This window comes from Acidiferrobacteraceae bacterium (genome assembly GCA_037388825.1).
Lineage (GTDB): Bacteria > Pseudomonadota > Gammaproteobacteria > Acidiferrobacterales > JAJDNE01 > JARRJV01.
Genome location: JARRJV010000020.1, coordinates 1 through 42,442, shown reverse-complemented (window position 1 = coordinate 42,442; position 42,442 = coordinate 1). Strand labels below are relative to the sequence as shown.

44 protein-coding genes and 1 pseudogene are annotated in these 42,442 nt (G+C 60.4%); 19 read left to right on the top strand and 26 right to left on the bottom strand.

Features of this window, described 5'->3' with window-relative positions; translation table 11 throughout:
• From P8X48_05395 to P8X48_05385, 3 genes are all read left to right on the top strand, one after another.
• Window positions 1-1,030, top strand: a 1,030-nt coding sequence (locus tag P8X48_05395; protein MEJ2106750.1) for a patatin-like phospholipase family protein, incomplete at its 5' end; no start/stop codon positions are given.
• 81 nt (window positions 1,031-1,111) lie between these two features.
• Window positions 1,112-1,462, top strand: coding sequence for a pentapeptide repeat-containing protein (locus P8X48_05390; GenBank protein ID MEJ2106749.1), 351 nt, complete (start codon window positions 1,112-1,114; stop codon window positions 1,460-1,462).
• A gap of 9 nt (window positions 1,463-1,471) precedes the next feature.
• Window positions 1,472-1,891: a DUF1761 domain-containing protein gene (locus P8X48_05385; protein MEJ2106748.1), complete on the top strand. Its 420-nt coding sequence runs from the start codon at window positions 1,472-1,474 to the stop codon at window positions 1,889-1,891.
• A gap of 525 nt (window positions 1,892-2,416) precedes the next feature.
• On the opposite strand, the gene P8X48_05380 is transcribed toward P8X48_05385, so the two are convergent.
• The 9 genes from P8X48_05380 to P8X48_05340 form a co-directional block, all read right to left on the bottom strand.
• Complete coding sequence (locus tag P8X48_05380) at window positions 2,417-2,764, bottom strand: hypothetical protein (GenBank protein ID MEJ2106747.1); 348 nt, start codon at window positions 2,762-2,764, stop codon at window positions 2,417-2,419.
• A 22-nt stretch (window positions 2,765-2,786) separates the two neighbouring features.
• Window positions 2,787-3,026, bottom strand: coding sequence for a hypothetical protein (locus tag P8X48_05375; GenBank protein MEJ2106746.1), 240 nt, complete (start codon window positions 3,024-3,026; stop codon window positions 2,787-2,789).
• Window positions 3,027-3,145: 119 nt separating this feature from the next.
• The gene (locus P8X48_05370) at window positions 3,146-3,802 is read right to left on the bottom strand and encodes an SCO family protein (GenBank protein MEJ2106745.1); all 657 of its coding nucleotides are present in this window, start codon (window positions 3,800-3,802) and stop codon (window positions 3,146-3,148) included.
• Window positions 3,799-4,254 carry a copper chaperone PCu(A)C gene (locus P8X48_05365; protein MEJ2106744.1) on the bottom strand — a complete coding sequence of 152 codons (456 nt, stop codon included), beginning with the start codon at window positions 4,252-4,254 and terminating at the stop codon, window positions 3,799-3,801. Before P8X48_05365 ends, P8X48_05370 begins: the two co-directional genes overlap by 4 nt.
• Window positions 4,255-4,279: 25 nt before the next feature.
• The gene (locus P8X48_05360) at window positions 4,280-5,155 is read right to left on the bottom strand and encodes a cytochrome c oxidase assembly protein (GenBank protein MEJ2106743.1); all 876 of its coding nucleotides are present in this window, start codon (window positions 5,153-5,155) and stop codon (window positions 4,280-4,282) included.
• A 164-nt stretch (window positions 5,156-5,319) separates the two neighbouring features.
• A complete protein-coding gene (locus P8X48_05355) occupies window positions 5,320-5,931 on the bottom strand; it encodes an SCO family protein (protein MEJ2106742.1) in 612 nt (203 codons plus the stop codon).
• Between the two features lie 5 nt (window positions 5,932-5,936).
• A complete protein-coding gene (locus P8X48_05350; GenBank protein MEJ2106741.1) occupies window positions 5,937-6,794 on the bottom strand; it encodes a cytochrome c oxidase assembly protein in 858 nt (285 codons plus the stop codon).
• A 150-nt stretch (window positions 6,795-6,944) separates the two neighbouring features.
• Complete coding sequence (locus P8X48_05345) at window positions 6,945-7,649, bottom strand: hypothetical protein (GenBank protein ID MEJ2106740.1); 705 nt, start codon at window positions 7,647-7,649, stop codon at window positions 6,945-6,947.
• A gap of 88 nt (window positions 7,650-7,737) precedes the next feature.
• Window positions 7,738-9,435, bottom strand: a complete 1,698-nt coding sequence (locus P8X48_05340; GenBank protein MEJ2106739.1) for a M14 family metallopeptidase — start codon at window positions 9,433-9,435, stop codon at window positions 7,738-7,740.
• A gap of 139 nt (window positions 9,436-9,574) precedes the next feature.
• Here P8X48_05340 and rimI point away from each other — a divergent pair, with 139 nt between their 5' ends.
• The 4 genes from rimI to P8X48_05320 all read left to right on the top strand — a co-directional run bounded on the left by rimI (window position 9,575) and on the right by P8X48_05320 (window position 13,617).
• Window positions 9,575-10,699, top strand: a complete 1,125-nt coding sequence (gene rimI, locus P8X48_05335; GenBank protein ID MEJ2106738.1) for a ribosomal protein S18-alanine N-acetyltransferase — start codon at window positions 9,575-9,577, stop codon at window positions 10,697-10,699.
• Between the two features lie 3 nt (window positions 10,700-10,702).
• Window positions 10,703-12,205, top strand: coding sequence for a RimK family protein (locus tag P8X48_05330; GenBank protein ID MEJ2106737.1), 1,503 nt, complete (start codon window positions 10,703-10,705; stop codon window positions 12,203-12,205).
• On the top strand, window positions 12,202-12,999 hold the full coding sequence (locus tag P8X48_05325; protein MEJ2106736.1) for an RMD1 family protein: 798 nt from the start codon (window positions 12,202-12,204) through the stop codon (window positions 12,997-12,999). Before P8X48_05330 ends, P8X48_05325 begins: the two co-directional genes overlap by 4 nt.
• A gap of 72 nt (window positions 13,000-13,071) precedes the next feature.
• Window positions 13,072-13,617 carry a glycine cleavage system protein R gene (locus tag P8X48_05320; GenBank protein ID MEJ2106735.1) on the top strand — a complete coding sequence of 182 codons (546 nt, stop codon included), beginning with the start codon at window positions 13,072-13,074 and terminating at the stop codon, window positions 13,615-13,617.
• Here the strand turns inward: P8X48_05320 and P8X48_05315 are convergent.
• The 6 genes from P8X48_05315 to moaB all read right to left on the bottom strand — a co-directional run bounded on the left by P8X48_05315 (window position 13,614) and on the right by moaB (window position 20,938).
• The gene (locus P8X48_05315; protein MEJ2106734.1) at window positions 13,614-15,455 is read right to left on the bottom strand and encodes a GGDEF domain-containing protein; all 1,842 of its coding nucleotides are present in this window, start codon (window positions 15,453-15,455) and stop codon (window positions 13,614-13,616) included. The two genes, P8X48_05320 and P8X48_05315, sit on opposite strands and share 4 nt — an antisense overlap.
• Before the next feature lie 145 nt (window positions 15,456-15,600).
• Window positions 15,601-19,107, bottom strand: coding sequence for an FAD-dependent oxidoreductase (locus P8X48_05310; GenBank protein MEJ2106733.1), 3,507 nt, complete (start codon window positions 19,105-19,107; stop codon window positions 15,601-15,603).
• Between the two features lie 174 nt (window positions 19,108-19,281).
• Window positions 19,282-19,497: a DUF2892 domain-containing protein gene (locus tag P8X48_05305; protein MEJ2106732.1), complete on the bottom strand. Its 216-nt coding sequence runs from the start codon at window positions 19,495-19,497 to the stop codon at window positions 19,282-19,284.
• 137 nt (window positions 19,498-19,634) lie between these two features.
• A complete protein-coding gene (locus P8X48_05300; GenBank protein MEJ2106731.1) occupies window positions 19,635-19,835 on the bottom strand; it encodes a DUF2892 domain-containing protein in 201 nt (66 codons plus the stop codon).
• A 103-nt stretch (window positions 19,836-19,938) separates the two neighbouring features.
• Entirely contained in the window at window positions 19,939-20,421 is a 483-nt protein-coding gene (moaC, locus tag P8X48_05295) for a cyclic pyranopterin monophosphate synthase MoaC (protein MEJ2106730.1), read from the bottom strand.
• Window positions 20,414-20,938, bottom strand: coding sequence for a molybdenum cofactor biosynthesis protein B (gene moaB / locus P8X48_05290; GenBank protein MEJ2106729.1), 525 nt, complete (start codon window positions 20,936-20,938; stop codon window positions 20,414-20,416). The genes moaC and moaB overlap by 8 nt, the downstream gene beginning before the upstream one ends.
• Window positions 20,939-21,054: 116 nt before the next feature.
• Here moaB and P8X48_05285 point away from each other — a divergent pair, with 116 nt between their 5' ends.
• The 3 genes from P8X48_05285 to P8X48_05275 all read left to right on the top strand — a co-directional run bounded on the left by P8X48_05285 (window position 21,055) and on the right by P8X48_05275 (window position 24,038).
• A complete protein-coding gene (locus P8X48_05285; GenBank protein MEJ2106728.1) occupies window positions 21,055-22,257 on the top strand; it encodes a molybdopterin molybdotransferase MoeA in 1,203 nt (400 codons plus the stop codon).
• 69 nt (window positions 22,258-22,326) lie between these two features.
• Complete coding sequence (locus P8X48_05280; protein ID MEJ2106727.1) at window positions 22,327-22,731, top strand: TraR/DksA C4-type zinc finger protein; 405 nt, start codon at window positions 22,327-22,329, stop codon at window positions 22,729-22,731.
• A 299-nt stretch (window positions 22,732-23,030) separates the two neighbouring features.
• The gene (locus P8X48_05275) at window positions 23,031-24,038 is read left to right on the top strand and encodes a GGDEF domain-containing protein (protein ID MEJ2106726.1); all 1,008 of its coding nucleotides are present in this window, start codon (window positions 23,031-23,033) and stop codon (window positions 24,036-24,038) included.
• Between the two features lie 139 nt (window positions 24,039-24,177).
• Here P8X48_05275 and P8X48_05270 read toward each other — a convergent pair whose 3' ends face one another.
• From P8X48_05270 to P8X48_05250, 5 genes are all read right to left on the bottom strand, one after another.
• Window positions 24,178-24,546 (bottom strand): hypothetical protein, encoded by a 369-nt coding sequence (locus tag P8X48_05270; protein MEJ2106725.1) that lies wholly within the window; start codon window positions 24,544-24,546, stop codon window positions 24,178-24,180.
• A 219-nt stretch (window positions 24,547-24,765) separates the two neighbouring features.
• Window positions 24,766-25,809 (bottom strand): COX15/CtaA family protein, encoded by a 1,044-nt coding sequence (locus P8X48_05265; protein MEJ2106724.1) that lies wholly within the window; start codon window positions 25,807-25,809, stop codon window positions 24,766-24,768.
• Window positions 25,810-25,881: 72 nt separating this feature from the next.
• Window positions 25,882-26,433 carry an amidohydrolase family protein gene (locus P8X48_05260; GenBank protein ID MEJ2106723.1) on the bottom strand — a complete coding sequence of 184 codons (552 nt, stop codon included), beginning with the start codon at window positions 26,431-26,433 and terminating at the stop codon, window positions 25,882-25,884.
• A 19-nt stretch (window positions 26,434-26,452) separates the two neighbouring features.
• Entirely contained in the window at window positions 26,453-26,833 is a 381-nt protein-coding gene (locus P8X48_05255; GenBank protein MEJ2106722.1) for a hypothetical protein, read from the bottom strand.
• Window positions 26,830-27,618, bottom strand: coding sequence for a hypothetical protein (locus tag P8X48_05250; GenBank protein MEJ2106721.1), 789 nt, complete (start codon window positions 27,616-27,618; stop codon window positions 26,830-26,832). Before P8X48_05250 ends, P8X48_05255 begins: the two co-directional genes overlap by 4 nt.
• Before the next feature lie 164 nt (window positions 27,619-27,782).
• Here P8X48_05250 and P8X48_05245 point away from each other — a divergent pair, with 164 nt between their 5' ends.
• Genes P8X48_05245 through P8X48_05230 form a run of 4 tightly spaced genes read left to right on the top strand, consistent with a single transcriptional unit; the run spans window position 27,783 to window position 29,346 of the window.
• Window positions 27,783-28,322, top strand: coding sequence for a peroxiredoxin-like family protein (locus tag P8X48_05245; protein MEJ2106720.1), 540 nt, complete (start codon window positions 27,783-27,785; stop codon window positions 28,320-28,322).
• A 42-nt stretch (window positions 28,323-28,364) separates the two neighbouring features.
• Complete coding sequence (locus tag P8X48_05240; GenBank protein MEJ2106719.1) at window positions 28,365-28,670, top strand: antibiotic biosynthesis monooxygenase; 306 nt, start codon at window positions 28,365-28,367, stop codon at window positions 28,668-28,670.
• Between the two features lie 23 nt (window positions 28,671-28,693).
• Complete coding sequence (locus P8X48_05235) at window positions 28,694-28,942, top strand: hypothetical protein (protein ID MEJ2106718.1); 249 nt, start codon at window positions 28,694-28,696, stop codon at window positions 28,940-28,942.
• A gap of 26 nt (window positions 28,943-28,968) precedes the next feature.
• A complete protein-coding gene (locus P8X48_05230; protein MEJ2106717.1) occupies window positions 28,969-29,346 on the top strand; it encodes a hypothetical protein in 378 nt (125 codons plus the stop codon).
• Window positions 29,347-29,531: 185 nt separating this feature from the next.
• Here P8X48_05230 and P8X48_05225 read toward each other — a convergent pair whose 3' ends face one another.
• The 3 genes from P8X48_05225 to P8X48_05215 all read right to left on the bottom strand — a co-directional run bounded on the left by P8X48_05225 (window position 29,532) and on the right by P8X48_05215 (window position 34,892).
• Entirely contained in the window at window positions 29,532-32,693 is a 3,162-nt protein-coding gene (locus P8X48_05225; protein MEJ2106716.1) for an efflux RND transporter permease subunit, read from the bottom strand.
• A gap of 13 nt (window positions 32,694-32,706) precedes the next feature.
• Window positions 32,707-34,140 carry a TolC family protein gene (locus tag P8X48_05220; GenBank protein MEJ2106715.1) on the bottom strand — a complete coding sequence of 478 codons (1,434 nt, stop codon included), beginning with the start codon at window positions 34,138-34,140 and terminating at the stop codon, window positions 32,707-32,709.
• A 65-nt stretch (window positions 34,141-34,205) separates the two neighbouring features.
• Window positions 34,206-34,892 carry a TetR/AcrR family transcriptional regulator gene (locus P8X48_05215; protein MEJ2106714.1) on the bottom strand — a complete coding sequence of 229 codons (687 nt, stop codon included), beginning with the start codon at window positions 34,890-34,892 and terminating at the stop codon, window positions 34,206-34,208.
• 184 nt (window positions 34,893-35,076) lie between these two features.
• On the opposite strand from P8X48_05215, the gene P8X48_05210 reads away from it, so the two are divergent.
• Entirely contained in the window at window positions 35,077-35,814 is a 738-nt protein-coding gene (locus tag P8X48_05210) for a DUF4197 domain-containing protein (GenBank protein ID MEJ2106713.1), read from the top strand.
• On the opposite strand, the gene P8X48_05205 is transcribed toward P8X48_05210, so the two are convergent.
• Genes P8X48_05205 through P8X48_05195 form a run of 3 tightly spaced genes read right to left on the bottom strand, consistent with a single transcriptional unit; the run spans window position 35,811 to window position 38,064 of the window.
• Complete coding sequence (locus P8X48_05205; protein MEJ2106712.1) at window positions 35,811-36,161, bottom strand: GIY-YIG nuclease family protein; 351 nt, start codon at window positions 36,159-36,161, stop codon at window positions 35,811-35,813. The genes P8X48_05210 and P8X48_05205 overlap by 4 nt on opposite strands.
• Window positions 36,162-36,166: 5 nt before the next feature.
• Window positions 36,167-37,177: an ABC transporter permease gene (locus P8X48_05200; protein ID MEJ2106711.1), complete on the bottom strand. Its 1,011-nt coding sequence runs from the start codon at window positions 37,175-37,177 to the stop codon at window positions 36,167-36,169.
• Window positions 37,174-38,064: an ABC transporter ATP-binding protein gene (locus P8X48_05195; GenBank protein ID MEJ2106710.1), complete on the bottom strand. Its 891-nt coding sequence runs from the start codon at window positions 38,062-38,064 to the stop codon at window positions 37,174-37,176. Before P8X48_05195 ends, P8X48_05200 begins: the two co-directional genes overlap by 4 nt.
• A gap of 347 nt (window positions 38,065-38,411) precedes the next feature.
• Between P8X48_05195 and P8X48_05190 the strand changes: the two genes are divergently transcribed.
• The 4 genes and pseudogenes from P8X48_05190 to bioB all read left to right on the top strand — a co-directional run bounded on the left by P8X48_05190 (window position 38,412) and on the right by bioB (window position 42,442).
• Window positions 38,412-39,035: a TatD family nuclease-associated radical SAM protein gene (locus tag P8X48_05190; GenBank protein ID MEJ2106709.1), complete on the top strand. Its 624-nt coding sequence runs from the start codon at window positions 38,412-38,414 to the stop codon at window positions 39,033-39,035.
• A gap of 122 nt (window positions 39,036-39,157) precedes the next feature.
• Entirely contained in the window at window positions 39,158-40,558 is a 1,401-nt protein-coding gene (gene hemN / locus P8X48_05185) for an oxygen-independent coproporphyrinogen III oxidase (GenBank protein MEJ2106708.1), read from the top strand.
• A 132-nt stretch (window positions 40,559-40,690) separates the two neighbouring features.
• Window positions 40,691-41,461: a fumarate/nitrate reduction transcriptional regulator Fnr gene (gene fnr, locus P8X48_05180; protein MEJ2106707.1), complete on the top strand. Its 771-nt coding sequence runs from the start codon at window positions 40,691-40,693 to the stop codon at window positions 41,459-41,461.
• A 66-nt stretch (window positions 41,462-41,527) separates the two neighbouring features.
• A pseudogene (gene bioB / locus P8X48_05175) lies at window positions 41,528-42,442 on the top strand (biotin synthase BioB).

The window sequence follows — 42,442 nt, the reverse complement described above, 5'->3', positions numbered from 1 at the left end:
GGACAAGATGAGCCAGGCGTCAGAAAAACCGGAAACGGCCGTGATACTGACCGGTGGCGGGGCCCGGGCCGCGTATCAGGTGGGCGTCCTCAAGGCGGTTAGTGAGGTGATGCCCAAGGGCGCCCCCAACCCGTTCCAGATCATCTGCGGAACTTCGGCGGGGGCCATCAATGCCGCCGCCCTGGCCGCCTATGCTGTCAATTTTCAGCGTGGCGTGCGTCGTTTGCATCGCGTGTGGGCGCATTTCTCCTCCGACCAGGTGTTTCGCACAGACGCCTTCGGCATTGCCCGCACCGCCTTCCACTGGTTGCTGGCGTTCATGGCCGGTGGCCTCGGCGGTCACAATCCTTCCCATCTGCTCGACCGTGCGCCGCTGAAGAAACTGCTCACGGACTATCTTCCCTTTGGTGAGATCCAGACCTCGATCGACGAAATCGGACTGGATCATCTCATGGCTTCATCAGCCATTCCCTTTGTATTCGAGGCGGTTCACCTGAACCGCGAGTACTATGGCGACGGCTCCATGCGCCAGACGGCGCCCACCAGCCCGGCCATGCACCTGGGTGCCGACCGGATCATGGTGATTGGCGTGACCCCGGAACGGGAGGCGGAACCGGTGCGCCACGAGGAGCCGATGTATCCATCCCTGGCCCATGTCGCCGGTCATATTCTCAACAGTATTTTTCTCGACAGCATGGATATCGACCTGGAGCGTCTGCACCGCATCAATCACACGCTCGCGACCATTCCGCAGAAGCGCTTGACCCAATATGGCGTCAAGCTGCGTCGCGTGGATACCCTGGTGGTCTCGCCGAGCCGCGAGTTGGGGGAAATGGCGCAGCGGCACGTTCGTCAACTGCCGTGGACGGTGCGTTTCCTGCTGCGTGGAATAGGGGCGCGGGATGCCGAGGGCGCGAATCTCATCAGTTATTTGTTGTTCGAGCAGGCGTATACCCGGGAGTTGATCGGACTGGGTTATGCCGACGCCATGGCCAAACGGCGTGAACTTGCGGAGTTCCTCGCGCCCTGAGCGCGAAGACGCTGCATCACGGTCGCGCTTGGCGTAAGATGCGGTCGTCCTGAACTATACGGAAACCACACGAGGTTCATCATGAGCGAGTCACCGAAAATTCCTGATGATCCGCTGTACGAGTTGCTGCGAGAAGGGAATGTAGACATCTTCAATGAAGAAAAACGCAAGCGCACGGTTGTGGATCTGAGCGGCTGCGATTTTCGCGGGGTCGATCTGCAGGGCCTGGAGGCCGACGGTATCGACTTCAGTAGCTGTTATTTCCGTCAGGCCGATCTGCGAGGTGTTGATTTGCGCAAGGCGCGCCTGGAGGGCGCGAGCCTCCACGGCGCACGCATCGCCGGCGCCTGGTTCCCTGCGGAGCTGTCGGCAGATGAGATTCAGCTTTCGGTCGTGCGCGGTACGCGCATGCGTTATCGACAAAACGGGTGAGGAGAGACCATGCCTCCGTTCGGACTGATTAACTACGCCGCTGTGGCGGTATGCGTCGTCGTGGCCATGGCCGTGGGTGCGTTGTGGCATTCGCCGTTCTTGTTTGGTCGCATCTGGATGAAGGCCTATGGCTACAGCCCGGAAGAGGCCGCTGCCATGCGCCGCCGGGCGCTGCCTGCCTATCTCATTTCCGCGGCGAGTTACCTTCTTATGTCGTTGGCCCTTTCGGTTCTGGCCATCTGGGGCGGCTACGATACCTGGGCAAAAGGGCTTCAGCTGGGCTTGATGGTGTGGGTGGCAATCGTCGCCCCCACCGGCCTCATTAACAACCGCTTCTCCGACAAGCCGCTGGCCGCGTGGCTGATCGACAGCGCCTGGGAGTTTTTGTACCTCTTGTTCATGGGTGGGTTGTTGGCGGCGTGGGCGTAGACAGCCTCCGGCGACTGCTACCGGCGACGCTCGAGGATTGTCTTGAGGTTAACGCCTTCTTCTGCCTGATGTTGACGTATCGCTTCAAGGTGGGGAGCAAGAATTAGGCGCACCATCCTATCGATGATCCGGCCGAGTATCGGCAAGTGCGTACCGATTTCGATCTTTGCCGTGAATCTCGAGCCGGTCTCGGTCGGTATCGCCGCCAGGCTCCCGCGAACACCTGGATAGATTTGGTATTGTACGCGCCGAACCGGCCTGGTACCGGTCATCGTCAACCGCAGGCGATGACGTCTGCCATGAAGGCGCTCAACAGCCTCCATTCTCGCCCCCGGTTCAAACGCCTCTCCGTGTAGCCAGCGACAGCTAATGTGGTCCGGGTGCCATTCCTTGTAGTGCTCCGGCAAGTGCTGAAACCAGGCCCAAATGATCTCGGGGGGAACATCGATATCTATTGTGTCGCAAAGTTCGATCATGTGGTGCCCAGAGATCCGAATTCGCGGACAGCGATGGCCAGCAGCGGTTCTATGTGGGTGTCACGATGAGCCCGACCAGTCCACCAAGCAGCCCGCTGACGACCATCAGGCTTCCGTAGCCCAGTACGACTGTGACGACGACCCGTCCCGCGCTCAGGGAGCGGTTTTGCGCAGCTGTGCCGCCCCAGAGGATTCGATGTACACCAATAAGCCAGACGACGATTGGAATGAGCAGAACTACGGGCACCAGACTGGTATAACCGCTCTGCATGACCGCGGCGAAGGTGGTGCCGCCTACGATTAGTGCCACGACCAGGAATATGGCCCCGGAGATCCGGAACTGTTTCGGCGGTGCGTCGGCCGCCGGAAAACACGCGGCTTTCAACTTGCTGTACATGTGTCGTGCGTTTGCGTCTGGTTCACTCTGGTGCCTTCGCCAGGGTCAGCAGTCGTAGCACGAGATTCTCGCCAATCTCGGCGAACTGGTCCTTGCTCAGGGAGAATTCTTCCAGCGCCATGGCGTCATAGTCGGCGGAGGTGAAGAAGGCGCGATGCCGCCAGTCCGGATTTTCTCCTTCGCCGATGGATTCGACGTCGGCGAGCAGCAGCCGCACCTTTCCGTCGGGTTCCTGTTTGAGATACGCGGCGACTCCAATCATTCTTATCCCCTTGTGTTGTGAATCGGATTGATCGCGGGCGGACCCGCGTTGAGGTGCTGTTCGGCACAGTATAGCCGGGACCCGGCTGGCGGGAAGTGGGAATGCATCTACGGTCGGATCTACGCGCCGTCCATGAGCATGCGCAGGTCGTGGGAGATGGATGAGGCAGGATCCGTGGCCTTGGCCATGAGTCGGGCCTTGCCGTCCGGTCCGAAGATGAATATCGCGCTGCTGTGTGCGACCTCGTAGTTTCCGCTCTTGTCGCGTTTGCCGATGCCATAGCTCACGTGATAGCGATTCGCCATGCGCTGGATCTGCGCGTCGGTGCCACGAAGACCGGCAATATGCGGCCCAAAGTTATGGGCGTAGGCCGCCATGATCGTGGCGCTGTCCCGGGCCGGATCCACGGTGACGAAAAGGACCTGAACCTTTTTCGCCAGCCTCTCACCGAGCTGGTTCAGAGACTGGGCCATGCGTGCCACGGTGGTGGGGCAGACATCGGGACAATGGGTGTAGCCGAAATAGACCAGCACGAATTTTCCGTGGTAAGTGTCGGCGTTCACCTGCTTGCCGCTGGCGGAATCGGTCAGATCAAACTGCAGCGAATCCGTGGAGCCGGTGATGTTCGAGAGACGGAAATGCTGAACCGGTGCCTGGATTGCAACGGTCGAATTCGAATCCGGTTTGCCGCAGGCCGTCAGACCCGTCAGGAGTCCCATGGTGAACAGTGCCGGGATCCGCAGGCCACGGGTCCGGTTCTGTCCGCGCGCCCTCATTGTGTATTCGCTCCACCGACACGGAACTTCTTTTCCAGATCCATGCCCTCGCTGAAGTGAAGGGTGATGGGCACCACGTCTCCCACTTTCAGGCTGTGCTTGCGGTTCATCAGCATCAGGTGGTAGCCACCCGGAGCGAAGCGCAGGGTCTTGCCCGGGGCGATGTCGATCTTGTCGACCATCTTCATGCTGGCCTCGCCGTTCTTGTGCATGCTCAGATGCATCATTACGCCGCCAAAGGCAGGACTCGATGCGCCAGTCAGGGTGACCTTTGCGCTACCCGTGTTTTTCACTTCGCAATAGCCGGCAAGCGGAAGATCACCGGGCAGCAGGCGAATGCGGGCATGCTGGACGTTGACTGACGGGGCGGCCATGGCGCCGCCGGCGCAGATCGCGAGGACGACACCGGCGAGCCACGGAGCCAGCCGATACCTTCTGATTGAATGGTTCATCGTATTTCCCCTGCTGTTGAAAAATTTACGCTTTGGCAGATATTGCGGGCACCGGGTCTGTTGCCCGATCATTCCCGCTTTCCCGTATCCAGCGGGACAACAACACCAGCGCGGCGAGCACACTGACTACGGTGGTCGGCATCCAGGTGATCATTCCGCCCAGGGCCTGGTCACCCATGGGCGAGAGTGACCACAGGCGACCGCAGATGGCATAGACGGCATAAATGATGTCTTCGCTGTACATGATGACAAATCCCATGGCGATCATGGCCATGATGACTACCCACTGAAGAAGAATGCAGCAGCCATAGCCATTCCAGCCGGCGTGGGCATTACGCGATGGTACGAGCATTGCCCACCAGAACAGCAGTCCATTGATAACGAGGCTCCAGTTCATGGCGTGATAGGCCTCGTCACTCAACATGGCCGTGAAATGGTTTTCCGGCAGCAGCCAGAAACCCATGATGCCGATGAATAGGATCGTCGCCACCACCGGAGTCTGGATGAAATCGTAGGTGCGGCGCACTGCGGTCGTGTTCCACACCGGGGCGAAAATTCGGCGACGCAATACCTCGGGGGTACCGCGTACCAGGACATCTCCGGGGGCCGAGAGTGCGATCAGGAAAGGGGCGCTGTGGTGCAGTACCGCATGTTGGGCGCGGTGCATCCAGAACATATGCAGGGCCCAGTAGTCCAGCCGTGTCTGCATCAATGCATAGAAGGAAAGGACCCCGCCGAAATAGGCCGCGATGCGAAGGGCTCCGGCGTGCTCCCCGGCCCGCCACTGGAGAACCAGGCCGCGGCCAAAAACCAGAATGGCGGCGGCGCTGACGATGGCGACCGTGGGAGAAAACTTCCACGGCAGGATGAACGCGATGACGGAATCCAGGCTCAGGTCCATGGGGATTGGTTCTAGTTATCGTGTCGCCGGCGGCCGGGATGATTGCCGCCGGGCTGACTATCCTACACGCAGCAGGGCAAACAGGTCGATCCTTGTTGACCCAATTTCTTGGCTTTGACGCGGCCTTCACGGGAAAAACCGCAGCGAATTTGCTGATCGCCCCCTCAGGACCCGGCAATGAGCAGGCGCAGGTCGTGGGCCATGGCGTCGGCGGTAGTGTCGCTTTGCGCCATGAGCCGGGTATTTCCCTTGGTGTCGAAGACGAACACGGCGCTGCTGTGGCTAACCTCGTAGTTGCCTTCCTTGTCGGGCTTGCCCAGTCCATAGGTGACGCGATAGCGCTTGGTCAGGGTGCGCAGCTGCTCCTGGGTTCCGCTCAGGCCATCCATCTCCGGGCTGAAAGCGGCGGTATAGCTCTTCAGCTGTTTGGGTTTGTCGCGTGCCGGGTCGACGCTCACAAACAGTACGCGCACCTTTTCCGCGTCCGCGCCCAGGGACGAGAGGGCCTGTGCCATCTTGGCCATGGTGGTGGGACATACGTCAGGGCAATGGGTGTAGCCGAAATACAGCATGACGATCTTGCCGCGATACTTGTCCGCGGTTACGGGCTGCCCCTGATCATCATGCAGATTGAATTGCAGCTTTGGCATCACGCCGGTCAGGTTCAACAGCTTCCATTTGACGTCCTTGCTGCACGCGGCAAGGCCCGTGGAGACAAGCAGGACCAACAGGATGTGAATCAGGAAGTGGGCGCGGGAGTTCGTTTTGACAGGCATGGCACTTACTCCTTCTTAGAGATACTCGCCATATATTCGTCTTCGGTATGGCGCATCCAGCGATAGAGCACTACGAGCAGCGCGATGACGCTCATCATGCTCGACGGGATCCAGGTAATGAGACCACCAATCTCCTGATCGGTCATGGGCGCGATGGGCCAGGCGCGGCCGCACACGTTGTACACGTCGAAAAGGATCTTGGGTGCAAGGGCGATCCAGGCTCCGATGAGAATCTGTGGCAGGATACTCAGGAACAGAATCACGATGCGCACCCCGTAGTGCAGGGGTTTCAACGACGACTGCTTTGGTGGTCCGACGATGAGCCACCAGAACAGCAGGCCGTCCAGTAGCATGCTCCAGTTCATTACCTTGTAGCGTTCGACACTGAGCATGGCCTTGAAATGAATGGACGGCGTCAACCAGAAGGCGATCAGTCCGACAACCAGGACCGATGCGACGACCGGATTCTGCAGAATCCGGTACAGGACGCGACCCACGGGAAGGTGCCAGATGGGTGACAGTACCCGCTCCTGCAACCATACGGGTGTGCCGCGTTTCAGTACCACCATGGGTGCGGAAAGAGCGATAAGGAACGGCGCAGCGTGGTGCAGCACCAGATGCTGCAGGCGATGTACCCAAAACATGTGCTGCGACCAGTAGTCCAGACGGGTCTGCATGAAAAGATAGATCGCGATCACGCTGATCAGAAAGGCCGTCGCGCGCCATGCCCCGGCGGGGTCGCCCTCATGCAGCCGGCCCAGGCCACGGATGTAGAAAACGACCGATGCGGCACAAACCAACATTACCGTTGGCGAGATGTCCCACGGCGTGAAGAAGGTGACGATACTTGCAAGTGATGACACGAGTGATCAGGTTCTGGCAATGCGGTAGCGCTGCGGGCCGCAATCCTACACCCCGACTGGCGGCGCGTCGATGCCTGGGGAGTCGTTTTTCAGGCTCCGCTAACGGGGGCTTTACGGAATTTGCGCAGGACACGCACCGGGTCCGGATTTTCAGGCCGTATCCCTGGCTGGCGGGATCAGGACCAGCAGGCCCAGACCGATGATAACGAAACCGATGGACAGCCATTGCCAGAAGGCAAAACTCAGCCACAAGGGGATGCCGGTCTTCTCCCACTGTTGACCGACCCAGCCGATGTTGCGTTGCGCCAGCCAGAGAAACAGTTGGCTGAGGGCAATGGCGAGGAAAGGCAGGACCACGATCACCGCCGATACACCAAAGATTTTTCGCCGCCACATGGCCTGCGCCAGAAGCAGAAAGATGCCCAGGTGCAGACTGGAGAAGACCACCAGGGCGATGATCTCGTGACCTTTGGTAATCCACTCGGACAAGTCAGGTACGAACACGCCCTGCAAGCCAAGCAGGATGCCCGCGCCGATGCCGGTACCCAACGACGCCAGGGCAACCCGGGTCAGGCCTGTGGCCGAAGCGCCGATGCGCTTCCTGAGGGCGGAGACGTACGGCCATTGCAGCAGCATGGCCAGTCCCAGCGCGGAGGTATACCAGACTCGACCCGACGGATTGTCGCGTGCGGAGCCCAGGGATGATGCAACCGTGTAGAGCCAGTTGAAGTTTCTCGGGTAGTAGTCGAGCGACAACTTGATCCCGGCGATCAGGATGAAGATGGACAGGACATACCAGCCGAACGCGCGCGCCCGGAGAAACTGAAGAACGGTTCTTGCTTCAATCGCGGTCAAGGTCTTGTCGTCAGTGGATCGTCCGCAAGAAAATAGCATCCCCCCGCGCCATCTGTCCTCCGGAATTCCTGGTTGGCGCGACGGAACATCAGGCGCGCAGGCCGATTTTTGCGTGAACGCAACCGGCGCGTTCGTGCCGCGCCACAAGGTCCGCCGTTCCTCCGTCGGGGGCATGGACTATCCATTCGAAGACCATCCGGTCATCGGTGGCGTCGGCCGCCTGGCCGGCCCAGCCAGAGGGCGAAGAAGGTTTGCCGGCGCGGCCCTCAAGCTGCCCACCCTGTTGCCGAAGCGATCCCGCGACGAGGCGGGCGTTGTCGGGCAGCCCGATCTCCGCGACCACGCCCCGGACCATCTTGCGATCGCGCGCATGGCGCGTGACGTCGCTCGGGAGCCAGCCCGTATTCTGTACTGCAAGCCGCACCTGATGGTGGTTGTTGCCAAGGGCAGTGCTCTCGGCACGCAGTAACTCCAGTCGCGGCGAGATCAGATTGTGCCAAAGCAGCCAGCGCGGCAGGCGGTCTATCTCCTTTTTCAAAAGGTGTGGTGGCGGGTTCCAGAACGAGTACAGTGGGTTCCATCCGCCCAGCTCGACCTTGCCGAGCTCGGGATGATCGAAGGGATACCAGTCGACGTAGCCTTCGCCCTTCAACGCCTGATCGCTCCAGTACAGGAGCTTGAGGTCATCTTCCAGCGGATGCTCCCGGTACCAGTCAATGAAGCGGTACTCGCCAATTCCGGCCTGGTTTTGCGGACTCCAGATTTCCATAGTCCAGGCATAAACTCCACGTTCCTCATACATCCAGTCATCCATCGCTCCGGTAATGATTTTTTGCGGGTGGTAGCGGAACTCGTGGTACGCCGAAACCGCAGGATAGCCGGTCAGCGCAGTTCCCTCGGCACCGATGCGTTCGAAGATCCAGCGGTCTTCTGCCGGCAGGTCCTCGTCCGGCCGATAGGAGTACGGACGCAGCAGTACCCCGCTGTAGGAGTGCAGGGAGACGGAACCGCAGATGTTTGGATGTTGCGCGATGAACGCGGTGAGGGCGCGTACCTCCGGTTCCGACGAGGGGTAGTCTCCCGCACCTTCCTGCTCGTGCTCGCCGCGCCAGCGGCTGGGGAAGTTGCGGTTGAAGTCCAGTCGTTCCGCTGGTGGCCGAAGTGCGATCGTGAAGCCGTCGTATTCGTCCACCCGCCCCTCCGGGAGAAGGCGAAAGTAGCTGCCACCGGTCTCCGTTGGATCGCGGCGCACCATCAGGCGCGGTTCCTCCGGGCAGATCTTCCACGGACCGTTGGGATCGGGCACGCGCATGCTGAGAATGCGGCCGTCGCCATCTACGTCTTCCGTTGCCACTCCGCCGGCAGGGTCCTCCTCGAACGGGTAGCGGCGGGTGCCGGAACGGACCAGGCGCGGCGTATCGGCCAGTGCCCACTCGGCGCCATCGGGGTTGGCCCGTGGGCAGATATAGAAGACACGGCTGTCCAGGCAGCGGGTGATGTCCGGGTCGCTGCCATGGCCCTGCAGCAGCATGTCAATCAGATTCAGGGCGGCGACCGAACCCACGAGTTCGGCACTGTGCAGGTTGGCATCCACCCACAGGGCCGGCTTGTCCTTGTCGCCACCGGTTTCGAAGCGCGTCACTATGGCAAGCCAGATGTCGCGCCCTTCGAAGCTTCGACCAATGCTTTCCAGGCGAACGAGTTCGGGTCGGCTGGCGGCGTATTCCTGCAGGCGCCGGCTCAGCTCCTCGTAGCGGGGGTAGTGATCGAAGTTCTTCGCGACCATAATTTTTCAGTTGCAGTGGCAATCGGCGCGAGTATAGTCGCGCCGTTGCCGTTTCGAAATACGGAACCGGAAACCGCATGCGTTATCCAATGGCCGATTCGACTGCCACGATGCGGTCGACCTTATATAAAGGTGATTTATGATACGCGCTGCACGGCCGGAGGACCTGGATGCCCTGGTCGCCATTGAGAACCGTTCCTTCACTGTCGACCGATTCAGCCGACGCAGCTTTCGTTACCTCCTGACCCGGGCCAATGCCGAGACCCTTGTGTTTGAAGAAGAGGGGAGGGTGCTGGGGTATGTCATGCTGCTGTTTAATACCGGCACGTCCCTGGCGAGGCTCTATTCCCTGGCCGTGGACCCGGACTCCCGTGGCCACGGTCTGGGTGCGCAGCTGATCGAGGCAGCTGAAGCCGTGGCCCGGGACCGTGACTGCATCACCCTCCGGCTGGAGGTTCGCAGCGACAATCCGGAATCGATTCGCCTGTACGAGAAACTGGGTTACCGGCGCTTTGGCAGTCTGCCGGACTACTACGAGGATCACATGGATGCCTTGCGCTACGAGAAATCGCTGGCGCCACACCTGGAACCGGAGATGGTGCGTGTTCCGTACTATGAACAGACCCTCGACTTCACCTGTGGACCCTCGGCCCTGCTGATGGCCATGAAGGCCCTGGATCCCTCGATTGAACTCGACCGTACGCTGGAGCTGCGTCTGTGGCGTGAGTCCACGACCATCTTTATGACCTCGGGACACGGCGGGTGCGGACCTTATGGCATGGCCCTGTCGGCATACCGCATGGGTTTCGATGTCGAGATCTACGTCAATGAACCCGGTGTAATGTTCGTGGACTCGGTGCGAAACGAGGAAAAGAAGGAAGTCATGCGCCTGGTCCAGGAGGATTTCCTCAACGAGCTGAGCAAGTTGCCCGTCAAGGTTCACCACGGCGCGCTGAACGTGGAGGAAATGAAACAGAAATTCAATGAAGGCGGCATTCCCATCGTGCTGATCAGTTCCTACCGGATCTATCGCGAAAAATTCCCGCACTGGGTCGTGGTGACCGGCTTCGACGAGAAATACATCTACGTGCATGATCCCTACGTTGACTACGAATCGGGCAAGAGTCCGACCGACAATATCAACATGCCGATTCTGCAGACGGACTTCGAGCGCATGGCGCGCTATGGCAAGGCCGGACAGAAAGCGGTGCTGATTCTCAGGCGTCGGCGCACGATCGCCGTGCCGCGCAGGAAGAGGGCGTAGGCAATGGCTTCCCATCTTATCCTGGTGGAGAACCTGAAGGATTGGCAGGGCAATTTGCCCGATGTCACCGTGGTGACAGCCAAGGACTATCTGTCGCGGCCGGACCGGTTCAGGACGCGGGATACACGCATTATCAACCTGTGCCGCAGCTATCGTTACTTGTCCACGGGTTACTATTGTTCGTTGCTTGCGGAGGCTCGAAGACACAAGGTTGTCCCGTCGATCCGGACGATCACGGACCTGAGCAGCAAGGCGATCTACAGTCTCAATGTGGGAGACCTGGACGAGCTGGTGCACCGGGCCCTCCGAAAACACCCGCAGAACCGGACGCAGGACCGGTTCGAGGCCCATGTGTTCTTCGGCCAGTGCGAAGACCGCGAACTGCAGGAACTGGCGCGCCAGTTGTTCGACTCCGTACGCTGCCCGTTGTTGCGTGTGGAATTCCGCCGGCAACGGCAATGGCAGATCCACAGTCTGCGGCCCGTGCATTTGAATGCGCTGAAGCCGGAACAGCGGTCGTTCTTCACCGAGAGTCTGGCAAGCTACCTGGGAAGTCGTTGGCGTGGCCCACGTCCGCGGGTGCAGTCACGATATGACCTGGCCATGCTGTACAACCCGGATGAGAAACTCCCGCCTTCGAATATGGGCGCATTGCGTCGCTTCATCGACGCCGGCAAGAAACTGGGTGTTAGCGTGGACCTGATTCGGAAAAAGGACTACAACCAGCTGGCGGAGTACGATGCCCTGTTCATACGCGAAACCACGGCCATCGATCACTATACCTATCGGTTCGCGAAGAAGGCCGAGGCCGAAGGTATGGTCGTGATCGATGATCCGGATTCCATCGTCAAGTGCACCAACAAGGTCTATCTTGCCGAATTGCTGGCGGCGAACCAGATTCCGGCACCGCGCACCGTGATTCTGCGCAAGGGCGAACCCCTGGCCATCGACGATAACATCGGCTATCCGGCTGTGGTGAAGATTCCGGACAGTTCATTTTCGCGTGGCATCTACCGTGTAGAGGACCCGGAACAGGCGAACGAGGTCGCGGCCAGCCTGTTTCGCGAGTCGGACCTGATTCTGGCCCAGGAATATCTCTATACGGAATTCGACTGGCGTATCGGCATCCTCAACAACGAGGTATTGTTCGCCTGCCAGTATTTTATGTCACCGGCCCATTGGCAGATCGTCAAACACGGGCCCTCGGGTCGAGCCACCGAGGGCGGATACCAGGCCTGGCGCGTGGAGGACGTTCCAGCGGGGGTGGTCGAGGCGGCACGTCGGGCGGCGTCCCTGATCGGTAATGGCTTCTACGGTGTCGACGTGAAACAGGTAGGAGAACGAATCTACGTGATCGAGGTAAACGATAATCCGAACGTGGAGACTGGTGTGGAAGATGGTGTCCTGGGCGCGGACTTGTACCGGCGCATCATTGGAGAATTCGTGCGTCGCCTGGATGAGTTGCTGGGTATCGACGAGTTGCGGCGCGAAGGGGTTCGTGGATGAACGATAGCCTGTTCGAGGGACGTGCAGACATCCAGGCCGTGGCCATGTATGTCGGCCAGCGTCTGGATTTGCGTGCGTTCGAACACTTTGAGCAACTCGCCACCGGCCCGCTTGCGGTGCGTGCGGGCGCCAGCGGCGCTGCGGTGCTTTTCCGTTACGGCGTAGCCGTGTTCTTCGGGCTCACGGCGGCCGAGGCCGTGGGTTTCCTGCAGGATATCCGTCGGCTCATCATTGAGCCCATCGAGGAACCGCAGACCGAGGAAGTTGCGCTGGTTGTTCAGAAAGGCGAAAGTGAGGGCGTCGAGGCGTCCCGCATTCGCCTGCACTCTGTAGACATCCAGCGCCTGCAGTTGGTGGCCGACGTTCTGGCGAAGAGCGTGGTACTGGCTCACTACGAGATCACCATCGCTTCCCAGTTCGATCGCGTGGAACCGTTGGCAACCAATCTCAAGCAGGCGGGACGCACCGGGCACAAGGGCCGGGAGTTGCTCAAGTATATCGGCGACATGCTGACCATCGAGAGCAAGATGGTCGGACGGGTTGGGGTCTCCGAGAAACCGGAGTTGCTATGGGAACATCCGGAACTTGAGCGGCTGTATGCACGACTGGAAGACGAGTACGAACTGGAGGAGCGGCATGTCGCGCTGGACCGCAAACTCATGCTGATCTCCCGCACCGCCGAAACCCTGTCGGGCATTCTGCAGAATCAGCGATCCCTGCGGGTGGAGTGGTATATCGTGATTCTCATCGTGCTCGAGATCGTCATCACCCTGGCGGACAAATTTCTTGGATAGGCGCGCAAAGACTCGTCTTCGGCCGTGGAAGCCACTAGAATCCGGGCCTTCGGACCAGAACCGGGTAACGTCATGAAAAATCTCCTCGTACTGTCGGCCCTGGGCGCTGACCGTCCGGGTATCGTGAACCGGCTTTCCAGAGCCATTCTCGACAGTGGCTGCAATATCGAGGACAGCCGCATGGCGGTGCTGGGAGAGGAGTTTGCCCTGATCGTGATGATCTCCGGTACCTGGGATGCGATCGCCAAGATCGAGGCCATGGTGCCGAAGCTCGAGTCCTCCCTCGAACTGACGGTGACCGTCAGGCGCACTGCCGAACGGGCCCGGGGAGCCGGCACGATTCCCTACATGGTTGATGTCATCGCCATGGACCACCCGGGGATCGTGCATGACGTGGCAGCATTCTTTTCCGATCGCCAGATCAATATCGAGGAGATGTCCACCGGTAGCTATGCCGCGGCCCATACGGGCACGCCCATGTTCTCCCTTGCGCTGGTGATCAGCATTCCCGCGGAGATTCACATCGCGCGACTGCGCGACGAGTTCATGGATTTCTGTGATGAACTGAACCTGGATGCGGTGATGGAACCCGTAAAGGCCGGTTCCGCGAAGTACTAGTGGATTTCGGGCCGGCCGAAGTAGTATCCCTGGGCCAGATGTATGCCGATCTCCCGCAGGACATCCACCGTCTTTTCGTTGTCTACATATTCCGCGATCGTGATCAGATCCAGCTCCCCGGCGATATCACGGATACCCTGAAGAATGGACCGAACGCGCGGCTCGCTTTTGACCCGTTGCACCAGGCTGCCCTCGATCTTGAGAAAGGAAACCGGGAGGTCGGCAAGGTACTGGAACGAGGAATAGCCGCTGCCGAAGTCATCCACGGCGATGCGAAAGCCGAAATCGATCAGCGGCGCGAGGATTTCGCGGGCAACGGCCGTGTCGCCCAGGAACTCCCGTTCGGTGATTTCGATGACCAGGGGCTTCTCCGCCCCGAGTTGCCCGGCCACGCACTGGCAGCGGACCTGGGCCTGCTCCAGGATGCTCTGAACCAGGTGCGGGTGTCGAAGCAATTCCGGCGAGACGTTGACGAAATGGTTGATGGGCATGCCGGTAGAGACCTGCAGTACGCACCGGTCCATGGACTGCAGGATGATTTCCTGGTCGATCCGGTGGGTCAGCTGCATTTGGGCCGCGGCCTCGATGAAGCGGCCGGCCTCGAGCAGTTCTCCCGACTCGGTGCGTAGCCTCGCCAACGCTTCCTCGCCAACGATGTCGCCGGTCTTCAGGTCGACGATGGGCTGAAATGCAGCGACCATGCGCTTCGTCTTGATAGCGTCTTCCAGCTCTCCCGCGATCGAAAAGACTTGATGCCGCCCGCTTTCGCCGGAGATCACCCGGTCCCGACCCGAACGCTTTGCCTCGTACAGTGCAGCATCAGCCGTGTTGAGGACATCGCGCAGCATCTCGGCATGGTCCGGATAGCTGGCGACCCCCGCGCTTATCGTTACCCGCAGGGTTCGATCCTGGCTGTCGATATGGATATCGGACGTTGCGATCTCACGCCGCAGGCGTTCGGCAATCGTGCTTGCCTCATCGATGCCCGTGTCCGGCAGAAGACAGAGAAACTCCTCTCCGCCCCAGCGGCTGACGAGGTCACTCTCGCGCAAGAAGTCTCTTGTGATTTCCGCGATGCCTACGAGTACCTTGTCGCCTGCCTGATGTCCAAAATGATCGTTGGTTACCTTGAATCGGTCCACATCGAACAGCACCAGACTGTAGGAGGACTCCCGGCGCCGGGCGCGGGCGTGCTCGTGCTCCATCATCTGCTGCAGGGTGTGGCGCGTGAGGAGCCCGGTCATGGCGTCAAAGGTCGCCAGTTCTTCCAGCTTCTCGCGCAGGAGCGCCTGGTCGAACGCGGCCTGGGCCAGATTCGCGAATGCAATAAACGGTTCGAGACCAACCTGCTCGAAATAGTCCTCCCGGTTCACGTAGATCGCGACCGCACCGCGGATGTCTGACTCACGATTTCCGAAGGGAAACGAGGCACAGGCCTCCAGCCCGTGGGCCATGGCGCGTTCGCGCCACGGGGCGAAGGGTTCGGAAGTGCGGATTACCGTAATTACGGGCCTCAGTGTGCGCAGGGAAGTACGGGTCGGACCGCTTTGGGTGGCTTTGTCGTTGGCAAGTGCCAGACCGTCGGCGTAGTCCTTTTCCGGGCCGACGGTGTACATGGGGACGATGGTCTCCGCGTCATAGGGCCCGAGGTATTTCCATGCCAGACGAATATGGGAGGATGCCGAGACCAGCGCATTGCATGTGGTACGCAATACAGCGTCTACGGTATCGCCGGTGGCAAGGCTGGCGGTCGCGTCGAGCAGGGCATCGCTGATGGCAATGCGCTCGTGTTCCCACTCTTCGGCAGTCTTGTCGGGTGAAATATGGGTGTGCGACATGGATGCTCTTCCGTGAGGCGCGCGAAAACGGGTGGAGAATATATCCCAGGCAGTTGGTCAAATTCCAGTAAAATCGGATAAATCGGAAATATGCCAGTCTTTGGAGGGTCGCGCCCCGGCCCGGGGATTGGTTTGCGGCTCAATTCTAGACCCGTTCCACCCCGCCATGTTCCAGCAGGTAGTCCAGCCAGCGATTGGCGAGGTGTTCCTGCAGGCGATTCTGAGACAGGCGTTCGGTCAACGCCTGCAGGTCCACAAGATCCAGCGGCTCGTCCTGCCAGGAGCAGGCGAAAACCGCCTTGGTCCGTTCACCGGTGGCGGGGTCGACCTGCCACTGCAGGCACTGGGAACAAACCCCCTTCAACATGCACTGCATACTGCTGTAGACCGAACCCGTGACCTTGGGTTTGCGGGCAAAGGACTGCGCAAGCGGGCCTCGCCGGGCTTCCTGAATCGCGCGCAGAAGAAGGCGGTCGGCGGTGATGTGAATATGGTCCACCTGTTCGAATGGAATCGCCGGAGTCCCGCTCGTCAGTTCACCCCGGGCATAGCGCAACATGACCTCCGCCAGATCACCGGTGGCGGCGGCGTCCTGCGCGCGTTGTGACTCCACCGGCCTGCCACTTTCCGTCACCCAGACGATGGAGTCGGTACAGGTCTCCAGCTCTTCGCGGCAAAACAGTTCGTCCGCGTTCGGCAGACTGACCATGAACAGCACCCGGTTTCCCCTGGCCTTGTAGGCCGGGCCCAGGGAGCGCAAGGCCACGGCCGCGAGCCAGTCACCCGCCACCAGCACGGTTTCATTCTCCGGTATAAGGGACTTGTTGCCGCCCGGCCCCATGAGAATCAGAGGGTCGCCGGGGCGCAGGGTGGCGCACAGTCGCGAACTGGCACCGCGCTCGCGCACGATTACGGAAACGGTTCCGGCCTCGGGATCCACGCGGGATCCGGTCAGTACCAGGGTCTCGGTCTGCAGGCGTGTGCCCTCGACAAGGGGAGAAAGCGTTTCATAGTTCTGCAGACGGAACATCTGCGCCGGTTGGTAGCGTTTCGCCGCCAGTGGTGCGCGCACCGTGACTTCCACGGATTGCGGCGTCAGGCGTTCCACACTCACGACCCTTGCCTGCAGCTGTTCTTCCATGGTCTGGCGGAATGCAACATATTCATTTTCGTCGCCGCTTGCATGGGCGCGCTCGCCGAAGGTCTCGATGATGCGTCCGTAGATGCGCATGCCCGAGGCGATGGCCTTGACCACATTGCCATTGAATACCGGATGGGTATCGCCGATGAAGCTCACCCGGTGACCGTCGCGGTCGTAGGACGTGAAGGCACCGAAGGCCGCGTCCTTGACGTGTGGCGCCACCGGGACCGGCTGCAGGGCACCGTTCTCGAACCGGTTGGTCTGATAGTTGCGTTCGTTGAGTTCGAAAGTTCCACGGTGCTCGAAGTAGTAGGCGATGTTGGGTTTTGCGCCTGTGGCCACGAGCACCGTGCGTGCCGGCAGCTCGATCTCTTCGCGCTCGTCGGTCGGTTTTCCTTCGGCATCGAAAGATACGCGTTCGCACAGCAGGGCATCGACCTGACCGTCGGCATCGAGGCGCGCCGCCTTCGGGCTCAGGCCCTCGCCATACATCACGCCTTCCTCCATGGCCTTGATCACTTCCTCGTGATTGCGCAGGTAGGCGGGGGAATCCTGCATACGCCGGCGGTAGGCGATGGTGACGCCGCCCCATTGCTGTGCCAGGGCATGGAGTTTCGGTTCCTTGCCGGCTGATGCGGCGCGTTTACGTTCGGCGCGCACGGCACGGCCGTGTTCCAAATACTCATCCAGGATTGTCAGTGACAGGGGATCCAGTCCCTCGCGGACGTTCTTCTCGCCGTAGGCCTTCACCAGGATCTCGTAGCGGTGCAGGATTTTCTCTATCTGTACGAGGTAATAGGCCTGAACCTCGGTGGCGGCGTCTACACCCGTGAGCCCGCCACCGATTACCACCGCTGGCAGGCGCACCTGCAGATTGGCTAGACTGCTGTCCTTGGCGGCGCCGGTAAGTTGCAGTGCCATGAGGAAGTCGGCGGCCATGCGCATGCCGGGAGCCAGGCTGCCAGGGATGGGCAGGGCCTGGGGCAGGCCGGCGCCCACGGCAATGGCGAGATGGTCGAAGCCGGCGTCCCAGGCCTGTTCCACCGTGAGGGTGCCACCGAAGCGGACCCCCCCGAAGACCTGGAAGCGCGGGCGACGCATCAGGGTGAGATAGATCAGCTTGAGAAAGTTTTTGTCCCAGCGCACGGTGATACCGTATTCAGCGACGCCACCGAAGCCGGCAAGAATGCGCTGGTCCAGCTTTTCCTGGATGTCACTGTAGTTGCGGATCGGCTGATCAATCAGTTCCTGCGGCAGCGGTTCGATCTTGAGCCCGTCGATGCCGACCACGGCAAAGCCTTCAAGGGTCAGGTAGTGGGCGAGGGTGAAGCCCGCCGGGCCCATGCCGGCAATGAGCACCTTGAGTCCATTGTAGGGTTTGGCGATGCGTGCCTCGCGGCGCAGCGGGTTCCAGCGCGTAAGCAGGTCATAGATTTCCACGCCCCAGGGAAGATTGAGCACATCGGTCAAGACCCGGGTTTCGATCTGCGGGATGTTCACCGCATCCTGCTTCTGATAGACGCAGGCCTTCATGCAGTCGTTGCAGATGCGATGGCCTGTGGCCGGAACCATGGGGTTGTCCACCATGATCATGGTGAGGGCGGCGAGGGTGTGCCCCTCCTTCTTCAGGAGATGCATCTCGGAAATCTTTTCATCCAGGGGGCAGCCGACCAGGTCCACGCCCAGGGGGTTGGTCTTGTATCCCTGTTCCGGTTCGCCTTTCTTCACCGGGAAGCCCTTGGAACAGAAATCACCGTCATGGTCGTGGCAGTAGATGCAGTAGTCGACCTCCCCCTGTACCGCGCGCTGGTTCATGCGCGGATCTGTGAGGCCGAAGCCGTCGCGGTAGCGATGTATGGGGATGACCGTGCGGCCTGCCTGGTCGCCCGGAACGGGTTCGGTCGGAACCAGGGCATTGTGGTCCACCGGCTGTGGCAGGCGGAAGCTGACCCAGCCGCGCACCGCATCCTGGCCCTCCGGCAGGGTGAGCGCGCGGACGCACCAGCGCGTCAGCATCTCGATCGCATCGGCCTGATTGTCCTTGTCGTCCAGCAGTTGCTGGCCGTAGCGCGCAATGGCCAGTTCCCGGTCGTCATCGGTCAGGCCCCCGGCCTCCAGTGCATTCGCCAGCCAGGCGTCGAGTTCGGCAAAGCTCTCGTCCACGTCTTTCTTCATCAGTCGCCGGCGCGCGCGGCGCAGCACGAACAGCTTCTTGAAGGCGAATATCGGGTCGTGGGAAAGGGTATCCCGCAGCAGTTCTTCCATTGCCTCGCGGATACCAAACAACTCGGCGATGAATTCCTCCAGAACCGGGGCGCAGGCCAGCAGCAGCTCGCTTGTTTCCAGGGGGACGGAGATCTCCCCGTCGCGGTAGGCTTGCAGGCGACGCGCCAGGTCGGCGTCCTGCTCCGTCAGCCGTTGCAGGAACAGTTCATCCAGTTTCTGCAGGCCCGCGACCGTGCGCAGGTCGGGATAGCCAAGTCCTGGCAGGCCCAGTTTGAGTTTAGACATGAAAACCGATCCCGTAGCGTGTTTATTCGTTCAGGTGTTCGCGGGGGCGCTATTGTAGCGGCAGCATCGCGGTTGCGCACGGAATCCCTGCATTCTTTCCGGTAGGCGTGCAAGATGCCGCCCGCGCGCGCCCCGGGGATGGGACGCGGCGGCCGGAAGCTCAGGAGGAGGAGTTTACGTTGCGGAGGATCCCTTGCGGCTGCTGATCCCGAGGATCCGGAAGATCGGACACCAGTTCATGAGAGCGGTGGCGATCAGGACAACCCCGACAACCGCCATGATCAGTCCGCCCCACTTTATCGGGACCTGCAGGATGAAGATCAAGGCGATCAGCGCAACCCCGAGCACGATACGGATGACCTTGTCTGCGGTACCAACGTTTTTGACCATGATTGCCTCCGGAACGATTGAGCGCACTCTAGCACAGGCCCCGGCGCTGGCTTTGATTCAGGTCAAACGGCATCAAAACAAGGCCGGGAGCAAGACCCCGGCCCTGATACAGGTATTTGTTCCAACTGGCGTCGAATTTATTCTGGCTTCGCGTCTTCGAGTTTGATGCCGAGGAGGAAATATCCGGGGCACCACTTGAAAATACCGGTCAGAAGGGGGATCGCACCGATCAGGCCGACCCAGCGGAGATTCCCCTCGAAATAAACAAACATGGGTAGCAAGGCGAGGCCAACGACAATGCGCAGAAATCGTTCTGTGGGCCCGACATTTTCATACATGACAATACTCCTCGAATACACTTATGCCGCGGACCGGACGATTGTTCGGTCACCATTTTTAGAGTAGACGGCGATTTCGAAGAGTGTGGGGTAAAAATCCCGATCAGCCTTGGGAATGCTTCCATTCCCCGGATTTCCCGCCGGATTTTTCCAGCAGGCGGATTCCTTCCATGGTCATGCCCCGGTCTACGGACTTGCACATATCGTAAATGGTTAGCAGTGCGATCTGGACCACGGTCAGGGCCTCCATCTCCACGCCGGTGCGGTCGCGGGTGGCAACTGTGGCGACGCAGTGCACCGCCGGCGGATTGTCTTCCTCCTCGAAATTCACATTCACCGAGGTCAGGGCCAGGGGATGACACAGAGGAACCAGTTCCGAGGTCTTCTTCGCCGCCATGATGCCGGCGACGCGGGCGATGCCCAGCACGTCACCTTTCTCGTGCTCGCCCTGGCGGACACGCTCCAGGGTTTCGGCCTGCATTCGAATACGGCCTTCGGCCACGGCACGACGCTCGGTCTTTTCCTTTTCTCCCACGTCCACCATATGGGCCTGTCCGTGTTCATCAAAATGGGTGAGCTTACTCATGACGAATCCTTGGCAGCAGGGCCACCAGGTTGCACGGCCCGGTGCGGCCGTCGATCTGGGGCAGGATGATGCGGTCCATGCCGAGGCGGCAGGCGCCGGTGGAACCGGGCAGGCAGAAGATCAGTGTGCCGTCGGCGACGCCCGCCACGGCGCGGGACTCAATGGTGGAGGTGCCGATGTCCTCAAAGGAGAGCATACGGAACAACTCGCCGAAGCCGGGGATGGCCTTGCTGAACATTGGTTCCACTACCTCGGGCAGGACGTCGCGCTGGGTCAGGCCGGTACCACCGGTGGTGATGATGGCGTCGATCCCCGGATCGGAGACCCAGCCCTGGACGAGTTCGCGCAGGCCCGCGAGGTCATCACCGTGAATCTTCCGGCCCGCCACCTCGTGGCCGGCCGCCAGCAACCGCTCCTGAACCAGGTCGCCCGAGGTATCGGTCTCCGGCGTACGCGTGTCCGAGGAAGTCAGGATGGCGACGTTCAGGGGTACGAAGACCCGTTCGGCTTTGCCCATTGAAGAATTTCCCGTTCGGTTCGGGAGACAGAGTATAAGCGAGGTCAGGCGCAGCGTCGCGCGTCGCCGTGATACTATCGCCGGCACAAGGGGAATCGCTTGTACGGATCATTGGCATGCTGACACTGGAACAGGCCCAGGCGGAGATCGTTGCCGGCATTCGCAAGGCGCAGGACACCGAGACGGTCTATCTCGATCAGGCCCATGGCCGCTATCTGGGTGCCGGGACCGCCGCCGTGGTGGCCAATCCCGCTTTTGACAATTCGGCCATGGACGGATACGCGGTCAACACCGTCGATCTGGTGCGGGAGGATTTTCATCTCCCGCTGGCGGGCGAGTCCCGTGCCGGTGACCCGCCGCCGGCGTTGAAACCCGGAACCACCATGCGCATCTTCACCGGCGCGCCCGTGCCGACGGGCGCCGATGCCGTGGTGATCCAGGAAGACGTGCGCATCGAAGGGGATCGTATACATTTGCCGCGCACGGTTCAGCCGGGGCAGAACATACGCCATGCCAGCGAGGACTTCGCAGCCGGTAGCCCGCTGTTTCCTGTCGGCAAGAGACTCAACGCCCGCGATCTCGCGCTGCTGTCCGCCGCCGGCGTGGCCAGGCCCGAAGTGTTTCAGCCGGCGCGGGCACTGGTGTTTGCCACTGGCGATGAACTGGTAGCGCCGGGCACTCCACTCAAGCCGGGACAAATCTACGAGTCCAACCGCATGGCGACGATCCTGCAACTGCAGGCCCTGGGCTGCGAGGTAGATGATGGCGGCACGGTGGAAGACCGGCCCGAAGCCGTGCGCGAGCGCCTGCAGTCGGCGGCCGACTATGACTTCATTGTTTCCAGTGGCGGCGTGTCCGTGGGCGACCACGACCTGGTCAAAGAGGTGTTCGCCGAGATCGGCGAGATCCATTTCTGGAAGGTGCGCGTCAAGCCGGGCAAGCCCCTGGCCCACGGTCATCTCGGCGAGCGTGCCCACTTCTTCGGCTTGCCAGGGAATCCGGTTTCCAGTCTGGTCACCTTCGAACTGTTTGTGCGGCCGGCGGTACTGGCGTGGTACCACGCTCCGTATCATCGCCTGGTCCTGCAGGCGATCGCGGATAACGACGTCCGCCATGCGCCAGGAAGAACCGAGTTTCTGCGCGCACGCCTTCACGTGCAGGATGGCGTGCTGCACGCCACCGCCTTGCCCGGTCAGGGCTCGCATATGCTGGGCACTTTGCGCGATACCAACGGTCTCATGCGGGTGGAACACGACAGCAGTGGCCACGCCGCTGGTGCGCGGGTTGCAGTGTTGCCCCTGACCCTGGATATTGAATAGACCGCGTGGGCTGTACGCGTTACCTTTATATATATAGATAGTGGGCCGAACACGAACTGGAGAAATGGCATGACTGACCTGAGCAAGCAGCAATTGCAGGCCCTGAAGGAAGACATGCGCGCGGGGCGCGATGTCCTGCGAGACGGTCTCGAGGATGCGTTGCGCCGCGAGGGCCATGCCAACCTGGTGGAGAACATGGATCGTGTACACGACAGCGGCGATGATGCCGTGGCGGATGTACTTGCCGATCTCAACGTCGCCCACCTGGTCGCCGAATACGACGAACTGCGTGATCTCGATGCGGCGTTGCTGCGCGTGGAGTCCGGTACCTACGGCGATTGCGTCGACTGCGGTGAAGCGATTCCCTTCGAACGCCTGGAAACCATGCCTACCGCGTTGCGCTGTGTGAATTGCCAGGAGAAATTCGAGCAGGAAGGCAACCGAGGCCGCAAGGACTCAACGCCGAGCCTCTAGCACCTGTTCCCGGGCTGTCGGGAATGAGATTCTCCGGGTACCTTTTCGCTGGCAACTTCTGGCGATTGCTGGAACCTTTGCTCCGACTCCAGGCGGTCCCGACAGAATCAGCTGCACCCTCCCGCCTACACGTGTGTTAGGTTACTGCTATAGTTTGAGTAGTGCACGATATCCTGATTCTCAGTTGAACTATGACTGACACAATCCAAAAGGGGCAGGAGACTGTTCCGGATTTATCGCTACTGGTGCGATCGGACCGGTTGCGCTTGCTGTACCGCCAGTCATTTCCGGGGATTTTTGTGAGCATCCTCGCAGCGTCCGTACTGCTGGCCATTCTCTGGGACTACCAGGATCACCGCCTCCTGCTTGCCTGGTATGGCATTTTGTCTTTGACTTTTCTCATACCCGCAGATGTGGATCTACTGGCCTGGGAACGGCCGTATTTCATCACACTGTTGCTGACGTCATTGATCTGGGGGATTGGTAGTCTGCTGATCATGCCGGCCGAATCGCAGTTGCTACAGGTGATCACCTTCTGCTTCCTGGTGGGCCTGGCTGGTGGCGCGATTTCCGTGTATTCCTCGCACGCTGTTATGACCATCAGCACCATAGCAGCAATCCTGCTTCCGGCAACAGTGTCCTTCCTGTTCTCCGGGTCCGGTATGCTCGTCGGTCTGGCTATTGGTGCGATCCTGTTCCTCGCATCGGCCGTGCGGGCCACCCGCTTTCTCGGGGCAACGCTCAACCAGAATTTTCTGATGACCCGCGAACTGGACCGATCTCGCCGTCAGGCGGAGAGGATGGCGAACATCGATGATCTGACGGGCTTGTACACGCGACGCGCATTCTACGAGTTTGCCAGGGTGGTGAGCAACGCGAGCCGCAGGAACGACAAACCCGTATCGATGATTATTATGGACATCGACAATTTCAAAAAAATTAACGACAGCTATGGCCATGCAGCCGGTGATCGCGCGCTTGTGAAGGTTGGAAACATATTCCAGGACCGTTTGCGAAGATCTGATATTTCAGGTCGGATCGGCGGCGAGGAATTCGCGATACTCCTTCCCGGCACGACGATGCAGCAATCGCTTGCGATCGCCGAGCAATTGCGCAAGCAGATCGCGGAGCTGAGGATTCCGGCTGAAGGAAAGACCATAGGAATCACGGCCAGTTTCGGTGTGGCCAGCGGGATGGATGATCTCGATACGCTGGGAGGCCAGGCCGACAAGGCCATGTATCGGTCCAAGCAATCCGGCAAGAATGCCGTAACCGCTTTCGAGCAAGAAGTGTCAGCCGGCAACTGACATCCTTGCCGAAAAATCCGGCGTCAGAAAGAGAATAGATCAATTCCCATCCCTGCAGTTGCAGGACGACGCGAGCGGCGATGTCCGCCGTCGGCTCCCAGGCAGTCGTCGCATCTGTGCAGGTAGTGTAGTCCCTGCGCTACTTCAGAACCCAATCGCGCGCCTCGTCCATGTCCGTGAAGACACCGATAACGCCACCGCGATTGAAGGCGACGTCCTCGAACAAACGGTCGATCATGTCCTGGCGCGCTACGAGAGCGACGCGAAGGCCTTGACGCGTCAAGGTCACGGCACTTTCGCCGAGCTCAAAGATCTCCATGGTGTCGAAGTCGGTCTGCAGGTCGCGTGCGTCGACAATCGCCTTCTTGCGCTCGTGCGCATGGCACGCGTCGATGAGTGGCTGGAAGAGGTTCCGCTGCTGTCGGAGAAGTTCGCGCGGAAACTGGCCGGAGAGTCGTACGAACAGCACGTCATCCTGGTCCTGAAACTCCTGTTTATATTCATCCATGTCTGTTCCCCTGGTCGATGCAGCATGGACGTTGTGCCGGAAAGCCCATGCTGAAGCTCCTGGCTACACAGTATGTTCCGCGCGCACACAACTCGACAAGCTTTTTCCTGCACGCGCCTTGTGGCAATTGCAGGCAGGAATGCCGAGTCGCCGCGGCAATCACGAAGGAAAGGTCAGGGAAGCGCCGGAAAGACCGGCGCTGCGATCATGCAAATGCAGTCATGCCGAAGCGGCGCGCGTCCACAAGCGGCGATTGACGAACAGGATAGCCGTGAAAACGATCAGGGCGCCGGCCTGATGCATGGCCGCGATCGGCACCGGAACCACCAGAAGCAAGGTGGTGATGCCCAGGGTCACCTGCAAGGCCAGCGCGGCAAGAAGGGCATGCACGCCAATGCGGGTGATGCGATCGGAGATCTGCTTGCGGGCAAAGAACCAGAAGGCCGGCACGCTGAAAATGAGAATCCAGGCAATCATGCGATGGTTGAACTGAATGGTCGTATGGTTCTCGAACCAGTTCAGCCACCACGGAACCTCGCTGTACAGGGCCGGCGGGATCCAGAACCCGTTCATGGTGGGGAAGGTGTTGAAACCGTATCCGGAATGGGTTCCGGCGACGAAACCGCCGGAAACGATCATGATGCAGATCACGGCGAACAGGGTAAGCGCCAGACGCCGCAACAAGGGTGCGCGCTCGGGATCGCTCACCGGTTTCGGCAGCAGCAGGCCTAGGGCCACCCAGAGAATGTATCCATATATAAGAATGGCCGCAGACAGATGCGCGGTCAGGCGATACTGGCTTACACGTGGGTGATTGATCAGTCCGCTTTTCACCATGTACCAGCCGAGCAGGCCCTGCAGGCCGCCAAGCACGAACATGGTGATGAGTTGGGGCGTCAGTGAGCGCGGAATCTTCCGCCGCACCAGAAAGACAAGAAAGGGAACCAGAAAGGCCAAGCCGATGGTGCGGCCCAGCAGGCGATGGGCGTATTCGAACCAGAAGATGGATTTGAACTGGCTCAGGGTCATGCCCTCGTTCACCTTCTTGTACTCCGGGAACTGCTGATAACGATCGAAGGTCTTTTGCCATTGCTCCGTGCTCAAGGGTGGTACCACACCCATGATGGGGTTCCAGTCGACCATGGACAGGCCCGAGCGGGTCAGGCGGGTGACACCGCCCAGCACGACCATGCTGAAGATGAGGGCGCAGACGACCAGCAGCCAGATGGCGATGGCGCGATTGGACTTGTTTTCGACGGACATGTTGGGTTCCCGGTGGTACGAGGATGCAGCGGGCGCCAATAATATAGTTTCGAGGCGCCGGACGATAGCCCGTCAGCCGTCTGATTTGCGTCGGTCCCGGTGAAAAAAGCGTTGTGCATTCTCCAGGCGCACCTGGCGCGCCAGTTGTTCCGGTAGAAAGCTGAGCCAGTGCCGGTGGAATCCAAGGTAGTCATCGATCTTCTTCCAGCCGGTATCCGACTCGTCCCAGCGGTGGGATGGATCTACCGGCCACACCGTATCGGACCCAATCATGAACCGCTGTGGATACTCCTTCAGCAGCGCCTCCCACTCCGGCAACAGGCGGCCCTGATCGTCGACAATGGGCGTTACGGTGTAGCGCCAGCGATCCCGTGCGGACAACTCGACCCAAACGTTTGGACATAGCTTCATCAGGGTTCCGACCTGGGATGCATTCAGCAGGCCGCCGGCATGTGCCCAGAGGAATCTTGCCTTGCTGTAGTTCTGGCACAGCGGTTGAAAATACAGGTGGCTCGATGACTCGGTGTGGATCAGAACGGGGACATCGTGCTCGATGGCCAGTTCGATCAGGCCGGTGAAGATCGGATTGTCGCGTCGTGGGCCAAGCCCGGCGCGCAGGTGCACTTCACCAATACCAAAATATTTACCGCTGGCGAGGGCCGCCCGGGGCGAGGGCCGCCCGGGCGGCCCTGAGGGTTCGCGGATCGGTGAACCAGTCGCGACGGCCATAGCCGCTCAAATAGGGCCCATAAATCGGTACGATGCGGTCGCCACCGGCGCGCGCGATCTCCAGCGCAAGGTCCGGCGGGGTGCCGGTAACCACGGCAAGCACTACGTTGTTGCGCTTCAGGGCAGCCACCGCCTGGCGCGGACTCGTTACGTCCACCTGGTCCCAGGTGTAGTGCAGGTGTACGTCGGCGATGGGAGGGAGTTTCCTGGCGTACGCCGGTACCAGCGATGCGCACAGCAGCACAAGGGCGAGATTGGCAAGCAACCATCTGCGGAGATGAGAACGAAGTATCATGTCGACGGTTTGAGCCAGTGGATTTCCTGCGCAGTCTCCGGACCGATCAGGCAGTTGTCCAGGCTGGCGGGGATTTTGGATGTCGTCGCGGAAGTAGCGATGCGCCCGGCCATGATCTCGGCGTAGTCCTGCGGATAGCGGGGCTGTTGCTCCGGGTCGCCATAGCCATCCGGATAGCGCGGTTGCCCGTCGGGACCGTATTTATCGGTGGCGCCCAGGGTGTGCATCAATTCGTGGGTAATGACCATGCTGTTCTCGCCGTCCTGTTCGGGAATGGCGAAGGCATGAACCACGCCCACCAGTCCTTTCTGCAGACCGAAGGAGTGGTGCAGCGGCTTCTTGCCGTGGGCACGGTGGTACACGACGAAGATGCGAATGTGGCGACGGTCCAGGCCCCAGGACGAAACCGTTTCGTGCAACCACCAGCGCAATTTCAGGCTCCACAAGGCGATGTCGAGACGAGTGCCGTCCGGAGGCGGGGACGGCGGAAGTTGCGTTTCCTCGGGTCCCAGGTCCAGTTCCACCAGCGGTGTTGTGTCCACCCCATAGGCCTTGGCTTCTTCAACCAGGAAGCGGGTGATGTCGTCGAACCGATCCTGGTGCAAGCCGGCGATGTATTTCTCAACCTCCGCAGTTCCGTCGCCATTGATCGGATACAGCGTCAATTCCAGCGGCGAGGTCCAGTTGGCAACCGCCCGGGATTGCTGCCAGGTGGCCATGGCCACCGTCGCGAGGACGAACAGCAGGATCGCAACGCGGATCTTCTTGAAGGTGATGACTGCCATGGCGTCGCTCAGTTGCTCCGGAACCTCGACGTAACGACGGTGTCAAATTGAAGTAAGGGGCTCGATCGCAGTTGTCAATATAGGCCAACCGGAACGGCAAGAAAATGCCCCGTCTGACCCGGCTTCCCGGGTAGTCGCTCACTCAAGGTACAGGAGAAAGGGATATGGCTCGCAGGCATAGCGGGGAAATACTTGAGCAGTACGAGCTGGAATCGATCCAGGGCTCATCGGTCCCGGTACCGCATCCGACGCAACTGACGCACCTGCAGTTTCGGCGCTTTGCCGGCTGCCCGATGTGCAATCTGCACATTCATTCTTTCATGCAGGGATACGATCAATTGCTTGCCGCGGGAATACAGGAAGTTGCCATATTCCATTCTGACAAAGATGCGCTGTTGAAACATCACACCGATGCCCCGTTCCCGATCGTTGCCGACCCGAAGAAGTTACTATACAAGGCCTTCGGGGTGGAGGCGTCCATCCTCTCTGTGCTCAATCCCGGCGTATGGCCCGCCGCATTCAAGGGGATGTTCCGCTATGGCGTCGGCCTTCCGGCGCTTGGAGAATCGCCCCTTGGCCTTCCCGCGGATTTTCTGATTGACAGTAACGGCCGGATCCTGGCGGCAAAATACGGCGACCATGCCTACGATCATTGGGAAGTCGCACACGTACTGGAGCTGGCGCGAAAAGCAAGGCAAGCTTAGTCCTCTCATTCGAACCACACGACCGCGCGACAAGGAAGCCCCATGATAACGGAACTTGCAATCCTCGACGTGAAGCCGGGCCAGCAGGCAGAATTTGAGGCGGCCTTCGGTGAGGCACAAGATATTATCTCCGGCGTGGACGGATATGTTTCGCACCAGTTACAGCGATGCTTGGAGAATGCCGGCCGCTATGTCCTGTTGGTCAACTGGGAAAGGCTCGAAGATCACACGGAAGGCTTTCGCGGCTCGGCGCGGTACCAGGAATGGCGCAGGCTCTTGCATCATTTCTACGATCCATTTCCCGAGGTAGAGCACTACTCCATGGTCTACGAAAACGCCCGGAAGTAGCCGGAAACCTGCAGGAGGAAGCAATGGCCAGCCTGAAGATCAATGTTTACAAGAATGGATCATCGGAACCCGCGACCACCGTCACCATCCCCGGCGGGGTGCTGCAGGTCGCGTCCAAATTGATTCCCAAACGCGCCATGGACGAACTGCACGAAAAAGGCATCGACGTCGAGGAGATCGTCAATCTCTCCAACAATCCCGAGGTCAGCGGGACCCTGGTGGAGGTCGAGGATCACGTGAAGAACGAACGGATCGTAATTTCGCTGGAGTGATTTCCGCCGGAGGCGGGAATTGTTTTTTGTTTCGCCTGCGACGAATTGAAAAGCTACTAGTCCGGGCTGGTCCGGACGGCCCGGTTCCTTCTTCTTTGCTTGTCCAAAGAAAAAGTACCCAAAAAGAAAGGACCCCCGGGTCCTTGGCCTTTCGGATCTTTCAGATCCTCCAGGCTCCCCTCACCCTTCCTCGAAAACCGGGTACGCGAACCGAACTCGCCGGCCAGTCTGACGACTGGCTCGGGCTCGAACAGCGGTTCGCGATTCGCCGGTTTTCCTCGTCGGCCGCGGCGGCGGACACGGGACTGAAATCTGTTTCGATGACCTATATGCCGGACGCTGTTCCCCGCGACTTCGTTCGCGCCGAGCATCGCAAGGAAAAACCGCCAGGCGCGAATCCCTGATCGAGCCCGAGCCGGACGATTTTCCAGGCCGGCGAGTTGGATGAGCGCCCGCGGTTTTTTCGAGAAGCGCAGGAGTAAGCGAACGCAGGAGCAGATGGCTTTGCGTACTTTCGCCGAAACGAAAGTACCCCGGGGGTGCAGGGGGCGGAGCGCCCCGCTAGTAGTCGCCCTTGGCGACAGGCAAACTACTCCACCCGATGATGCGGCAGCTTCGCCAGCAGCCGCTTCACGCTCTCGTTTTCCCGTATCCTCGCCCCGAGACGCCTCAAGCGGATCTTGAAGTCGACGCCGATGGCATAGGTCGCGGGAATCGTGAGCAGGGTGACCAGCGTGGCCACCATCAGACCCCAGGACAGGGCCAGGGCCATGGGCGATACCAGCGGATCCATGCCGCCCCAGCCGTAGGCCGTGGGCAGCAGGCCAACCACGGTGGTCGTGGCGGTGAGGATCACGGCACGCAACCTTCTTCGGCCCGCGAGTTCGATGGCCTCGCGGCAGCCCATGCCATCCGCCCGCGCGCGCTGGATGAATACCAGCAGGATCAGGGAGCTGTTCACCACCACCCCCGACAGGGCGACGAAGCCCAGGCTGGCGAAGAAGGACAGCGGCATGGGTCGCCACAAGAGATCGTGCAGGTAAAAGCTCAGGATGATGCCCACGGCACCGAAGGGGATCGCCAGCATCACCACAATGGGGTAGGTGATTCTGCCGAACTGGATCGCAAGAATGAAGAAGATGCCGAGCAGGGCGAAGGCGAACGAGCGGAACAGGTCGCGGAAGGACTCGTTGTTTTTCTCTTCCTCGCCGCCGTAGCTAACCGTGAGCTTTTTGGCGTCAGGACCCATCCACTCCGCTTGCTTCTTCTTCACCAGGTTGTTCAGTTCCACGCTGGTGATGACATCGGTATTGATGTCCGCAGTGACCGTAACCGTTCGGATGCCGGCCCGGTGGCGAATCGTGGTGAATCCCGGGTGATTTTCAAGTGTGGCAATGCGCTTCAATGGAACGAGGCCGCCGCGCTGATTCGGGATCTCCAGATCGCGCAGCTGCTCCAGGGCGTCGACGCCGTTTTGTGGATAGCGAATCGTGACATCCACCTGTTCCGTTCCCCAACGCAGGGTGGACACGCGCAGACCACCGACGGCGGCGCGGATATGGCTCGCCGCCGTGGCCAGGTCCACGCCGGCGTAGGTGGCCTTGGCGCGATCCATGTGAACGAGTAACTCGTCATCGCCGGGCTCCAGCCCCGAATCCACGGAAGTGACGCCTTTTACTGTTTTCAGCATCTCCATCAGCCGTCGGGCGGCCGCGTCGGTCACGGCGGTATCGTTGCTCGAGATCTCCGCTTCCAGGGCCCGGCCGGTGGGCGGTCCCGGTGTCAAGGCGCTGAAGTTGATTTCCAGGCGCGGAAACTGGGGCGGCAATACCTTCGCCAAGCGACGCATATCCTTCAATGCGTCGTGATCCGGCCGGGTCACGGATGGAGTGTACAAGACATTGATCTGGGCGAAGCGCGAGCCGCGCTGGGTCAGGGGGTCACCGCCATCTCTCGCGATCTGGCCGGTGCTGACCACGGTGCTTTCGAGATATTTCGGATTGATCTCCGCGCGCATTGTTTCGTCCACCTTCGACATGATGGCGCGCATCTTGTCCAGACTGGTGCCCTGCGGTGCGGTCACACGCGCGATGTACTGATCCACGCCGATGGGCGGGAACAACTGGAAACGCATGGCGGTCGCCGCCAGGATCAGGCTGCCGATCAGTATCGACACCGAAAGTCCGACCGTAATGTAGCGGTGGTCCAGGGCCTTGTTGAGCAAGCGGGCGTAGCCGTGCTCAAGGGCAACAATCCAGGCCCGCTCCTTGGGGTGGGCCGTGGGCCGCGCCACCCACGCAACATGGCTGGGCAGGATCAGGAATGATTCCAGCCACGAGAAGAACAACAGCGTGATCACCACGATGGGGATGGCAACAATGAACTTGCCGATGATGCCGGACATGAACATCATGGGCAGGAATGCGGCAATGGTCGTCATCACCGTCGCCGCCACCGGCCCCATGAGCTCCATCGCGCCCTTTACTGCGGCGTCGCGCGGCACCATACCCTTTTCCATGTAGAAGGTTATGTTCTCGCCGATGATGATGGCGTCGTCCACGATCATGCCCAGTACCATGATGAATCCGAGCATGGAGACGAGATTCATGGTTATGCCATAGACATACAGGGCGTAGAGCCCCGTCAGGAATACCACCGGGATGCCCCAGGTCGTGGTCAGGGCGACCGACGGGCGCAGGTACAGGATCAAGGTCGCGAATACCAGAATGAGACCGAAGATCCCGTTGGTGGTCAGGACGCCCAGGCGCAGGCGCGCGAAGCGGGACATGTCGAGGAAGGTATCCACGCGCACGTCCTTGCCATACACCTCGGGAATGGTCTTGAGGTAGGCGCGGACCTTGTCCACGGTATCGATGATGTCCTTGTCCGCCTTTTTCATGACGATCATGTTGACCGCTGGCTTGCCCTGGACGTCGGAATAGAACGAGGCCTTGGCCAGGTTCTCCGTGACCGTAGCCACGTCGCCGAGGCGGATCCCCTGGCCGCGTTCGTTGGCGCGCAAGACCAGGTCGGCCACATCCTTGGGTCCGGTAAACTCGCCAGCGACACGCACGGCCTTTTGCCCCTCGGAGGTCTCGAGATCGCCTCCCGGTGCATTTACGTTCCAGTTTGTAATCGCCGCTGCGATCTCACCCACGGAGACGCGCTCGCGCGCGATCTTTTTCGGATCGACAACGATTCGGATCTCGGCGCGACGGGCACCTTCGATATGGACCTTGGCCACGCCGTCGATATTCAGCAAGTCATCTTTGATCCGATCACCGAGGCGCTTGAGTTTTAACTCGGAGCGGGGCGCAGACACCGCCAGCTGCAGGATCGGAAACACGGCACCGTCGACTTCCAGCACCGAGGGTTTGTCCGGCAGATCGTTTGGCAGGTCCGCCCGGTCGATCGCCAGCTGGGCCTCGCTGGCGATGCGTGAACGGTTGGCCGCATGGGGATCCAGTTCCAGCAGGATGCGGGCCGAGCCCGGAAAGCTGATGGACGTCATCTTGTCGATGCCGTTCAGGGACTTCAGTTCCTGTTCGATGGGCGTAACGATGAGGCGTTCCACTTCCTCCGGCGTTGCCCCGGGGTAGGCGCTGTTGATCTGGATCTGATCCAGGTTGACGTTGGGAAAGGCCTCGCGGTTGATATTGAAGACCGCGGACAGGCCCAACAGCACGAGAAAGACGGAAACGAGGTTTACGATCAGATCGTGTTCAACCAGGTAGCGAATAATGGCCTTCATCGCGAATCCTTTCTTATTGATACTGGGCGGGCAGGCGGACGTTGTTCCACAGCGTGCCGCGTAACAGATTCAGGGAGAACTGCTTCTGCAGCAGGGTAATCCGTTGCTGCTCCAGCGCGAGCCGGGCAAGAAACAGATCGTTCTCGAACTGGATCAGCTGGGTGGTATCAGCACGGCCCTGGCGGTAGCGGTGTTCGGCGTCCTTGAGCTTGCTGGTTTCGGCCTCCACGCGCAGTTCCTGGCTCTTCACCGCATCGTGGGACTTGTTCAGATCCTGCAGGAGACCGTCGATGTTGTAGCGCAGATCATCCTTGGTGGCCTGAAGCTGGCGCAGGGCAATGGAGTGGTCCAGCTGCGCCTGGGTGACACTCGCATCCGCACCGCGGCGGTCCAGGGGCTTCTGGTATTCCAGTCGGACGCTCGCGGCGTAGTCGGATTCATTGACGCTGGAGGGTATGCTGGGCCCCTGCTGGTTGCCGCCACCGAGACCCAAAACCAGATCCAGCTGGGAACGGGATGCATTGCGTGCTCGGACCAGTTGTGCCTCGGAGATGTCTGCCTGGGCCTGAATCCGCGCCAGATCCGGGCTGTACGCCAGGGCCTGCTTGTACACGGCATCCGCATCCGAGTCTGGTTCCGAGGTCGTTGGAGGGAGCACCGGCACGAATTCCTCGTCCGCCGGACGACCCATGAGTCGGTTGAGTGAGGTCCGCTGCGAATCCCAGGCCGCCTGCAGCGCATCCACCTGGGCGGACTGCGCCCGCAGCTGTGCCTCGCTTTGCAGGATGTCCTTGTCCTCGGCGAGGCCGAGGCGCGCATTGCTGTGTACGTACTTCTTCAGGCGCTCGGCACGAAGCACGCCGTCGCGTGCGTTCTGCAGCTGTGCCCAGGTCAGGGCGGCACCGTAAAACAGGGACATGGTCTGTTGCGCGATCTGGTCGCGGGCGGCGCGGGCATTGGCATGGGCCATGGCCGCGCTGGCATCGGCGGAGACCAGGCTCTGTTTGTAATCGGGGTTGCCGGCACCCCTGGCCAGGGGCTTGCGCAAGGTCAGGTCGACGCGGCCGGTGTACGAAGGATTGGGTAGCCCGGGAAAGCTGAAGGAACTGTCTACGTAGTTGTAGCTTCCGGTGATCCCCACGGAACCGCCGGAGGCGAGGCCGCGGTTCAGGCTGGTGCTCAGGTTGGCACTGTCACTTGGCGTGCCGGTGAGTGGCGACAGGTCATGGCTGGCGCCGAGCTGGGCGCCGAGGACCCAGCCCAACTGGCTCTCGACCTGCAAACGGTCCTGCTGCGCGCGCTGCAGTTGCATGTGTGCAACTTCGAGCGACGGGTAGGTGTCGACCACGTTCTGCAGGGCCTGGCCCAGGGTGAGCGGTTCCGCGGCGCGGACGCCACCGCTGAGGCCAAGACCGGCCAGCAGGAGTAGTACATGGATTCGCTTCATGGCGTATCGCTTCCTTTGTTTTTTGCTTTTGGCGTTGGTCGAACCGGCGCCGCGATGCAGTTTTGTCATTGACGGTTCGAACTGGTCTTGTCTTCCGCTGTATCGGTAGTCGTTCCCTTGAGTCCATGCAGGACAACATCCAAATGGGCTGCGAAGTACGGTTCGATTTCGAATGCATCCGGATCGATCTGCGCCAGCGAATGTTGCCAGATGGCGCAGAACACCATGGGTGCAATAATTACATGTGCGACATGGCGCACGTCGCAATCGTTGAATTCCCCGCGTTCGATGCCGCGCTCCAGGATGCGCATGGCCAGGCGTGTTCCGCGCCGGATGATCTGGTCGTTGTAGTACCGCGCCAGCTCGGGAAAGTTGCCGGCCTCGGAGACAATGAGCTTGGGGACGGCGGACAGCCGGGAGTTCATGATGCAGTCCACCCAAAATGAACTCATGTCCCGCAGCAAGTCCGTTGTATCTCCGGTGAAGTCCCCGGCCTGTCGCTCGGCGCTTTCCATGAGGGGCACCATCATTTCGCGAATGACGGCCTGGAACAGGGCCTCCTTGCTGTCGAAATACAGGTACAGGGTCCCCTTGGAGATCCCCGCCCGGGCGGCGACTTCCGTCAGGCGGGTGGCGGCGTAGCCACGCTCCGCGAACAGCTCCAGGGCGGCGTCCATGATCTCGCCCGGGCGCGCCTCCTTGCGCCGCCGCCAGCGACAGGTTTCGCTGTGGTTGTGTACGGATTTCAGCATCGCCAATATATAACTGACTCGCCAGTCATTAGCAATTACAAATTTTTTACGTGCAAATGGGGGCGCTTGGCCGGCTATCCTGCAACGTCCATCCCGGCGGGACGCCCGGGCAGGGCCGCGGTTCCCCTCCTGCCGGGCGGCGGCTATGCTGATTCCGGTGGCCCTTTGGATCAGCGGAGACTTCATGTCACAAAGAACAACATTCAGGGCCCTCGCCCTGGCGGGCCTGTTCCTGATGGGCGTGATGGCCCCGTCCGGGGCAAGGGCCGACCTTGGGCAGGACCTGTCAAGGCTCCTGGGGCAGTCGTCCTCACAGCCGAGCGAGAAGGAAATGGCTCAGGCCATACGGCAGGCCCTGGGGCAGGGTGGGGAGCGGGCGATCCGGACCCTGGGAAAGAAGGACGGCTTTTTCAGGAATCCGGAGGTGCGGGTTCCGATGCCGAAGGAGCTGCGATCGGTCGATTCCCTGTTGCGTCGCCTGGGCCAGGGACGCTACGCGGATCGATTCGTGCGTACGCTCAATCGCGCCGCCGAACAGGCCATTCCCCTGGCGGCTGACGTCATCCGAAATACCGTGTCCCACATGACGGTTCGCGATGCGGTGAAGATCGTGCGTGGCCCGGACGATGCCGCCACCGTCTACCTGCGCAAGCATTCAGGCGAGGAACTCGGGCGCCGGTTCCTGCCCATCGTTCGCCAGACTACGGCAAAGGCCGGCGTGACCAGCGCCTACAAGAAGTTGATGGACCGCGCGGGCCCGACCGCACGGCAACTGGGTGTGCGCGCCGTCGATCTGGATCAGTACGTAACCGAACGTACCCTGGATGGCTTGTTCCATGTTGTTGCGCAGGAAGAAAAGCAGATTCGGGAGCACCCCGTTGCGCGCACCACGGAATTGCTGAAAAAGGTATTCGGCGGCTAGCCGGGCAGGCTACGACGGAGTTCCCGCAAGGCCGCCGGGTCGATTCCCTCGAGTTTCCGGCGGCGGGCGCCGGCCAGGGCAAGGCGACTTTTCTCATGCCGCGACAAACGCTTGATCGCGGCCTCACGGCGCAGGGCCGTGCCTCGATCTTCGGCATCCTCGACATACACCAGGCGTAGCGGCCCGCGACCACGTGTGTAGCGCGCACCGGTGCGGCCGAGATCGTGCGCGCGCAGACGCCGGGGAAGGTCATTGCTGATGCCTGTGTACAGGGTGCCGTCGCCGCAAAGCAGGATGTAGACCACCCAGCCTTCGCACACCGCGTCGCGATCCCTGTTTGTTGCCACTCGCACTACTCCCAGCGAAAGGTCACGGCCCCGATGAGCAGGAACAATACACTCATGGCCGCGAGAACCACGAGCTGCGGGATCACATCGGTCAGCGAGGCGCCGTCGACCATGATTGCACGCGCCGCGGACACCAGATAGGTAAGCGGGAAGGCGAGGGAGATCTTCTGGATGATCGGGTTGAGTCCATCGAGCGAAAACCAGACACCGGAAAGCAGCATCATCGGCCAACTGACCACGTTTAACAGTCCTTCCGCGAGCTCTTCCGTCGCGGTGCGCGTGGCGACCAGCAGTCCCAGGGTGACGAGGCTGAAGGCACCGACTGCAAACACCACGAACAGGGACAGCACGGACCCGAACATGGCGAAGCCCGTGAGCCACCAGGTGGAAAAGAATACGAAAGCCGTGATGGCGAGAATAATGATCATGCGCGACAGCACCTGGGCCGTCAGGAACTCAAGCGCCGAAAGGGGCGTCGCCTTCAGCCGTTTGAGGACGCCATTCTTGCGGTAGCGCACGATCACGTAGCCAATTCCCCACAGGGCACTGAACATCATGTTTACGCCCAGTACGCCCGGCACGACCCAGTCCGAATAGCGGATTGGGCGCCCCGTCACCGTCTGCTTTTGATAGGCGTTGTGAGGCTCTTCCCGCAACAGGCGTTCAAGGAAATACCCCTTGGGCGAGGTATCGTTGATCCAGTACCGACGGGATGCCGGATCGATCAGTATGTCGATCTGGTGCCGCTTCACCTTGCGTACGCCAACCGCGCGATTGGGGAAGGAAATGATGTCGAGATACTTGAGCTTCAACAGTTCCGGGCCGGCACTCTGATGGTGGTTGTCTTTGCCGAGGACTCCAACCTTGTATTGCGCCGGCAGCGGGCCGGAAAACACAAATGCAAACGCGGCAACGATCAGCACCGGAAACACGATGTTCCAGCTTAATGCCGCGCGATCGCGAAAGAATTCCTTGTTGCGGGCGATGAACACCGCGACGACGTGCCCGGCCTTCATACGCGCAACTCCCGGCCGGTCACCTCGAGAAACAGATCCTCAAGACTTCGCCGGCGGATCTGCAGATTGCCCAGAGGGATTCCCTGGTCCAGCAGGTGACGGATTGTTTCGTTTACGTCCTTGCTGAGTATCTCCACCGCGTCCTTGCGGAACACTATCTCAAAGCCTTGCGCGTGCAAGCCGGTGGGTACGTCGTCCAGCGGCAACTGAAGCACCACATCGTTGAAGTGCTGTGCCAACAGCGTTTCGGGCGTACCCTGAGCCACTATGCGTCCGCGGTCCATGATTGCGATTTCGTCGCACAGGACGTAGGCCTCTTCCATATAGTGCGTCGTCAGCACGATGGTCTTGCCGGCATCCTTCAGTCGTTCCACAAGGTCCCAGAAATTTCGGCGTGCCTGCGGATCCAGTCCGGTTGTGGGCTCGTCCAGGAATAGCAATACGGGATCGTTCACGAGGGCGATGGCCAGCAGCAGGCGTTGGCGCTGTCCGCCGGAAAGACGATGGTTGTCGCGGTCGATGAAGGACTCCAGGCTGCAGTTCTCGACGACCGATTCCAGGGAAACTGAATGGGGATATAGTGCCGCGAACAACTTCAGCGTCTCCAGTGCCGTAATGTGTTCGGGCAAGGCGGTTGCCTGGAACATGATTCCGGATTCATCGCGAAAGCGGCGGTCGCGGGCTGCACCCTTGTACCGGATCTCGCCACGCGTCGGGTCGACGATTCCTTCCAGCATTTCCACGGTCGTCGTCTTGCCCGCGCCATTGGGGCCCAGGAGTCCGAAACAACTCCCGGCGGGAATGGCCAGATCGATACCGTCCACGGCAAGCACGGAGCGAAACTGCTTGGTCAGCTTGCGGCACGCGATGAGTGGCTCTGTACTCACGGTATTTCTGCAAAATGAGTGCTTGATTTACGAAGTCTTAACAGTCCAGGCAATGGCTGTGTACCGGAAAAAAACCGTGGTCGGCCAGTACCAGTCCAGCAGCCGGAGTATGAACATTTTCCTTGACCTTGTCGCTGTCTGCCCGCCGCGGCCCTGACCCCGAGTCATGCAAACGGAAAACCACAATAATTGAAATGCTCTGTTTGATATCGAGACTCGTTTCCAGCTTGCGCCTTCGTTCGGGCTCCGAACCGCCGACGCTTGACTTGGGTCAATACGAAAAGCGAATCAACTCTCTAGGCTGTGTCGTCGGGGAGGGTTGAGAAGTTATATGTCAATGCAAGCCTATGGATGAGCGCAACACTTCAGTCACGGAATTTGCGTTTACACAGGATGGTGTGCGTTATCTGCAGATTACGCAACGGAGTAATCTGGAGTGTCGGTTTTGGCCCGCCAAGTTCAGTCAACTCCTCGAAAAACGCGGTGGCAGGCCGCTCCCACGCGAACCCAGCGTCAACGAAATCCTGTATGCTATTGGAGACCCGGCTTCCTGGCGCGACATTGTTTTTGGTGGCCCCGGAGAGCCGACGCTGCGCCTGTACGATTTTCTGGAGGTCGCGCGCCGCGTTCGCGAACGCGGCGGCCACGTAAGCCTGGAAACCGATGGGCTGGCAAACGTGGTCTATCAGCGTGATATCACACCTGACCTGGAAGGAAGCGTCGATCAGCTCGCGGTGTTTCTTAATGTCCACGACCAGGCCACGTACGACCGGTATTTCCAATGTGGTTTCGCCGATCCGCATTCGGCCGCTCTGGAGTTCGCCCGCAGCGCCCGCGCATTCGTGCCGAAGTTGACCCTGGTGGCGATGGAGGGGGTTGGGGATGTTGACAAGGCTGCGTGCCAGCAGATTGCTGATGATTTGGGAGTGGAATTTGCCGCCGTGGTATACGGCCCCGCGCCATCGCACTAGTCGCGCTCCGATCGGGAAACGGTTCCGCAACGAAGTGTGTCGGATGCGCCGAATCTGCAATTTACGAGGCGAAGCGCCGGAGTCGCGAGCGGGCCGAGGCCCGGTACCGGGAGCAATCGATATTGAAGCCTGACAATGACAAGCAGGACATGCATTCGGTTCGGATCGATCCGGAGTTGATTAGCCGGTACGATGCGACCGGTCCCCGCTATACCTCCTATCCGACGGCGGTTCAGTTCCATGAGCGCTTCACGGAGGAAGACTACCGAAAGGCGGCTTCGGCCAGCAATGCAGCCGGCGGTCCCCTGTCCCTCTATTTCCACCTCCCGTTTTGCAACACGGTTTGTTACTACTGTGCCTGCAACAAGGTTGTGACCAAGGACCGTACTCGCGCCGCGCCCTACCTCGATCGCCTGGCACGGGAGATTGAAATACAGTCGGCCCTGTTTGACGACAGCCGAACGGTGGACCAGCTGCATTGGGGTGGCGGCACGCCCACCTTCATCAGTCACGACGAGATGCGCGCGCTCATGGAGCAGACGCGGCGGCATTTCTCGTTGCGCGATGACGATCGTGGGGAATATTCCCTGGAGGTGGATCCGCGGGAGATTCGGCCCGGGACCCTGGAGCTGTTGCGCGAGTTGGGATTCAATCGACTCAGTATGGGCGTCCAGGATTTCGACCCCCGTGTCCAGGAGGCGGTCAACCGGATTCAGCCCCGGCCGCAGACCTTGGAAGTGCTGGAGCGGGCGCGGACCCTGGGATTTCGTTCCATCAATATGGATCTGATCTACGGTTTGCCATTCCAGACGGTTGCTACTTTCTCGAACACGCTGCAGCAGGTCATCGCCGCGTCCCCTGATCGTCTGTCGGTATTCAACTACGCTCACCTGCCCGAACGGTTCAAGCCACAGCGACGGATCCGCGCTGAAGATTTGCCCCCACCGTCGGCGAAACTGGAAATCCTGAAGACCACCATCAAGATGCTGACGGACGCGGGCTACGTTTATATAGGTATGGATCATTTCGCACGCCCGGATGACGAACTTGCGGTTGCCCAGCGCGATGGCAGCCTGACACGCAACTTTCAGGGCTACTCCACTCACGGGGAATGCGATCTGGTGGCCATGGGGATCACCGCGATCGGCCGCATCGCGAATACCTACAGCCAGAATGCGCGGACCCTGGATGAATACCATGCGTCCATCGATAGCGGGCACCTGCCCATTGTCCGCGGTCTGGAGCTGTCGGCGGACGACCAGATTCGGCGCGCGGTGATCAATCGGCTGATCTGTCATTTCCGGCTCGAATACGCGGATATCGAGCAGGAATTCGGAATTCGGTTCGGCGAGTATTTTGGTCCGGAACTGGAAACGCTGGCCACCATGGCCGGTGATGGCCTGTTGCACGTTGATGCCCACAGGATCCAGGTGTTGCCAGTGGGCAAGCTGTTGATCCGGAACGTCTGCATGGTGTTCGACGCCTACCTGGGCCAGGAAGCGCAATACTCCCGGGTCATTTAACCCAAAAAAGACACACATCTCATAAGACTATTTCCGTGTGCAGGGTGTCATAGAATCCTGCACAGTGCTCTAGACTCTTGCCTCGATTATTGTTCAAATCCCTCTTCGGCTCGCGGAAAACAGGTTGTTCCCATGACGATGAAACGGGAAGTAGGAGCGAATATTGTCGACTTGAGCCGGATCAAGGCGGCGTGCGAGGAATGCTCTCTGCGCGAACTCTGCCTCCCGCTTGGTCTCGAAAAGACGGATCTTGCCGCCCTGGAAAGGGCGGTCAAACGCACCCACAAGGTCAAGAAGGGTGACTTCCTCTACCGCATTGGCGAGCCCATGGGCTCTCTCTATGCCCTCAGATCGGGCAGCGCCAAGACCTACGAAATCTCCCTCGGCGGCGACATACAGATCACCGGATTTCATCTGGCCGGTGAGTTGATGGGTATGGACGGGATCAGTACCAGCCGTCACCATTGCGATGCTGTGGCCCTGGAGGCGGCCGAGGTCTGCGAGATTCCCTTCGATGGCCTTGAGAAACTCGCCCGCGAGATTCCCGGACTACAACACCAACTGTTTCGCATCCTCAGTCGCGAAATTGTGGCCGACGGCGAGTTGCTGCTCATGCTTGGCAAGATGAATGCCGAGGAGCGTTTGGCGGCCTGCCTGTTGAGTTTCTCTCGCCGATTTGCCCGGCTGGGCCGCTCCGAGACCGACTTCATGTTGAGCATGTCGCGCCAGGATCTGGGTGACTACCTGGGCCTGGCCCTGGAAACGGTCAGCCGCCTGTTTTCGCGATTTCAGGACGAAGGTCTGCTCAAGGTGGAGAGCCGCCATGTTTCCCTGCTGGATCTTCCGACCCTTCGTTCCATGGCGGGCGATTACGGCGACACCATCAAGAATTTCAGCAACTAGGTCTCCGTCAACCTGGACCGCTGTCCATGGTTGACAAGCGTAGAGCCTTCCCCTAGCTTCGGGGAGCAGACGGTTCACCGGGAGCATTTTGATCCCAATGCCGTTCAGGTCAGCACGCTTCTGTCGATCAAAACCGGAGGGTGCTCAGAGGATTGCGGGTATTGTTCGCAGTCGGCGCGCTACCACACGGGCGTGGAAAATGAAGGTCTGATGCCACTGGAAGACGTGCTGGTCGCGGCAAAGGAAGCGCGCGATCGCGGCGCCACACGGTTTTGCATGGGCGCCGCCTGGCGCGGTCCCAAGGACCGGGATTTGGGTGCGGTGGAGGCCATGATCCGGGCGGTGCGCGACCTCGGGCTGGAGACCTGCGCCACCCTGGGGATGCTCAAGGACGGTCAGGCTGAGCGCCTGGCCGGGGCCGGGCTCGACTACTACAACCACAATCTCGACACGGCGCCGGATTTCTACGGCGAGATTATCCATACCCATGGTTACGACGATCGTCTCGATACCCTCAACAAGGTCCGCGACGCCGGCATCAAGGTATGTTGCGGTGGCATTGTGGGAATGGGAGAGTCGCGTCGGCAGCGTGCGGGCCTGATCGCCGAACTGGCGGGTCTTGATCCGCAACCGGAAAGTGTGCCGATCAATCTCCTGGTGCGCATCGCCGGCACACCCCTGGCTAGCAAAGCGGATGAGGGACTCCCGGCGCTGGAGCCGCTGGAGTTCGTGCGTACCATTGCCGTGGCCCGCATCGCCTTGCCGCGGAGCATGGTCCGGCTCTCGGCCGGCCGACAGGAGATGCCGGATCATCTGCAGGCCCTGTGCTTCTTTGCCGGCGCCAACTCCATTTTCTACGGCGACCGGCTGTTGACGACACCGAACCCGGAGACCGATGTCGACCAGAAACTGTTTCGTGAGTTGGGACTGCACCCCATGCCGCTGAACGAAGACAGTGAGGTACAGGCGGCCAGCAGCGCC

Excerpts from the sequence above, each read along its gene's own strand:
- P8X48_05390 (MEJ2106749.1), top strand. The coding sequence starts at position 1,112 with ATGAGCGAGTCACCGAAAATTCCTGATGATCCGCTGTACGAGTTGCTG.
- P8X48_05385 (MEJ2106748.1), top strand. The coding sequence starts at position 1,472 with ATGCCTCCGTTCGGACTGATTAACTACGCCGCTGTGGCGGTATGCGTC.
- P8X48_05380 (MEJ2106747.1), bottom strand. The coding sequence starts at position 2,764 with ATGTACAGCAAGTTGAAAGCCGCGTGTTTTCCGGCGGCCGACGCACCG.
- P8X48_05375 (MEJ2106746.1), bottom strand. The coding sequence starts at position 3,026 with ATGATTGGAGTCGCCGCGTATCTCAAACAGGAACCCGACGGAAAGGTG.
- P8X48_05370 (MEJ2106745.1), bottom strand. The coding sequence starts at position 3,802 with ATGAGGGCGCGCGGACAGAACCGGACCCGTGGCCTGCGGATCCCGGCA.
- P8X48_05365 (MEJ2106744.1), bottom strand. The coding sequence starts at position 4,254 with ATGAACCATTCAATCAGAAGGTATCGGCTGGCTCCGTGGCTCGCCGGT.
- P8X48_05360 (MEJ2106743.1), bottom strand. The coding sequence starts at position 5,155 with ATGGACCTGAGCCTGGATTCCGTCATCGCGTTCATCCTGCCGTGGAAG.
- P8X48_05355 (MEJ2106742.1), bottom strand. The coding sequence starts at position 5,931 with ATGCCTGTCAAAACGAACTCCCGCGCCCACTTCCTGATTCACATCCTG.
- P8X48_05340 (MEJ2106739.1), bottom strand. The coding sequence starts at position 9,435 with ATGGTCGCGAAGAACTTCGATCACTACCCCCGCTACGAGGAGCTGAGC.
- rimI (MEJ2106738.1), top strand. The coding sequence starts at position 9,575 with ATGATACGCGCTGCACGGCCGGAGGACCTGGATGCCCTGGTCGCCATT.
- P8X48_05330 (MEJ2106737.1), top strand. The coding sequence starts at position 10,703 with ATGGCTTCCCATCTTATCCTGGTGGAGAACCTGAAGGATTGGCAGGGC.
- P8X48_05325 (MEJ2106736.1), top strand. The coding sequence starts at position 12,202 with ATGAACGATAGCCTGTTCGAGGGACGTGCAGACATCCAGGCCGTGGCC.
- P8X48_05320 (MEJ2106735.1), top strand. The coding sequence starts at position 13,072 with ATGAAAAATCTCCTCGTACTGTCGGCCCTGGGCGCTGACCGTCCGGGT.
- P8X48_05315 (MEJ2106734.1), bottom strand. The coding sequence starts at position 15,455 with ATGTCGCACACCCATATTTCACCCGACAAGACTGCCGAAGAGTGGGAA.
- P8X48_05310 (MEJ2106733.1), bottom strand. The coding sequence starts at position 19,107 with ATGTCTAAACTCAAACTGGGCCTGCCAGGACTTGGCTATCCCGACCTG.
- P8X48_05305 (MEJ2106732.1), bottom strand. The coding sequence starts at position 19,497 with ATGGTCAAAAACGTTGGTACCGCAGACAAGGTCATCCGTATCGTGCTC.
- P8X48_05300 (MEJ2106731.1), bottom strand. The coding sequence starts at position 19,835 with ATGTATGAAAATGTCGGGCCCACAGAACGATTTCTGCGCATTGTCGTT.
- moaC (MEJ2106730.1), bottom strand. The coding sequence starts at position 20,421 with ATGAGTAAGCTCACCCATTTTGATGAACACGGACAGGCCCATATGGTG.
- moaB (MEJ2106729.1), bottom strand. The coding sequence starts at position 20,938 with ATGGGCAAAGCCGAACGGGTCTTCGTACCCCTGAACGTCGCCATCCTG.
- P8X48_05285 (MEJ2106728.1), top strand. The coding sequence starts at position 21,055 with ATGCTGACACTGGAACAGGCCCAGGCGGAGATCGTTGCCGGCATTCGC.
- P8X48_05280 (MEJ2106727.1), top strand. The coding sequence starts at position 22,327 with ATGACTGACCTGAGCAAGCAGCAATTGCAGGCCCTGAAGGAAGACATG.
- P8X48_05270 (MEJ2106725.1), bottom strand. The coding sequence starts at position 24,546 with ATGGATGAATATAAACAGGAGTTTCAGGACCAGGATGACGTGCTGTTC.
- P8X48_05265 (MEJ2106724.1), bottom strand. The coding sequence starts at position 25,809 with ATGTCCGTCGAAAACAAGTCCAATCGCGCCATCGCCATCTGGCTGCTG.
- P8X48_05255 (MEJ2106722.1), bottom strand. The coding sequence starts at position 26,833 with ATGATACTTCGTTCTCATCTCCGCAGATGGTTGCTTGCCAATCTCGCC.
- P8X48_05250 (MEJ2106721.1), bottom strand. The coding sequence starts at position 27,618 with ATGGCAGTCATCACCTTCAAGAAGATCCGCGTTGCGATCCTGCTGTTC.
- P8X48_05245 (MEJ2106720.1), top strand. The coding sequence starts at position 27,783 with ATGGCTCGCAGGCATAGCGGGGAAATACTTGAGCAGTACGAGCTGGAA.
- P8X48_05240 (MEJ2106719.1), top strand. The coding sequence starts at position 28,365 with ATGATAACGGAACTTGCAATCCTCGACGTGAAGCCGGGCCAGCAGGCA.
- P8X48_05235 (MEJ2106718.1), top strand. The coding sequence starts at position 28,694 with ATGGCCAGCCTGAAGATCAATGTTTACAAGAATGGATCATCGGAACCC.
- P8X48_05225 (MEJ2106716.1), bottom strand. The coding sequence starts at position 32,693 with ATGAAGGCCATTATTCGCTACCTGGTTGAACACGATCTGATCGTAAAC.
- P8X48_05220 (MEJ2106715.1), bottom strand. The coding sequence starts at position 34,140 with ATGAAGCGAATCCATGTACTACTCCTGCTGGCCGGTCTTGGCCTCAGC.
- P8X48_05215 (MEJ2106714.1), bottom strand. The coding sequence starts at position 34,892 with ATGCTGAAATCCGTACACAACCACAGCGAAACCTGTCGCTGGCGGCGG.
- P8X48_05210 (MEJ2106713.1), top strand. The coding sequence starts at position 35,077 with ATGTCACAAAGAACAACATTCAGGGCCCTCGCCCTGGCGGGCCTGTTC.
- P8X48_05200 (MEJ2106711.1), bottom strand. The coding sequence starts at position 37,177 with ATGAAGGCCGGGCACGTCGTCGCGGTGTTCATCGCCCGCAACAAGGAA.
- P8X48_05190 (MEJ2106709.1), top strand. The coding sequence starts at position 38,412 with ATGGATGAGCGCAACACTTCAGTCACGGAATTTGCGTTTACACAGGAT.
- fnr (MEJ2106707.1), top strand. The coding sequence starts at position 40,691 with ATGACGATGAAACGGGAAGTAGGAGCGAATATTGTCGACTTGAGCCGG.